This is a genomic window from Pseudomonas sp. BYT-1 (genome assembly GCF_023611805.1).
GTDB classification, from domain to species: Bacteria; Pseudomonadota; Gammaproteobacteria; order Pseudomonadales; family Pseudomonadaceae; genus Aquipseudomonas; species Aquipseudomonas guariconensis.
The window spans coordinates 53150-109039 of record NZ_CP072560.1 but is presented as its reverse complement, the minus strand read 5'-3'; the positions used below and the strand labels follow the sequence as shown (position 1 = coordinate 109039).

The following is a 55890-nucleotide window of genomic DNA, read 5'->3' as shown; positions in this document are numbered from 1 at the left end:
CCTGCTTGGGCAGCAACGAAGATGCCCGCGTGGAGACCGTTTCACTGTGAAAAGGTCCATCGAGCTTGCCCCTCGCCCAGGCCGACTCCTCGCCTCCAGCCACTGCGCGCCGACTGGGGGAATTTGTAGCTCTCATACACGCTTCCCAATGAGACTGGAGCCCCGTCCTGACTGCCGGCTACAGGCTGCGCTCCAGAACTGAGCTCTAAGATCAACGAGAGCGATATCACTGGCATCTCCCACAGGCTGATGTCGGTGTCGATCAGATCCGCTCACCCTTTCACAGTGAAAAGCACCTCAACATGGGCCGGTGAACGAACCAGCTGCTCAGACTGGTCTGGGCAGTCCTACACTCGGCCTGCCTGTCTTTTCACTGTGAATGACCACGCATCAACTGCAAGCACTCAACCCCATGGCGAGGGTTTTAATCACCACCCTTTCACAGTGAAATCATGAGCTTTCCTGGACGTCATCTGCGCCTCGAACGATCCACATATAGTGGCAAGCATTGGGGATGACGAGGATAGGCCCCCCACGCTCTCAAATAGGCTTAAGCCGCCCTTTCACAGTGAAAGGGAATACCCAAACGTCGACTCAATGGGACCTGATGCAGTCCAAAAGCTGCAGCCTTTCACTGGGTACAACCAGGTTCTTGGTCGTGAGGCGAGCCGGTTAACACGGGCAGGCTGATACGCATCCCGCTGGGCTTTTCACTGTGAAAAGATCTCTCCCTGATCTTGAGCAACTGGCCAAGGGCGCAAGCACGCGACCTGCCTGATTTTTTCACTGTGAAAATCGCGCCTCATTTTCCGATCCAGGCTGTGTGCCTCAAACCATCTACCGGCCATGGGATGCAGTTGCACCTTAAGAGCTGTCTTGCCGGAGGGGGCCTTGCATTTCACAGTGAAAAGGAACAGTCCCGAGCTGCTGGGCTGATGCTACCCAGCGCCTTAGCCCTTGTTTGGGTAACGCTTGTACGGTCGCTCCGCCTCTACCTGATGCACACCGGCAGGTCGACCCTCATCATGGATAGCTTTTCACAGTGAAAAGGCATCCCCGGCTTAGAGCCACTGGCCGAGAGCAGCTCGAACGAGATATGCCAGGTTTTCACTGTAGAAACCTGGTCACCAGATTCTAAGTTCCAAGCACCACGACTCTCAGCTTTTGCTGTTAACGCATGTACCTACTTTCCAGTAGATGACTCCACTTGAGTGGCTCCAACCATTTCACCGTGAAAAGGTAGACCTGCGCTGCCCCAAGGGGGAACAGCTTGATGCTTCCCAAGCGACTCAATCATTCGGAGCATCAACGAAGCGTCGCCTGACCAGACCTGATTTACACGAGCAGGCCGATCAACATCTCGCGGGCTTTTCACAGTGAAAAGGTTTCCCAGGTACAGAGCCACATGCCAAGGCTTGAAACACGAGAAGGTTGAGACTTTTCACTGTGAAAACTAGGGCACCTCGATCGCTGTTCCAGGACGTGTGTCTCTGCCTGGTTGGTCCCTGGCATTTCACAGTGAAAAGGGATGTCTCATGCCAGGCCATAGATCCTGGTTTGATGCTGCCCAAGCGACTCAACCTTTAGCGGCAAAACCCAACGGTCAGCTCTGGTTGTGGAAAGCCGACAGGCATCATCCGGGCTGACTAGGGAGCGAGCACGGCTGACTCGATTAGCGGATATAGGCCAGTACCCATTCCCACGGTTTGTGCTAGCAGGTCCTAGGTAGGTCCTGTACCACCACAATGGAGTACCGTCCTATCCTTCGCGTGCTTTAGGTTCACGGAGCCAAACCACAACCTGCTATCATTCGATTCATATAGCGTACGTTTACGTGTTACATAGCGGATACACAACCATGTGCTGCATATCAGCAGTACAACCTATGGCGTAAACGCCCCCAAATCAGATCTGGAGAAACGCATGTCTATTGCACTGGTATTGAGTGAAGGCTCTGGAACCATCTTTGAAAACAAGAACCGCACGTCTGACGCAGCACCTGTGATGGTCGGCTACATGGAGTTCCCGCTGAACAAGGAGCGCAACCAGAAGCTCAAGCTTGAGGTAGCCGTCTGGGTCAAGCAGAAGCAGGGTACGAACGATAAGTTCTATTCGCTGTCGGTGGGTGGCATCAACGCGAGCCTCTTCAAGGAGGCCGACAAGAAGGAAAAGGGTCCCGACTACGCGGGGAGCTTCGGCTTCAACCACGAAATGCGGATCGCGGGATGGCGTAAGGAAGGCGTTGACGGTGGAGCACCATTCATCAGCCTCTCGGTTTCACCCAAAGTAAAGCCAGCTAGCCAGCAAATGCCATCAGCTGATGCTGCAACGCCAAACAGCCAAACGCCGAATGGTGCAGTGGATACAGGTGATCCAAAGTTCGCATTCTGATAAACCCCACGACCCCGCCTTAGCGGGGTTTTTTTTTGCCTGTCGAATTGGCCAGGCACCACCCACGCTGGCGTAAGGGCTCTAACAACAGCATGGTAGGCAGCTACTGCAGTATGCGAAGTGACTGAGAGGCAGAGTGCTGTAGGAGGGCGGCTAACATGAGCGCCGGAGCGGTTGTCTAGCACCAGTCGGCCCCTTCGCAGCAAACTCGCTACACACATCAAGCCAGAGAGCCGCTGCAGAGCAGGTCACAGGCCATGACTGACCCGATTCCGTTGCCAGTTGATCTACCGCTGAACGCACCACAACCTCGTTACCACTAACCGCAGCGATTTCGCCGGCAGAGATGATGGGATCTACGGTTAACGAGCAACGTGACCACCCAAGCCTGCCCCCTTGTTCGGTTTGCTCTGGTCGACTCGATCGCCCATCGCGGGTTAAGCCCCTGCCACATCCATCCGGCACCAGGGCTCCAGCACGCCCGCTCAACGGCAGATTGTTGACCTGCCATCGCTGTGCTCATTGGTTTTCACGTGAAAACCTGGCGCCGTCAAATTGTGCCATTGCTAGATGAACGCCCCTCTCAACGGCCCGTCCCCCTGGATCCGCCGGCCGATATACCAGCTAAAGCAGCGAATTGTGCCATTGCTAGAGGATCGAGAGCGCCTAGATTGCCAAATGTGCCACGCCTAGAGCCTAAAGCAGGATCCGCCCACCAAATGTGCCATCGTTAGATGATGGTCCTGGAGATAGCGTCCACTCCAGATGTGCCACGCTTAGTGCAGTAGCTCATCTGGCTTATGCCACTTTTCACAGTGAAAACTATATCAACGATGCCGTTTACGAGCTCCGTTCAACTAGTACAAAGAGACGGAGGCAATGTGCGTCGAGTCTATCAGGTAAGAGAGGGGGTCCACGGGGGGGGCTTACTACCCTTGCCCCCTCAATTGTGCCATCGTCAGGGGCAGTGGAGGCTCTGTAGGTGTCTGATAAGGCTCAAGAATCGAAATGTGCCATCGTTAGAGCATTGCTAAAGCAATTGCTGAGGATTAGCGCGTTTGGGTGCCGCGAATCTTGGGGAAGAGTGCCATCGTTAGGGCTCGCACATATGCCCAGTTATGAGCCGCAGATAAGCTGGAGGCACCGTATTTATTGGGCTCCAGCAAATTGTGCCATGCCTAGGAAGCCCAATCCCTAGGGACGGCACATTTCAGGAGATCCTCTAGCAATGGCACAGGAAGGTACTAAACGTGGCACATAGCTCTAAGGATGGCACTGGCGACATCTAGCCCCGGCACATAAGCCTAGAAAGATGGCACTGTTGGCCCTGGAGATGGCACAGAAAAATGGCTGTAGCCCTTGTGGCGTAAGGGTTTGGGGGCTTCACTAACAAAGCTTTAAAAAAGCAGTGAAAACAGAAACAAGCTGTTGTAGGTTTTTTGCTTTCGCAATTTTGAGTCAAAAGCGAAGAGCAAAAAGCACTCTCTAGGCATGGCACAATTTACCACTGACGGTGGAACCGTAATTTCGTTGACCGGACGACAATTGATCGAGTAATGTGCCACCACAGTCACTGATGGCACAATTCACAATGGACTCAGAAACCCCCACACCGAGAGCTCCGCGAGCAAAGCGTACAACCGGAGCAACAACGGAAACTAGTCCAGCGAGACGCAAGAGAGCACCAAAGCTCCAGGTCGTTCGAGATGTCGAACCATCCAAAGCCGTTGAGCTGAGGAAGGCTACCGAAGCCCTGTCAATGCGAAACGTCTCCGCCACTAGTGACTTCACCTTCCTACAGCGAAAACTCTACAACACGCTCCTGCAGTTCGCCCAGCAACGGCCACGGGAGGAGATGGTTCACGAGATCCCGATTCGAGACGTCGAAGACAACATTGGACACACCACGTCCAATAGCCGCGACTACCTCAAAAAGGTGCTCGTGAGCATGTCGCAGACGCAGGTTGAGTTTGACTACAAAGGTGAGAGCCCTGGCCGAAAAAGCGAGTGGGGTATCGCAAACCTAATTGCTGAAGCCTACATCCTTGAGGATGGGCAAACCCTGCGCTTCTCGTTCCCACCAGATCTGAAACGCCGGCTGCTCGACCCAGCGATCTTCAATTTGATCGATCTGCGGATGCAGTACCACTTTTCAAGCTTTTCAGCGCTCACGCTCCACGAGATCACGTCACGCTATTTTGGTTCACCCATGGGTGAGACCTACCGTGCGCACTGGTCTGAGTGGAGCGTTGTGTTATCTGGATCAGCCACTCCGCACGCCGAGTTTCGCGATTTCAACAAGATGCTTGGTCGTGCTATCGACCAGGTCAACAGCATCGAGCGAAGATTCCGCATCACTCCGCACGTGACCAAGGCCAACCGGAAGATGGATAAACTCTGGTTCAAATTGGAGACCTTGGTTCAACCAGGCTTAGACTTGGGACCATCCCCGGAGCTGGTTAGCCAGGACGTATCCAAGCGCCTGAAAGCACTGTCCTTGAGCAAAAAGGATATCGATGAGCTCGGGATGACTCATGATGAAGAATACCTCCTAGCTCAAGCTGACTACACAGAAGCGCAAATGCGCAAGGAAGGGGCCAACGTTGCAAGTCCCGCGGCATATTTCAAGGCTGCGGTCGCCAACAACTACGCCAAGGCGCCAACCCAACAGAAGGGAGTGGAATCTGGCAAATCCCAGAAGCCATCGGCTAACGCTACTAAGCCAGCTGCGAAACCAAAGCCAGCGCCGAAAGCAGCACCAACGAATCAAATGGCAGACCTTTTGGAGCAGTGGGGAGCTGCTCAACGCGAGACTATCCGTGGCGAGTTCCAGGGGTTGTCGGATGAAGAAAAGAACGAGCTGGCAGAGAAGTATGACGCCGAGCTGAGGAAGGATGACTTCGCTTACGGGCAGTACCGAACCAAAGGATTGACCCCTATGGTGACCAATTGCTTGGTGGCAATCCTGTTCCAGGAACGCTTCCCTGAGACTCCGACCCCGGAAACGCTCCTTCAATTCTTGCTTAGTGCCGGCAAGATCTGACGCTTTGTTACGCGGGCTTAGCCATTTGCGCGGTCCGCTGCACCAGGTTCAATAGGGTATCGGCCGAAAGGTAAGGGGCATTCTTTAGCATTTGCTCAATGAGCAAGGTCACAACCCCGAAGCAGTCGCCTGGACCTATGGGTACCGATCTCGGCGGACGGCCTTTCGTGTTCACCGAGATGAACACTTTCCCTGGCTGATTCTCGATGGTGAACCATTTTTCGTTCTGCGCACCGTGGCCTTTACCATCGAATTTCGTCTGCATCTGCATGAAGGTGGCCAGCACACCAGGCAGCTCGCGGCCAGAAAGCTGAATACTGATTTTTTCGGCCCAGTTGAACGTCCGGGACGCGGTTGCTTCGGCAGCTTCGATCCGAATCGTATGCTCTCCGCTTCTGGTTGTATCAGATTGGAAGCACAAGGCCACCTTCGCCCCGTAAACATGCCGAGTGACGAAGGTCTTCTTGTCTGCAGACTCGCTCGATAGCTCAGAGGTAGCTGGTTCTTCACTACTCTGGATTTCGGCGGCCTCTATCAACACCTCTTGTTCCTCAGGGGAGGAGAACTGCTGATGTAAGCTTCTGTAGGTGTCACAGAGATACCTGCCAATATCTGAGTCAGCACACCCGCTATCCGACCACTGCTTGAGCTGCTGAGAAAATTTCGGCCCTTCGACCTTCCCGATGTTGATCAGCAAAGGCAAAGACGGTTGTGGCAGATTGGCTACGCGGATGCGCTCGACACACCCCGGGAGGATCGTGAAAAAAATCCCTTTGAGGTAGTGCAGGGCAGTGTGGTCGCCAGCTTGCGCCCTTTCGATCGCGTCACTAAGGGCATCGCCCTCTGATTGGTAAACCTCATCGAGCACATCGCTGGACGGTATTGGGATTCGCAAACTAGAGAGCTTGGCGGATGCAGACTGGGCATCAAAACGCATATAAGAAAACCCTTGGCTCAAGAAATACCGTTACTTGCCTAACGGATACTAGCAATACAGGAAATTCTTATCAATACGTGTTATATGCTCTATTGGTATGCTTGGATTGCCCTATAGTATTTCTATGTCTAAGGCTTTGTTCAGCTCATCTTCTATGTCGACTGAGCAGCCACCCAGCAAGAAATCAGATTTCTCCAGGACGCCAAGTGCCATCATGATCAGTGGGGTTCCGATATCAATATGCTTCGCCACGACCCTGATCGCTGAAAGATCACGCAGTGAGGGTTTTGGGCGCCCAGTGCGCCATGAGTTGAGCTTTTCAAAAGGGACATGAATTTTTTCGGCCGCCTCCTTTAGGTTCTCAGACCAGGTGGCTGCGATCAGTTCATCCAGGATGAAGGTTGGAGAAGAGGCGACGTCTGCCTTTGTGACGTCCTCGAAATAGGCTGCAGTCTCATGGCTCTCGCTGACTGCTTTCGTATTGAACATCGCGGACTGCTGGATAAGGCAGTAATCCGACCAGCGGAAAACGTCCGCCATCTGCAGCACTCGAAAACCAGAACAGTCAAGAAATGCAGCGATCAGGTCGATTCGTTTTCGATCCAGTTCGTCGTGGAGGGCACGCGGCTTGGCTTTTGACTCATCCCCAAAGCAACTCGCTAACGTGTCAGCGGTGAAACCACAAGCTTTGCTGGCTTCTTGGAAAGGGAGCGATAGCAGTTCAGATCTATCGATTATGGCCTGATAAAGGCGGAGCCCTGGGTTCACTACAAATCCTTCTCTCTTAACCGATCATCAGCACAGATTCAGACAAACGTTGTCGGCAGGTATCCAACAAATCATGAGTGAGACCTAAGGAATTTATGATCTCGGTGTCCATCTGATCTGCGAGTGACGATCTATCCAACCCCATAACCACGCCGTAAGCATAGGTCGAGGATACTGATAGCAATTGGCCAAGGATATCGGGTAGCGGTGATCTATTGGAATACGTTTGCAGCGCTTTTTGAATTGGGGCCGGGAATTTCCAGCGTTTCAGCAGCTCTGCACCAACCTCAGCATTGTCAAATCCTAGCTGAATCTGCTCTACGGGACGTCGGCCCGCGAAGTCGAATGGATCTACGGACTCTACTACGACACAAGCTTCTTCGGGGATTACGAGGTGAATGAGTAGTGCGCCAATGCCTTGCATCAAACCAGTCGTAAATGCGACATCTCGGTCAGCTCCGATGCTCTCGGCCAGAAAGGAAGCCATGAATGCGGTATGCAAACCCATCTTCCAGTAGGTCGGCATATCAATGCCTGGGGCGTCCGGCAGCGCCTTCAATAGGCCGGTGGTAATGATGGTGGTTCGGAAATTGTGAATGCCAATGGTCGATATGGCGTCTTCAAGACGGGAAATAGTACCGCTCCTGCCGAAATAAGCAGAGTTTGCAGTGCGTAGCACCTTCGCCGCGAGAGCCTGGTCAAGGCTCACGGCTTTCACAATGTTTGCCAGCGGTACTAAAGGGTCCCTCGACATCGCTAGCAGTTCCATTACCACCGTGGAGATCGTTGGTAAGGCTGCAGGATTCTGAAAAATTTTTGCCAGGGGTTTCATAAAAATCTCAATGAGAATATGAGTCAGCTATCCAGAGGTAGAATGTCAAATTGTAACGTCTTGATGGGGCATGGTCATTAATCATTCAAGGAGTGAGGCTCAACGCAGATGGGATCAAATGGCCACAGTGAAGTAATTACTCAACTTTTTATCTCGTACAAATACGCCTACAGTATCACTATCCCATGGTTTGGTATTTTGCGTTATGTGTTCGTGATTTCACTTTATAAACGCATGTGACACATCCCTTGAAGCAAGGCCGTTAGGCGAGAAGCCTTAACAGCACACTCTTTCAGGAGACCCCACATGATTTCGCACCCTCAACACACTCAAGCGCAAACTCGATCCCTGCTGATTTCCGGGCTGTTCCCCAACGGGGAGCTGTTCTCACATGAGGTCCATGCCGACTCATCCTACGAAGCCCAGATCAAGGTGCTTGCCCAGTGTCGCTACAGCGATTTTGGGGGAGACCTAGATGTCACCGGGCTCGCGGATGCTGCGACTGGTTCGTCTGTTCAGGACGCACTTCTGTCGGCTGGCCAGGACCTCCTCAGTGAAGTTGAAGCTGTCGAGTATGTGATCCACACCGTTCAAAATTCCCTCGACAAAGGCCGTATCTTCTCTGCTGGTTCTGCCAGCGAGTTGAGCGCCTTTGTTGAGTTCTTCGACCTCATCCTATCCGAAGCCCCTCATACGTTTGACGGTTTATGTTCAGGCGCTACGGTGGCAGATGATGAGGAAATTACCCTTGATTTCGAAGATTCCAGTTCCGCCGAGTTTGCGCTCGTACCGGCCGATGCACTGCTGGTGCTGGCGACTGCGGCACTGGAGGAAGGGAGGGCTGCTGCCGCATATCAAGTACTGACGATGGCGAGCATCACCCGTGTTGCACTGAGCAAGGCCTGCATTCGGGCCTTGGTTTAAAAAGGACCTTCTGGACACTCTCCAGAAGGTCCTTTTTTTTTACCACTGTATTTTCAGTTGGTGTAACTCGCTGATGCGCGCACACAGCTGATCCTCGATGAGAATCACCTGGCCTTTCAGTAGCACTCGAATACTCGCAAAGTGTTCACCCTGCACCCATCCCGCCCGCACAGGATCAACAAGACATTTGATACTGCCAGTCAGATCGGATGCGATGAAGATCAACCCCATTTCCCCATCAATGCATGTGGTTTCGGGTGGTTCTGCAATCAAGTAAACACCCTCAAAGCTCCGGCCAGCTAGAAGTGTTGCTATGTGGTGGTGATGGCCGCTTGCCGCATAGGTTTCAGCGTTGCAAATCATAGAAATTCCGTTGAGTCAGTAGAAAATTCGCTGTACCTAAGGTATAGTAATTTTTTATACAGATTAGTTATATTTACTTTTCTGAATCTTACATCATTGAGGGTTACAGATGAGCAAGCTGGCTGAGTTTCGCGCTGCTGAAAAAGCTCTGCAAGAGCAACTTTCTGCCTTGGAAGCGCTGAAGAATGATTCTGGTCTGCAGCGCGAAATTGAATTCGAAGAGAAGCTCAAGAGCTTGATGCAAGAGTACGATGCGAATTTGGGCAAGGTAATCGCTATTCTCGATCCGGCTTCGGTTCAGCGCAAATCGTTTACAAGCCCTGATAGCAATCGCCAGCAGCGCAAGCCACGTGAAGTCAAAGTCTACAAGAACCCACACACCGGTGAGACTATCGAGACCAAAGGTGGCAATCACCGGCAGCTGAAAGAGTGGAAAGCGCAGTGGGGCGGTGATGTCGTTGAAGGATGGAAGAACTAAGCAAGCCTAGCTCCTCAGCTGAAGACCGGCCGCAGAGGCCGGTTTTTTGGGCCATAAAAAAACCCGCATATGTGCGGGTTTATATTTAAGAGCGCTTACCTTGAAGCCGCTGCTCTACAGCTTTTCTCATACGAATTTCGTAGTCAATCCGCTGCTCATACCGAGCTAGAGCCGTTGCATCGGGCTTGGTCTCGTTGTTGCGCCACCGGTAAATCGTCATTTTGGTCACCCCAAGTGTGGTGCCCATGTCTTCGTCGTCATTGGTACCGAGGCGTTTCATCCAATCGGTCAGAATGACGCTCATGTCTCGGTCGAAACGCTTAAGGCGTTCCCTGCGGTGCGGTTCTTCTGCCAGAAGTCCCCGAGCCTTTTCCATTACTTCATCCGGCACCGACGCTGTACGACCATAAATGTAGGAGGATAGGCGAGGGAGACCGATACCCAGGGCAAAGGCATAATCTTGATTGCGCAAGCCCAGGTCAGAGCCAATCTTGACCAATTCTTGCTGATCTGCCGAAAGCTCGGCACGGCTGCCGCCGCGAGGACGCTTGGTGCTAGCGTCAGCTGGTTTGGTTTGTGACGTAGTGTCCGTCTCGTGCTCTTCGTCCGAAGGCTTAGGTTGTACAAGGCGCACCATTGGATCTTGATCCATGGCATAAATGCCGGAACTGGCCACTGTTTGTTCTCCGTTGATCACTCGTTTAAGTGCTGCGGCCATTTTGATGGTGGCAGCTTCTGTATCGATATCTCGATCGTGGTCTACTTCTACCTGGTCGGCAAGACCGACCTGCTCCAGCTCTTCACCCTTTTCCTGCATGTCCTCGATGGAGCGATGATTGATCAGTAGCTTCTGGCGGTCCCGGAGGACTTCTCGACTTACGTTATGCGCTACTGCGTAGACAACGGCATACACAGCGTCTTGATCTTCGATTTTTGCCAGCATCGAGCCAAAGAAGACCTCAAGCGTCCTTTGCATGACCTCATCAAAATCTGTGAGTTCGCACTTGTTCTGCCGAAGCTTCACCCTGCAGATTTTGCGGACGCGCTCATCGCGGTCCATCTCGTAGGCCAAGCGGTTTACAAAGGTGCGCGATCGGTCCGTGTTCGAGATGTAAGTCCCGCACAGCTTTTCGAAGGTCGAGGGAGGGCCGGAAGGCTCGGAGGAGGGGAGATGCTCGATGTCGGTGCCTAGTGCAAGCCCTGAAGCAGTTTCTTGCTCCAGGGCTTCAAACTTTTCTACTGCCATAAAGGGCTCGTTGATTTATCAATCCTACGCAGCCACGGTATCCACAGATCGATCCAGTTGAGGGAGAGCGACACTCCTGAATTGCGCCAGAGAACTGGAGACATCAAGGAGGACATTGATGCCGGCAGCCAAGATCTCAGTCTTGATCTCAGGGTAGGCACTCATCGCTTGCTCGATCCGCTCACCTACTATCCGCATCTGGTCCGCTCTGTTGAGGTCATCCACCCCAAACACTGTGCTGGGGTTCTGACCAGGCTCAACACCAAGGGCGTCCAGGCCGATCTCGATTGGGGAGTACTCGTGAATCATGAAGCATTACCTCTGGTAGCGGCCACATAGGGTCGCCTTTATTGATTATACGTACGTGACAGATAACGTCAATCAAATCCATAACGCGTATGTGGAAGATTGGCAGGTTTCAATCGTTGTACTGTGCATTACGCAGGCATGAGATTGGTGAGGCAGGAGGGGTCAGATACAGGTCAGCTGGATTGCCTGTTCGAAGCCGAACAGTGCCGCACGAACCTCTGTGACATCAGATGCAAAAGTTGACGCGATGACGACACCTGCAAGCAAAATTTCCGTCTTAGCTTCTGGGAAGTCTGTCATCGCTTTGCGCATGCACTTCGACGCGCACTTGTTGGAGCAGCTTTTATTGAATCTCGGGCAATTTGGCTTGCCATCTGTTGAAAGGCACCCGAGCGACGAAAGACCAATTTCCGTAGCTCCCTGGTATGTGTCAAAGCTGAAAGACATACAGTATCCCTATCTAGTCCGTTGATTGGCGCTGTTTGTCAAATTATAGGGACGTGATGTCGGAGGGGTCAACGAATCGGCGCCAGAAAAGTTCCGTAGTAAGCTAACTTTAATGCGTGCAAAATTTGGTATGCACGATTTTATGTCTGCAAAAATGCGGTTTAGGGATGGCGTATCGAAAGTGTAGTTTATTTTTGGAATAAAAAACCAGCACCTTAAATAAGGCGCTGGTTTATGTGGTGCAGTTAGAGAAAGACATCGCCATCAGGAACAATGAGAATGTCGTCTGAGGTGTCTACCATGCTGGTTTCACTCTCGAACAGGTCTCCGGTAGATCCAATTACAGGTATAGCCTTTACTTTGCTCGGTTGCGTGGTCCTTTTTGTCAGGATGGCACACTGAGCAACGTTAGGCTGCTTTACTGTCGGGCGCGGGCTTATGCCGTTGCTTTGGGGGAGGCACTTGAGGCTTGAGGCGTTGCTTCTTTTGGGGGGATATGGAATGTCGCTCAGGTCATAGGACTTAGGCGTATCCCGCTTGCGCTGAGGTTGCTCTGTATGTCTGTGTTCGTATGTTTTGCGAGATCTAAATTCCGAGGGGGGGGGCTGAGTCTGGAGTGCTGGCCAGTATGTAAAATCCCCTGTTTTCCACCAGGCAATTACTGGAAAACATATAAGGACTGTCAAAACAAACAGCGTTAGCTTGTTCGCCACATCTGTCATTGCCACTAAAACAATGTAAATAAAGATTGTGACAAACCAAGTGGATACATGCCTATTGATACGTTTCATTCGGTCTCCTGGGTTTACCTTATGAAAGGTGATGCTGCACATGGCTGTGCAAACAGAAGGCAAAAAAAACCCCCGTTTCCGGGGGCTGTGTGGCGTTAGAAGATGAAATCCCTCTTCAGGTCTTGAGTCGTTGGTTGAGATGCTGGCTGGCCAGAGTGTGCGGTTGGAGGAACAGTGTATGGGTTCTTCACCGCCGGTAGCGCAGGGATACTCAGGGGGGCACCCAACTGATCCCGAACAATCACACTCTCTACAGAGGGGTTCCTGTAGGCATCAATTTGGCTTTCAGTCAGCGTTACACCGTGTGCCCTTAGCAAGGCACGCCAGTCGACCTTCCCTTTACGTGCGGAAAGCAGAACAGAAACACCATCACTTTGATGTCGTTTGCGGCCTGGGGGCATCTGCGATAACAGAGCACTCCGGGCTGCCTCCTCGCGAGCAGTGGCTTCCTGAAGGACCCGGTTTGCTTGCTGCCAGGCGGCCGCTGCAGCCTCCCATTCATCAGTGCTCCATTTTCTGTTTGTAGCCGGTCCCAAAAGTCGAGCTCGGCCTTGAGGATTTGATCTATCCGCTTCTGATTTCTAGGGACCTTGAGCAGCACCCCGTTAGATCCGTCGAAGGAGTAGTAATGAGCGAAGCGGGCTTCAGCAACAAAGATCTGGTGCTGAACCTGGTCAATGTATTCCGGTGGGACGATTCCTTTGAGTGCAAGCCCATGAGCAGTCTCCCCGGGGCATTTGATCTCAACTGGGATCTGCTGGAAGGGGTCGAAGCCATCTAGCGATGCACGGATGATCGGTATTGAGTCACTTTCAGCGATGATGGGCGTTACGGTGCTGCCGGTGTGCCTTTCGTAGGCAGCCCTTGCTACGGGCTCCAACTGATGGCCCCTAGCGCGAATTCGATCGACAAAGGGGTTCGCTGGCGGGGGAGGTCCAATGCCTAGCCTGAGACGGAAGAGTTCGTATGAGCTTCGGAACTTCGACGTCCCCATAATTTGGGGCGCCTCACTAGCTCCGATCCCTCCACTTCGCCAGGCAAACCATGCAGCTGAGTTTTGCTGAGCCTCTGGGCCCGTGATGATGCGCATTGCCATGTTGCGATCTCCTGGAAACGTGACCTGCACCGGAACGGTGGGAGGCCTGATAACGGGAGATGCATAACGTACTAGCTGAATCTTGATGCCCTTGGTTAGCTCCATGAGCAAAGGGGGGAGAGGAGAAGTGAGGGGGGAGGGCGCAACCCCTGAAGACCGGCTGCCAAGCAGCCGGTCGCATACGGCACCAGCGTTATTCGCCGATCCTCATCGTGCGAGGAATACCCAGCTTAGCGTTTTGCATACGCAGATCATCCAGCGTCATCGAGGGATCTGACGACGCAGCAGCTGAACTGGCGCAGCCCCGGAAATTTTGGCAAACCGTGTGGATTACCAGGTTCGTTCCAGCGAGGTTGTCGACGTTCTGGCCGTTGGTGTTTTGTGCAGCGTCAGATGCTGCGGTTAGGCCTGAGGTGACGTTGTTCCCCAGTACTCCGGGGTCACTGCAACTGCTCAACAGTAAGCAGGTCGTGAGAGAGACAGCCACGGACGCGCCCGTAGCCACAGCATTGCCAACGGCAGTATGGGCTTCTTTGTACTCTGAGGCTGGACCCGCATAGACCTCACTGATTGTGTAGGTGACCTTGGCATCGCCCGCAGTCTGGTTGTAGCCAGCTTTCTTGAGAGCCTCATTCACATACGCAGTCATATCAGCCAGGGCGGCGTCTTCGGTTACAGCCTTTACTGTCAAGCCATCCACAAGCCGTGCGTTGATCTGAGCTGCTTGAACGCGTACCGAGCCTTCCTCAACGGTGATTGGTTTTGCGGCACAGCCTGGTAAGGCGATGATGACGCAGGTGGCAGCTAATGCGGCGATTGCTTTGTTGATCACGTGGAGGCCTCAGGAGTCTTGATAACATGTAACTATAATACTGGGGTGAGGTGCTCCAGGCTAGTGGCAAAATGATTGTGCCGAAAGTGGAGTGGCGCATCGATGCGGGATTGGGCAATTCCGTAAATCCCCATCAGAAGCTCGCGGTGTTGGTCTACGTACAAAAACACGGAGATGTGTAGCAGGACAAGAGGAGGGCAGAGGAGGTGTGGGTCAGTGGGCGGCCTAGCGTCACTGGGAATCGTGAGAGAGGCAGGGTAACTCACGACTTAGGGTAAGAAGCCGACAGCCCGGGCTGCCAACGACAGACAAAAAAACTGGGCCTTTGATATACAAAGAGCCCAGTCCTGGTAACCACAGCTGCCGCGGCGCTGTAGGTGGAGAATCCACCGTTACCAAGACTGAGCTCACCTCTTTATCGCCATTAGGATAGTCGACAGCAGTACGACGTCCTGCTTGGCTAGCTTGCGAATCCCCACCAGTTGCACCTGGCTGCTATGTAAGGACCTATGTCCGGGGAAGTCATTTGCGCTGCTCACGTAGTGGTGAGCGACCTGAGGGATAACCGCTTCGACCTAATCGTCCAGCTGTGTTGTCAGTTCCTGGGAGAAGCCCGGACTCGACTATTGTCTGATCTCAAAACTGGCGGTGCATCACCGAGTCGAGAACACAGAGGCAAACACAGGGGATGCATTAGGGAGCGGAGATATCAGGCGGTATGTGGGTAATGCGCTAACCCGTTACCGTGTTGCTGACTACAAAGGAGGCTTCGCGACCTCGGACCTGACTGGCTTCTCCAGTGGGAGTATCCGTTAACTTTGCCTCAGGTGATGTCGAACATGGACTGATAAACAGGTTTTCCTCTGGACAAAAAAACCGGCCCTTAGGCCGGTCATACAATCTGGGGAGCTCACGTTCCTCGTTTTGCTACGGTTGTGGATGCCAGGAGGTCGAAAATGAACTGGGTTTTCACAGTGAAAACTGGAACAGCGACGTAGACAGCCAGCACCCCGGCCAGTGCGAGCGGGTGACCGATGCTCAGCAAAAGCAAGACGGACATGATCTTCAAGGTGGTGCGCAGTATGCACTGCCAAGTGGACAGATCACCTGTGAGAGAGAGGGTCCTGACGCGGAACAACAGTTTGCCGGCCGTTGTGCCTTTGCAGGTCCTGGTCAGAGTTGCTTCATAGATCAACCACACGAAAGGCAACAGAACAAGGAAGTACGGGGCGAGGCTCAGCGCAGCCCCTTCAGTCCAGCTCAGGCCCGGAGTAGCAGCATCGAATGGGCCCGACATATCGACATGGGCGTTGTGCGCCATGATGGATGCCAGAAGCGCTAGTGATCCTCCTAGCACCAGCGACACCAGAGCAAAGTCAGTCGTGGTTGCCGCTATGCGCTGAGCCACGGTCAGCAGTTTGGAACCAATTTTCATCTTTCAACTGATATCCTGTGGGATTAGAACATATCGCCCATCGCGTCCAATGCTGCCAACTGCACGAGTGTTGGCTCAGTCGGCGTTGCGTCTTGGGCGGCAGGTAGTGAGTGGACCTCATCCGGGGTATCTGCGGTTGGGAGCTGCTGAGCCTGCAGTTCGATGTTCGCTTCCTGAACATCCGTACTATGGATGGGGTTGGATAGGGGAGTGATTGGCTGTGTCTGTACGCGTTCTGCCTGGACCTCATCCGCCCCACTGAGCAATGGATCACCAACCGGAGCGGCTACCGGCTCGGGTTGCCGGGGAGAGTGGACCTCCTCGGCAACGTGTGGCGGGATAGCCGGAGCCGCTGGAGCTTGAGGTTCTGGGTGACCCAAAATCTCAGAGGCCTTGACCGTTCCAGGTCTGGCTGTGACCTCCCGCTGCTTTGGTACCCGCTTTTTGCGAGCTGGCGGTTCTGCGCTTTCACGCCTGGATTGGCGGCCGGTCGGAATCATGCCCCCTGGCCCAGCAAGTGCGGCATTGAGAGCTTGGTCTAAGGTGCCGGCCGCATTGTTGCTCAGAAACCATTGGTAAAAGACACCCCTGATTAGAGGTGTGTCTTTTCCGTATGGCAGTTCGGACATGAACTCCAGCAAACCTGGGCAAACATCTTCTGGGATGTTCAGATTGATTTTTCGCTCAGTTTCATTAGGGTCATATACACGAATTAACTTAGCCATTTACAGCGGACATCCTTTTGGCATTCGCATTTACGATGCTACGGATGATTTGGCCAAGGGCATATCGAGCAAAGCCATCAGCAACAGCCCAGCGAGGGTTTTTCACCAGAATGCTGTGTTTCCATACCTCTTTAGCACGCCCATAGATCGCCTCGGCACTTCCACCAGCAACCAGAATGCCATTAAGCGAGCGAGCATCATCGGAGAACAACGAGTTACCCTTAGAGATAACCTCTTGAACCACATGCTGTTGAGCTTCGGCCACTTGGGCTTCAATGTTAATTTGCTCGCCGAACTGGAAAAGGAATTTAGTGCTGAACGACTCCTCGCACTCGACAAGGCTGGCTTGTATTTCGTGCTTACCGAGGATACGACGCAACTGCTCAGCAGCAGCACTCATTCCAGCACAAGAGTCAGCACCCCGCTCAATGTATTGACCTTCCCGCATCAGAAGGAAATCAGTCGAATAATGGCCGCCCTCAATGACGCCATAGGACTTTGGCCTTCCGTTCGCGCCATTGATCAATTCCTCTACTGGGATCCCTGACTGATCCAAAATGTAGTCGCAGTAAGCACCCATTGGCTGAGGGAGCGCTTTCAACTCGACAGTATCAGGTAGTGCTTTCTTGGTGCGCTCAACCAGACTGTCTTTGCGAGAGCCGAACAACTTGGACGGAGTACCGATGATGACAAATGCTTCATCAATCCCTTGAACGCCCTTGGCACGGAGCCGGGTAAAAGCAGACTGAATAAGAGCCAGATATTCCGGGGTGTCCGTCCAATTGTCGTTCAAGCCAATAGAGGAGGTGAGGTTGCCCTGGAGGCGAGCGGTATCGCCGGTGAAGTATGCCTTCCCGTCGACAATCTCGGTCTCGGCTTTGGCGCGAGCGGCAGTCGTTGGGTCGGTGAGTTCGACGGCAGGAACCGCCAGGGTGGGGTACATGACCTGAGTGCGCTTACCTTCGTGATACGCGACCACCTTAATGGCGCTACGACCCGCATCCAAACCGATTGCTACGCGACCTTTCATGGAATTAAACCTATATAAACCAGAGACTTAGAGGGGTTAATGATGCGCACTGCACAGTGTGCAGTACCTACAGATCAGTACGCAGTAGCTACTGCCCTGTATGCATTGAGTCGAGTCTAAGATACATAACACGTATTGACAATACTGGATAAGCACAAAGAAAATTCGCCAGAACGCGCCCCTCGGCGCGGCTATACACAACCCCCCGGCGAACGCTTAAACAATGGCTATACACAACCCCCCCTCCATCGACGATTTCGAAGAGCTGCGGCGCAAAGGCAAAGAGTCGGTCGACACCGCCGTCGACTACCTGATCCGCATCGATCAGCTCCTGGTGCGCATGGGCGAATTGCTCTACGTCATGCAGCCGTTTCAGACGGGGCGCATAGGGATCGATTTCAACCAGCACCGAGGTCAGTCCAGGCCATTCGTACGGGTGTACCGCAAGCTCAAGGCCGGCAAGGGAAAATGGATGTCCACGAACGTGAGTCATAAAGGGCTGACGAAGAGAGTGAAGCGTGCACGGGAGTTCGAGCCGAACCACAAGCTGGTACTGATCCTGTGCGAGAGGGTTTCCAAGCTCTTTGACCTTAGAGCGGAAATGCACGAACGAGTACGAAATATGAGTCATGGCGTAAAGCTAACGCTCAAAGCACGCGAGGATGATTTGTCTTCTCTTGAGACATTGGTGGGCAGCATGCTGGACCAGATCGAAACCAAGTTTGAAGGAGAGCTCGACGTGGACGAGTAAACCTTAATCTGATTCGCGAAGGCCTTGTCGATTAACGTCGGCAGGGCCTTTTTTGTGGCTGAGCGGAACCGGAAACATTGCGGTGTCAGGCCAAGTAGGAACCGGGCTATGGGCAAAGCGGACTAGAAGCAAACCGGTGTTATGCGCAGTGAGACCCGCGGCTATGGTTAAGCGGGCCAGAAGCCTACCGGTGGTTTGGCCAAGTAGAACCCGGGCTTGCTGGGCGCAGTGTGATCTGGTTGCGGAGAATTGCATTCGCATTCGGTGGTGGGCCGAGTTTTACCTGGGCCGGGCGGTGTTGGATCCGAGCCGCCTCGCGCCCATCCCCTTAATCTAATTTTATTTACTTCATTCATCTTCTCTTATTCTGGTCGCACCATAGATCTCGTTCTGGCGCCGGCACTTGTGTCAGAATCTCTTTTGCGGCTGCCCGTTGTGTCACGCCCCATTGTGCAAGTTTGGTTTGGGTGTCCGCCCGTGCTGCTGGCTGTTGTTTGCCTGCCAGTTCTGTCTGTGCCGCTTGTGACTCTGCGCCGACCGGCTCCTTCTCCCTGCGAGGCGTTGAGCTCATTCTGCCGCTGTAGATTCTCTTTTCTCTCTTCTCTTCTTCAGCTCCATTATTCCACTGCGACTTCTACATCTTCTCATGCGCGTGCGGATTTGCGTGGTACCGCCCAGTTGTTCTCGCACCAGTTCTATTTGGTGAATTGTGCCATCGCTAGTTTGGGTTCTTCTTGTTGCGCTGTCGCATTGGCATTTCATTATTCCGATGTCTGTGCTGCCGGTGCGCGCTTGACGCTTTTGCTTCCTCCGACAGCATAACCATTTGTGCCTCTCTGTCTCAGATGACCGGTCCCTGCCAGGAGACCTTTCGGTTGCGCCTAGCAATACAGCCCACCAGCTGCCGGTGGCGACCCCAAGAAGGATCTGACGGGGGAGGAGAGCGACGGGCTGAGAAGGATGCGACGGGGGCGGCGGCGGCGGCCGTGCAGAAGCTCGGTGCTGATCCTGCAGCTGGCCTCTGATGATCGCTAGCAGTCGGTGGTGGGTGCCGTGGGATCTGTGCGGCGGTTCGCGACCATTGGCTTGCCCGGTGCTGCTGTTTGACCAGGTTGGCAGAGTGCGATGGGTGGCGCCCGGTGGCGGGTGGTGTTGGATCTGAGCAGGCTGTGTGCGATCCGGCTCGCGGCGTGTGACGCTTGGCTGTCGGTGGTGGCGATGCAGGACCTGTCTGCTCATCTGGTGCGGTGTGTGACCCGGTCAGGTCCGTCTCAGCTCGGGTTGCTTGGAGCTGCTTTTCTCTGATCTGTGTCTCGCGGGGGAGGGTGCTTCATTGTCTTCATGTCTCTCTGCTCTCTACATGCAGTACTCTGCCTGCAGGCTTCCTTCCCATCCCTGGTCGGAGTGTGGGGGCCGCCGGGGCCGGCTTTTATGGGCTGGTATGGGTATAAATGGTTATGCACCTGCGCCACGCTTTTCCTACCCCCTGGTCATAAATGGTTGTGCTCGCACCCGGAGCTTTGCCTTGCCAGTATCCATAAATGCTTATGCCAGCATTCGTAACACGTAACTATAATTTGTCTTGCATCCATGCAAATCTATAGGTATCGTTGAGTCATAAATGGTTGTGCTTAGGAGCCGCCGCAATGAGCAAGTACGGTGTGATGAAACAGGTTGGAAAGGGCGTTGGAGCGATTGCTCTGGCTGTAGCGGCTTGTCTGTTTGCTGCATACGCCCGCCACGCTTTTGGTGGCTGGGTGTTCGCGGGCTCATTGCTCCTGGTGGTCGCAGCCAGCATCCCAATGGTCGTGTTCTTCAACCTGTTTGCTGATCCAAACGCGAAGCGCAGCAAGAAGGTCCCGCTCATGGATCAGGAGGAGGGGCATAACCCCTTCAACGACTGCTTCAACAATTTCAACCGAGACGACTGATCTACCACTCGCACCTCAAGGAGGCCGGCAATGGCCGCGAAAGCTTTCACCCCAAACACAGACCAGGCTGTTGCTCTGGGCAGCACCGCCAAGCGATTGCTGATCCGCGCCAAGGCGGGGGCCGGCAAGACCTCGCTGCTCATCGCGCACGCCCTGCGTTTCCCTGACCAGCGCCTGCTGTATGTCACCTTTGGCAAGGCCAACAAGGAGGACGCAGCTGCTCGCTTCCCTTCCAACGTCACCACCAGGACCAGCCATGGGCTTGCTTGGGAGGTCGGTGGCCAGTTCAAGAAGACTGGCAAGCAGGATGATCTCCATCCGTCCCAACTGGCCAAGCAGTACAAGATTCCCATGGCCTTTGCTCGCCACCTGTACGTCACTCTGCACAACTTCATGGTCTCGGCAGATCGGGAGATCCTGGCTGCGCACGTGCCCACAAAGATCGTTGGCGATGACCGTCAGAAGGCTGCGGAATGGGCGAAGCATGTGTGGGCGGATCTGCAGCGCTTGCGTCAGTGGTCTCGTGGGTGCGGCGAAAGCCAAGCCGAGCGAGCAGAGTTTCTGGAATCCACCCCCCTGCGTATGCCGCACGACGGCTACCTGAAACTGTGGAGCTTGGGTGACCCGGACCTGAGCCACCGCTACGACCAGATCCTGCTGGACGAGTACCAGGACACCAATCCGGTCTTTGCAGCGGTGATCCTGCGCCAGAGCTGCCCACTGCGCTTGGCCGGTGATGACTTCCAAGCCATCTTCGGCTTCCGAGGTGCTTACAACACCTTCGAGCCGTCGCAGTTCGATCAAGTCGTAACGCTGAGCGAGAGCCACCGTTATGGCGCCGGCATTGCCGAGCTCGCCACCATGCTGTTGCGTCAGTTCGCCGGCGAGCAGGACCCAGTGCGCAGTTCGCGCCATGAGCTGACTACCCGATTCGCCGTCGACCGCACCAAGCCTTACGCGATCATCGGGCGCACCAATGCGAAGCTGTTCGCCAGTGCGGTCCAGTTGCTGGAAGGCCAGCGTCTTCACTTCGTGGGTGGCGTCAACGAGTACCCGTTCGACAAGCTGGTTGAAGTGCACCACCTGCGCGCCAACACGGGTGTCCGTCTACGCGATCCTTTGCTCAGTGCGTTCCGCTCGCTCCAGGATCTGGAGGCTTATGCCAACGACACCGATGACAAAGAGATCCACGCCCTCATCAGTGTTGCCAAGCAGTACGGCGATCAAATCCCGAGCCTGGTACAGCGCATCAAGGATGCCTGCGTCAGCGACATCACGGATGCGACCGTCACTCTGTGCACTGCCCACCGTTCGAAAGGGTTGGAGTTCCCGCAGGTCGTACTGCTGAGCGACTTCCTCAACCTGATCACCGATGCCGGCCTGCCGCTGGTGCTGGATACCCCGGAGTTACGCCAAGAACTCCACCTGCTGTACGTGGCACTGACCCGTGCGATGGAATCCATTGAGGTGAATGAGCAGATCCAGGCAGTGCTGCGTTACTGCGAGGCCGCTGGGGTTGTGGGTGAAGCGGTACGACCTGTGGCGAAGCACACCGAACAAGCAGGGGGGCTCGTGCTGGTTGTGAGCCCTGAACAAGAGGCCGATTCCTTCGCTGCTACCACCGGCGCGGGGGCGCACTCCAAAGTGGTCGAGCTTGTCGGCGCCGATGCCGCTCTGTTGTTCGAAGGCGATGTGGTTGAGTCGCGCATCGAGCTGGCCATCCTGCGCCATGCCGCACTGACCGCGGTGGCGATCGCTGGCGTTGTCGGTGTCTCCGTATCCGAGGCGGCCGACACCGTGGCTTCAATGGTTCGCCAGGGCCGCCTGCATGGTGGCTTGTTCATCGGTTGCCCAGATATCACCTGGCGCCTGGTCAGTGACCTTCACCTGGATGTGGCCTGATGGACTACCTACTGATAGGTGCTGGGGGCTGGCATGGCTGACGATTTCATCCGGATCTTCTACCGCCGTGAAGCGGGAGGCGTGTCCAGGAAGTCATCCGTATCCATTGACCCGCTGATGTTCGAGATCTTCGTCAAGATCAAGGGGAGCATCGGCGAGGCCCGGGACGTCCTGAGGGAATGGGCAAAGGCTGCGGATGCCGAGCGTACCGATGCGAACAACCGCATGGGGAACTCTCGCATTGTGCAGCAGCGGATGTCTCAGGAAATTCTGGACATGGTCAATGAGGGCATGGCAGCCCGGGCGGTGAAAGAGGCGGCGGCCGCGGGCGAGGTGAAAGGCCGGGGTTCTCGACGGGGCAAGCGGGCCGTAGGTATTGAACCCTCGCATCAGCTGCCGGCGGTCACCGGGCACCTCTCGGAGGATCACATCTAGCGGCGTTGCTGGCGCTCATTATCGCGCCAGGCGGTCAGGCTTCGAATAGTTCGTTTGTGGGATTGGTCAAGTCGGCGCGCATGATTGCAGGACGGTGACTTGCTTTGGCTACGAGAGGTTTGGAGTGAGGTGTTGCACGACACGAGCGTGTCGGTAAGAGCGGATAACTACGCTAACGGTTCCACGCCCATTGAGCAATAGCCAGGGCAGGTTTGTTGATCGGCGGAGGCGGCGGTGCCCCTCCCGAGATGGAAGCGTAATCACATTTACTTGACCAACATCACAGGCGGATTACTCGCCATTTTTTAACCATATAGCGTATTGGTACGCGTATAGAATTAAATCAGGAGTAAGGATGTCAATTTTCAATGGCTTGGACGGGTTAGGTGTCCCGCTCTTGGTGGTCTGCGCCATCGGGTACGTCGCCCTCAAGATGCTGAAGGGTCGCAAAGGCTACTCAACCAAGCACTACCAGTGCATCCCCCTGCTCACCGAGCGCGAGCAGGACTTCTTCTGGCGACTCAGGGAGGCAGTTGGCAACGACCTGGTCATCGCTCCCCAGGTGGTGTTCGGTGCCTTCATCAAGGTGAAGGCCACCGCCATGACCGACAAGAACCACGCACGGCATGTGGTGGCCCACAACCGCTGCGACTTCCTGCTCTGCGACAAGAAGCTCAAGCCGGTGGCGCTGGTCGAGGTCGACGACTCCACGCACAACAGCTCGAAGGCCAAGGCAAAGGACCGTCGTCGTGACGAGCTGATGAAGGCAGTAGGGGTTTCCGTGCACCGGTACCGCGGAATGCCGTCGGCCCGAGAGATCCGCAGGGACCTGAAGCTGTAGAGCTCAGGACCTTTCCAACCCGGAATTCGAACACAGTAGGTGAGCAATATGAGTGACTTCGATTCATCCAGCGAATACTTCGCTCGCGCAGCAGATATGGCCGGCGAGGGGAAGCTCACATTCAGGGGGCTATTCCTTGCTTTGCTTGGGCTGTACGTCGTTGTTGCGGCAATCAGCATCTTCGTCCTGGCATTTAAGGTGCCGGTCAGCGCTGAGGATCTACAGCATGCATCCTGGTTGGTGAACGCCCCCTACTTCATGCCCTTTCTCTACGGCGCAATGTTGGTCATGGGCTTCGCACTCGCTCTGCAATTGATCAGCCCGATGACTCTGAGCCTCGGTGTACTCATGACCAGCTTTGTTGGTGGCGTTTCCACTGCTCCAGAGGTCTCACTGCGCAGCGCTGTTCTTGCAGGGGAGGCCAAAATCGGCTGTTACGAGTACACCTTTCGCGCATGTACCGAGATGCTGGGGCTGCCCAGTCGAGCAGCCAACCCAGATCAGTCGGCCCAGCTTGGTGGCCACCAAGCCACCCCTGTCCAGGTGATGGCCTTCCTTCGGGCGCCATTCGATGTTTTCAAAGCGGATCAACTCAACCAAATGCTCGATACGCAGCGCCTGGAACTGAAAGAAGAGCTCCGCAAGGGTTTGGTAGTCCAGACCGACACCCTCCCCACACCCCCAACTAAGAACCAAGCAGGTGAGCACCATGAGTGACCACGATTCTTCCAATGACTACTTCGATCTCACGCCGGGTAAGGCAGGCGAGGGATCACTGATCTTCGCGAGCGTCTTCCTGGCCGCGTTGGTGGTGTACGTCGTGTTTGCTGCCATCAGCACCGCCGTCCTGAACTTCAAGGTTCCTGTGAGCCCCGATGATCTGAAACATGCCTCTTGGTTAGTAAATCCCCCAGCCATCTCGTTCATTGCGTCCGGGGTCAGCTTGTTCGCATTCCTGGTGGGGGCATTTCGCGCATTTGCGGGTAGTGCCTTCGGCCTGGTGCTGATCATGGCTGGGGTTGTGAGTGGTACCACCATCTTCCCGAGCGTCTCTTTCCGGAGCGCTGTTCTGGCAGGTGAGGCGAAGGTGGGGTGTTACGACTACACCATCCGGGCCTGTACCGAGATGCTGGGGCTGCCAGACAGCGCGAGCTCCGGTCAGTCGAGCAAGGTCGAGCGCCAGTCCTCGGCGCCGATCGAGGTGCTGGCCTTCGTACGAGCTCCCTTCGATGTGTTCAAAGCGGATCAGCTCAATCAGATGCTCGATGCGCAACGTCTTGAGATGAAGAAGCAACTAGACGCCTACGACGGCCGAGTAAGCACTGAACAAGGGATTACCGGCAATGCAAAAACCTGAGTTGAAAGCAGTGACTGGCGTAAACCGCAACGCGGTGTATCGGGCCCTTGGCCTCCTCTCCCTCGCGATGGGCGTCTTCCTCTCCGGTCCAGTGCTTGTGGGTCAGGAGATGGTGAGTTGGGTGCTCCACATAACGCCAGAGCGCTTCTCACTGCTGATACTGGCTTGCGTGGCGGTGATCTTAATCAGAGGAATCGCAGCCTTGCTGGTGACCTTGCTGGGGCTCTTGGTATCAGGCGCTGCATGTGAGCAGTACTTCGCGCTGGATGCTGCAGCAACGATGGGAGGAATAGGTATTCTCCTCCTCATGGTCGGTATCGGTGAGCTCATCTTCAACCCTGCTCACTGAGCCTCACATGGCTCGCAAAGCCCGCCTTGGCGGGCTTTGTTATTGGAAGCCGGCTGTGAAGCAGGAGGCTACGGGTTTCTACGGGAAGCGGACCGCTGGACTTGCCGTTCGCACCTACCAATGCGGTCCAGGAGATCTCTCTTGGGTTTGCAGTCTTGGTACCCTTCTACAACGATCTGTTTGACCACCGCGAGCTCTGCCAGGGCATCTGCAGCTCCTTTGATGGCGGTAGGGGCAGGTGAGTAGTAGTCCTGTCGCATCTTGCTTATCTAGGTCTATGCGACGAGCAGGTCGCCAACGTGAGCGATAACCTGGCTCACCTGCGGATTCCACGGTCATCTGGCCACCCATTCCATGAGCATCTGACCACCGATTCCATGGTGATCCGGCCACCCATTCCACGCGTATCCGACCACTGATTCCACGGCCATCCGGCCACTCAACCGGGCAGGCAGTAACGCAGGATTTCTTCACTACCATCGACCTCTTTTTCGAAGCAGAGAGGTCGTCGTGGAGCGTTTATCCATGCGTAAGATTCGCGAAGTACTTCGTCTCAAGTTCGAGGTCGGGCTATCGGCTCGCCAGATTGCAGTCAGTGTGCAGGTCGGTCGTGTCACCGTCGGCGATTACCTCTGTCGCTTTGCCGCCAGCGGCCTCAGTTGGCCCTGTTCGTTGTCCGATGCGGAGTTGGAGCAGCAGCTGTTCCCGCCATCGCCGGCGGTGCCCAGTGAGCAGCGGCCACTGCCTGATTGGTCTTGGGTGCACGCCGAGCTGCGTCGCCCCGGCGTGACCTTGGCGCTGCTCTGGCAGGAGTATCGCCTCAGCCAGCCGAAAGGCTTTCAGTACAGCTGGTTCTGCGAGCACTACCGGGCCTGGCAGGGCAGGCTGGACGTGGTGATGCGTCAGGAGCATCGCGTCGGCGAGAAGTTGTTCGTCGACTACGCCGGGCAGACGGTGCCGGTGATCGACCGCCACAGCGGCGAGATCCGCCAGGCGCAGGTGTTCGTCGCGGTGCTCGGCGCATCCAGCTACACCTTCGCCGAAGCCACCTGGTCGCAGCAGTTACCTGACTGGCTGGGCTCCCATGCCCGCTGCTTCGCCTTCCTCGGCGGCGTGCCGGAGATCGTGGTGCCGGACAACCTGCGAAGCGCGGTGAGTAAGAGCCATCGCTACGAGCCGGACATCAACCCCAGCTACCGCGATCTGGCCGAGCACTATGGCGTGGCGGTGGTGCCGGCGCGGGCACGCAAACCGCGCGACAAGGCCAAGGCCGAAGTCGGCGTGCAGGTGGTCGAGCGCTGGATCCTCGCCGCGCTGAGGAACCGCCAGTTCTTCTCCCTGGATGAACTCAACAGCGCTATCGCCGGGTTGCTGGAGCGGCTCAACCGACGACCGTTTCGCAAGCTGCCGGGCTCCCGGCACTCGGCCTTCGAAGCCCTGGATCGTCCAGCGCTGCGCCCACTGCCGGAGCAGCCCTACGTCCATGCCGAGTGGAAGAAGGCGCGGGTGCACATCGACTACCACGTCGAGGTCGATGGGCACTACTACTCGGTGCCGTACCAACTGGTGAAGAAACAACTGGAAGTACGCCTGACAGCGCGCACGGTGGAGTGCTTCCACGCCAATCAGCGGGTGGCCAGCCACCTGCGCTCAGCGCACAAGGGCCGGCACAGCACACAGGCCGAGCACATGCCCAAGAGCCATCGCGAGCACGCCGAGTGGACGCCGCAACGGCTGATCCGCTGGGCCGAGCAGACCGGACCGAACACCGCCGGCGTGATCGGCCACATCCTCGAACGGCGCATCCACCCGACTCACGGCTACCGGGCCTGCCTGGGCATCCTGCGCCTGGGCAAGACCCATGGCGAAGTGCGTCTGGAGCTGGCCTGCCGTCGCGCCCTCAGCCTCGGTGCGTGCAGCTACAAGAGCCTCGAATCGATCCTGCGCCAGGGTTTGGAAAGCCTGCCGTTGGCTCAAGCCAACCTGCCCCTGCTGCCGGACGACCACGCCAACCTGCGCGGCCCCGGCTACTACCACTGAACCCAAGGAAACTCACCATGCTGCCCCATCCGACCCTGGACAAGCTGCAAACCCTGCGCCTGCACGGCATGCTCAAGGCGCTGAACGAACAACTGAAAACCCCGGACATCGACAGCCTGAGCTTCGAGGAACGCCTCGGCCTGCTGGTCGACCGCGAGCTGACTGAACGCGACGACAAGCGCCTGAGCAGCCGCCTGCGCCAGGCCCGGCTCAAGCACAACGCCTGCCTCGAAGACATCGACTACCGCAGCCCGCGCGGGCTGGATAAGGCGCTGATCCTGCAACTGAGCGGCGGCCAGTGGCTACGCGACGGCCTCAACCTGATTATCGGCGGCCCCACCGGCGTGGGCAAAACCTGGCTGGCCTGCGCCCTGGCCCACCAGGCCTGCCGAGAGGGCTACAGCGTGCGTTACCTGCGCTTGCCGCGCCTACTGGAGGAGTTGGGCCTGGCTCACGGCGACGGGCGCTTCGCCAAGCTGATGAGCAGCTACGCCAAGACCGACCTGCTGATCCTCGATGACTGGGGTCTGGCCCCGTTCACCGCCGAACAGCGTCGCGACATGCTGGAGCTACTGGATGATCGCTACGGCCAGCGCTCGACCCTGGTCACCAGCCAGATGCCGGTGGACAACTGGCACGAACTGATCGGCGATCCGACCCTGGCCGATGCCATCCTCGACCGCCTGGTGCACAACGCTTATCGGATCAATCTGAAGGGGGAATCGATGCGCAAACAGACGAAGAAATTGACGACACCGAGCGCCTCAGACTAACAATGCAACCCCTGCGTCGCTGCGCTCCGACTGCCCGGCCGGATGGCCGTGGAACAGGTGGCCAGATGGCCGTGGAATGCCTGGCCAGATGAGAGTGGACTGGGTGGCCGGATGGCGTGGAATCCGCAGCTCACCGGGGCCACATGGCACAGCTCCGGCCCGCTCTACACCTTCAGGGGCTGGCATCATCCTTGGTAGCTTCCGCTTTCCGCTGAGAGTTCTAGCCGGGCTGATGAATGAGCTTTCGTATGGCTGGGTCTCGTGTGTCCATTCCTCAACCTTTAGCGGGCGTCTGCTGGGCGCCACAGCAGAATCTAAGCTGCGTTTTGAGACTTTGACTAGACCAAACACATGAACGGATCAGATGGGCTAGTGAGTCACTTGCTGTAGGTTCACAAAATAGGTGATAGGCCAGACCCCGTGAAATTGGAATCTTCGCCATTTTTTTTGTGAAATGAAGGGGTGCTTTTCACAGAAAAGCCGAGAAATCCCTACTCACCAATCACAAAAGTTGATTGGCCTGGAAAGGGCCGTTTACGACCGACGCGTGACTTTTCGGTAAGGGATGAGGAGTAGTCGCAGCGATCCTTTAGCTCCTAGTCTGGCGACCTTGGGTTCAGAATCCGACTGGCAATGCCCGCCGTCACTACTTCAGAGGAACCAGCTTCCTCTGCTGCCAAAATTGCGGGGGGCTCATGCTGGTACCCAGGCCCGACAAATGCGCAGTTGCAGCCCTCAATTGCAAGGCTATCCAAAGCGGCACGCGTGTCAATCAAGATCTGATGCATGACGATGGCCGGCCTCACGGAGGTGAAACCGGAGATTCAGATTGACTAAACCGACCCCGTAGACACCAACCTCCACGAAGGCCGCTATCGACCCAAAGCTGTCCTTCAAGAAAGGCAGCTAACGGCGAGAAGCGGTCATTTTGTATCTACAGGTTTCGGGGCGATTCACTCGTCTGATGCTCAGGAGCACCAGGATGTAGCTTGTATTTACCGCGCTTAGTTAGGTCGTCCAGATACTTGCGTCGACGCAATGCCTCATCTCCATGTTTTTTGGGGAAGCATGAAATATCTGGAGGGACGTTCCGCACATACGGAACCCTCCCAAGGTATGGCTGATCAGCGGAGATCTCGATCTCGCGCTTCTCGTAGGCCTCATAGAACTCCTTCTCGGATAGCTTCGTGGGCTCACCAAGCTCATCGAAAAAGAGCAGCTTCCGGTCAATAAGCCTCTTCTCAAGCACCATCAGTACGCCACGAACGATGACGACCAATTTCACCCTAAGGGAAAAGGTTTGCATGACGGTGCCCCCCTTGCAGGAAGACCGGGGAGTCAGTGTCAATTGACCTATCAAGGTCAATGCCCACCACCCCAAGGCCTAACAAGCGCCAGGCTTTCCCCTCACCAACCACGTAGAGCAGATCTGCAACGGTCATAGGCGGCCATTCGTTGAAGGTCGCCATTACCTCCTCCAACGCCTGATGCGAAAGCTCTGGACCGCGCCGGTGATACATCAGCCTTCTAAGATTGGTAGCCAGGGGTTCAGCTTCAATTAACTTTTCAGTGATCACCGAAAAGTTACGGGCAGTGGCGTTGAAGTAGCGCTCAGCGGCATCCAGTCGCTGCCTGACGCTGGCAATCTTCAGTCGGTCGTGAGGCTTCACTTCAAACCACCACTCGCGCCCATCCGCGAGGAAAACCTGTACGTCTGGGTAATATTTGAAGTAGCCCTGGAGCGATGGAACACGTTCCTCACTGGGCTGCGGGACGTAGCCGATGACCGCAGGAGACAGCTCAAGAAGCCGAAAAAGAGCGCCTTCGAGCTGGGACTCCCAGGGCACAGGCTTTTTATTTTTGAGCGATGGGAAGTAGCCGCGGTAATGGTTGGACCGCCGCGTGACCACCTTTCGTACTGTCATGAAACACCTCCGAAAATCTCGAAACGAGCGCCGACGCTGCGCCAAAAAATCAAGGCGCAGGGCGGGCGAAGTGAGGCCTTTCGACAGGCAACACTGTGCCGTCGAGTAACCTCGCTAAGGTCGAAAAAATGGGAGAGGATTGACAGTCGCTTCGAAAAAGCAGACATTGCGGGTTCTGAGGACGCAAGTCTGCTTCGCTAAGCGCGGTCAGTCCTCTCGGGATTGATCGCGTTTTTCTACATTTTCAGGTCTCCTTTTCTCTCATTGGTCATGACTCTCATGACTGATCAGAATCTAAAGCAATCGGCTTGCTCTCTTTATTTCTAAACGGCCACTTCGTGATCGCTGGAGCAATTTGGATCAGGTCTGAAGCTCTCGCTTCAAACAGCTGATTTGGCTGAAAATCTTCAGTGCAAAGCGGAAAAGTTGGTCATAGATCTTATTCCAACATCCCTTCGAAATCTACAAAAAATCCAAAATGGCAACTTCCACCAAATTCCATTTCCATACTAAATTGTTCAAATTAATACTTAACACGTACGCTTAATTAACTATTAAGGTGTTCAAATATTAGTTTTAAAGTCCTCTCAATCTCTCTGCTGCTCAGATCCGCCCGCCGACCCTCTCAGCACTTCCAGCGCCCCATCAAATCACTTCCTCAAATCCCCCCATCTGCATCATTTTCCAATGAGCGGAGTAGGGCGCCCCGGCAGGAATTCCAGGCAAAAAAAAGCCCGCGAAGGCGGGCTTGATGGTGACCGACAGGGGCCATGGTTGAAGCCCGGCCGGTCATCTATTTGTGAAAGCGTGCAGCTTTTCTGTGAACCTACACTTGCAGATCGTCACCGCGATCCGCCCCTCCACACACGGATCTGGCAATCTCTGATGAGTTTTACTTGAATCTGTTAGCATATAGGTACGTGTAAAGAATCAGTTATGCCGTTATGATTCATTTTCAGGCGGCGGCCCTCGGTATCCCGGGGCAGCATGTAGCGATCCTCAGCGGATCCAGGGGAGGGGGCATGGCCAAACAAGATGAGATGACGAATCGATCCATCGCGATCCTGATCAACCTGTCGGCCGGCTTGGACGAAGCCGGGATTGAGTGCGGTGATGAGCGTGTACCGATCACAGCAAACTTGCGCCTGGCCGCAGCTGCGGGAGCCGCAGCGTTGTCGCAGCGTGCCAAGCGGTCGACGCCATTCTCGAACCAGACGAATAGTCCACATGTGAAGTTGGTCAAGACCGCTGCTAACTGGCTCGACCAGCTGAAGGTGGTCAAAGGGTTTCATGGCGATGTCTCGGCTGCAGAGTTTCTCGGTGTCAGCCAGACCCAGTTCTCCCGATGGCGCACCGGCAAGGATCTCTTGGACAACTATCACGCCTGGCAGATCGCTGCAGCGCTGAACGTGAACCCCATGGTGGTGATAGGCAGCGTTGGCTTCCACCACTCACGTGACACTGATCGCACCAGGTGGTTGGCCATGCTGTCGACGGTACTTGATTCAGAGCTTCCTGCTGCTCCAGTGCAGATGGCACAGGCGCCAGCACGGGAAGTCGAGCCTGTGCAGCAGCCGGCAAAAGCAAGCCGCACTGTCAGCGGGAGCACCGAGTCGACGGCCCAGGGCAGCAAGTGGACCGATGACGAAGACCAGCGGCTCGTTGCGGGATACCGGAATGGCGAAGCGATCGACGCGCTTGCCACCGCACACAAGCGCACCCCGAAGGCCATCTTGCTGCGGCTCAGCAAGATGCACCGGTTGATACCGGCCGAGCAGCTCGCGAGCTTGTGTGAGCTCTACGACGTGAACTTGAGCAACTCTGGGAACGGGCGTAAGACCGAACAGAATAAGAGCTCCCCGCGGCCAAGAAGGGGGAAGGCCAAGGCGCATGCTCCCACTGTCTTCCTTTGAACGATCGGGCGGCTGAAGGATAAGCTGCTGGTGCTAGGAGTACAAATGTACTCTAGTCGTGCACGTGGCAGTTTAGCGGGCCCTTCTGCTACTGACTTGACCAAATGTGCCATACAAACCACCAGAAACTAACGATGGCACATTTCGAAAGGCGCCAGCCCAGCGTTTCCGTGGGAGGGATACGGGGCTGGCAACTGACACTAGCGATGGCACATTTCGGCGTCATCGGGACAACGGCTTACAGAGGTGGACTATGAGCATGACCCCACTCGCAGAAGCGCCTACCCGGCGAACACTGCTGCAGCGGCTATTCGGGGCCGGCCTGGGGCAGAACTTGATCTCGGTCTGGGTGACCGAGGTCGGTAACTACGCCTTTGGCCAGGTGGTAACCGAGACGAAGGTGAAGCTCGGGCGGTACACGCTGCTGCAGTGGAAAACGTACAGAACGCCTGAGCTCGATCGGGAGGAATAGGGAACTGCAGAGGCCCAACGGGCAAGGATCGGAGCTCGCGATAGGTGCCGACCCCCTTCTTGTTCTGTGTGCACTGTGGCGCCAGGTTTCGTTATCGGCTGGTGTTGCCCATTTCGAGTTGACCAGTGAATGCGATGGGGCTGTCGACATCGCACCGATAGAAGGCTGTTTTTGGCAGATATTTGCCAATGGAGATTATGGCATGCGGACACCCAACGAACAGGCTGCACCCAAACTGATGGCCAGCTCAATAGAGCTGATCAGCGATCGAGATGAGAAGTTCTCTGCTGTCGTAACCATCATGGGCAGTTACGGCAACGAGTCTTTCCGGAAGGTCTTCAAGGCACAGTATCCAGAGGACTGGGCAACGATCGAGCGAAGCTACGACTTGCCCGGTCTCAATTATGGGAAGGTAGGCCGGTGTGTCGATGGTAAATGGACCTTGATTGCGATCGAGCCTTCACCAGCGGCTCTGCTGGACGCGCAATATTACGACTATCTTCGGAACCCGCCCTTTTAGCCAGCGTTTCCTTGCACCGCGCAAAGCTCACGAACGCTACACCCAATCCGGCCATTCTTGGCCGGATTTTTTTGGCCTCCAGGGTAGAGCGTAACCCACGGAAGTCGTTTTGGACAAAGATAAAAATTGCCATATAGTTTAATAAATATTGATAAAGGTTGACCTATAGTTTAATTTTTAGTCCGGTCCGTAGGTAAACCAGGGGAGCCAGTCCACCTGGCGGGCGCCACTCAACTCTCGTAGGACACTGCATGCTGATAAAAAAAATCCTCACCCATTTCCACTTCTGCTGCGGCTTGGGGGGGGGCGCCAAGGGCTTCAACCGGGCAAAGCCCATCGTCGGTAACGTGCAAGCTGAATGGGAGTGCTTGGGAGGCGTTGACGTTGACCCGGCCGGCCTCGCCGATTTCAAGCGATTGTCCGGTGTTGAAGGCACGCTGTTGGATCTCTTCACACGTGATCAGTACATCCGCTTCCACGGAAAGGAGCCGCCAGCCGGATGGCGGGAGGCACTCCCAGAGGACATCCGCCGTGCGGCCCAGAACCGCCGGCCCGACACCGTTTTCATCAGCTCCCCATGCAAGGGCGCCAGCGGGTTGTTGTCGGAGAAGATGAGCCTGACCCCGAAGTACCAGGCCTTGAACGAGCTGACTCTGCGCTGTATCTGGCTGATGGCGGAGGCGTGGCGGGATGACCCTGTACCAATGCTGGTATTCGAGAATGTCCCACGCCTGGCCAATCGTGGCCGCCATCTGCTGGACCAGATCGGCGCTCTGCTAAGCCACTATGGATATGCCGTCGCCGAAACCACCCATGACTGTGGGGTCATCGGCGGATTGGCTCAAAGCCGCAAGCGATTCCTGCTGGTGGCTCGCCACGTCGAGAAGGTGCCGTCGTTCCTGTATGAGCCAGAGAAGAAGAGCCTTCGTGCTGTAGGTGACATCCTCGGTCGCATGCCTCTGGCCGGCGATATCGAGCAGGCTGGCCCTATGCACCGGGTGCCGGCTCTGCAATGGAAAACATGGGTCCGCCTGGCCTTGGTCGAAGCCGGAAAAGACTGGCGCAGCCTGAATGATCTCGCGATCCAGGATGGTTACCTGCGCGACTTGATCATTGTTCCAGGGTACCGATCGGGATACATGGGGGTGCATGGATGGAATGACAGCATGGGCACGGTGGCTGGCCGATCGAACCCAACAAACGGAGCGTTCTCGGTTGCAGATCCGCGAGCCAAAGCTGGCGCCCTGCAGTACCAGCAGTATGGTGTTCGCCGATGGCAGGACACCAGCGGTGCCGTCATTGGAGTTAAAAGCCCAGGACAAGGCACATTCAGCGTCGCCGATCCCCGACCGGCCATGAAACGCACAAAGGGCGACGCTTACCTGACTGGCGGGCATTACGGCGTGGTGCCGTGGCAGGGCTCAGCGGGAGCCGTCTCTGCAAGCGCCAAGCATGACAACGGCCGTTGGAGCGTAGCCGATCCCCGGCTCCCAGAGGCCAACGACAGGCTCACTTGCATTATCGAGTCGCTCGACGGGACCTGGCACCGCCCCTTCACGACTCTGGAACTGGCAGCGCTGCAAAGCCTTGTCGAGCCCGAGGAGCAGTTGGAGTTGGACGGTTTGAGCGATCAGGCCTGGCGCGAGCGGATTGGCAACGCCGTTCCGCCGGCGGCGGCGGAGGCGATCGGGCATGTCATGGGCACGACATTGCTGCTGGCAGCCCAAGGGGAAACCTTCATGCTCAGCAGCATGCCCATCTGGGTACGGCCCGTCGCGGTAGGCCTGAGCGTGTCGCAGCTGGCGACAGAATGAGGCTGATCGACCTAGGCCTACGGCTTGGGCGCCAGATCAGCCGGTGCCCCATGCTGAAGACCCTTTAGAGACCGCCGATACAGAGCTGCCGCTGATCGGCGAAACCGATGCCGGGTGCGCCTGGCATCATCACCACGACGTGACGATCACGTCATCACGATGAGAAGCATACGAATGGATGACAGAAACAACGGCCTCTTGATTGAAAGCCTGGTGCAGCGCTCCTACGACCGCATGTTCGGCCCCGGTAAGGTGGAGGCTCGCCACCACCCGCTCACCAGCTGGGCCCAGGCAACCGTCTCTGGCAGTGAAAGCAACTTCCAGGACACCCACCGCGATCTGCTGCGGACCTTCGAAGCTGTGCAGAGCACGCTCTACAAGGAGGGTGGCAACGACGAGCTGCTTACCGACCTGTCCGCAGTCGAGGACCGCCTGACGGGCGCTACGACCGTCGATGAGCTGGGTACCGCGATCATCGAGTCAAGGCCTGTGCTTGACCGTGTGTTTGGCCGGTAAGGCAGCCGTTTGAGGCCCTGGACTGCGTTCAGGGCTTTTCACTGTGAAATATTGAGCTTTTCTCACGGACTGATGTGAAACCGGCGATTTGAGCAAGGCTTCGCATGGAAGAGAAAAGGTTGCCATATAGTTTAATCTGTATTGCTATTTGTTGCCCTATAGTTTAACTTTTTGGCTCAGTCACTCATCAGGGCACGCCATGAGCCGCTTCAAATTTCTCGGGATCAACGACGACAAATCGCACTGCGAATGTTGCGGCAAGCAAGGCCTCAAGCGTGTGGTTTGGATCGAGGACTGCGAAACCAACGAGATACGTCACTTCGGCACAACCTGCGCCATGGCGCCAGCGAAGGGCTTCACGCTCGACCTGGAGATTAAGGCGGAGATACGCCGGCTAGATCAGGTGCAGAAGTCTCGCGTTGCCCGGGCTTACCAAACGTACCGGCAGAAGGGTGGGCGTTGCGTGGCCAATCCGGACAAGCCCGGTTACTTCATGTACGCGGACCCACAACTTTGGAACGACTGCCTGGCGGCGGCGTAGGAGGACGAATCATGACCAACACTGAGCGCCTGATTGAAGAGTTCAAGCACTGCAAGGCACATGGGGTCACTCTGCGCTTTGCAACTGGCCGCTACACCGGCAACGGCCCTTCGGTTGTCGAGGCGCTGCGCCGCCGCGGTTATACCGTGAACCGGCTACGCAGCTCGTACTACGAAGTGCCACGCGGCCCAGCCTAATCACATCGGCCCGGTTCGCCGGTCCGGTACCCGCGATAAGACAGCTTCACCACTGACCCGCTGGCGCAGTTGCTGCCAGATGTCGAACGCCTGCAGGAGGCACAGCATGAGCATCACTAAGATTACCGAATGCCGCGAGTGCGGAAGCAAGGCCCTGAGCTGGCAGACACACAACCAGAACATCAGTGATGCGCAGCACGGGCGACTGCGCACCAGCGACATTCGCTGCCAGCTGGTTCTGGGCTGTGATAATTGCTCGGAAACCTTGGCTGTTATGAGCGCCGACCACGTAGCGGCATGGCTCACCGAGCAAGGGGCGTCGCAGTCCGCTCAGAGCCAGCCTGGTGATGACACTCAAACGGCGGCCTGTGCTGGCGATGTTGAAGAGGCGCTGCTGTGGCTTGACGACTTTGTGGCGCGGTGCAATGGCGATGACCGCGGGTCCTGCTCCGCCGTCGAGACTCTGCGTACTGCCCTGTCTGGCAACTCTCAGGCCCAGAAGGTCAGTGCCGTCGCCCTGCGTGAGGCGATGGAAAACCTCGCTGTGAAGGCCTCTGTTGCTGACATTCCCCCGGTAATCCTGCCAGCGTCTGTACGCCAGGTGCCATTGGTAATACTGGGCGGCGTTTGTGTGCGGGTGTCCTACGCGGGTCTCAAGTGGTACCACGACCAGCTGATCGATGATCGCTGGGTGCCGCTGGCGGTGGACGAGTTCGATGCGCTTCTGGTCGAGGCGCTCGCGAAGGCATGAGCTGCACTTGCCCGCCTCAGTACGGCCCGCGCCGGCCTTGTCCGGTACATCCACCCAGGGCCTGACCGGCTCACACCACGATCGAGGACATCCTCATGGCTGTCGCCAAGCGCAAGCCTCGCAACAAACCGACTCAGCTGCAGGTCGGTATTCTCCTCGCCGCCGCGGACCTGTCGCGCTACATCTATGACAGAGGTGATGCAGCTGATCTGCTGCGCCGGCAGGGCCTAGCCGACGCAAACTGCTCGGCCCTAGACGAAATGGACAAGGAGCAGCTGCGAATCTTGCGCGATGACTATGGACTTAGCAGCCTACGGGGGCTGGATTGATCATCCACCTTGTTCTGTAGCAGGCCAGGTCCGCATCACGAACGATCAAACTGCGGTGCACATCTAGATCTCCCTGAACCACGCATCCCCAGCCAGCGAGCTGGGTCGATGCCGTGTAAGCGCCGCGGGGTTCGTGTGCGCAGCAGGGGGAATCAAGATCATGCCATTGACCTGGAGCGTTGCCTTTCATTCTGGAATGTCCAGTTCTCAGGACCTGCGAGCTGCGGTTGATGAGGGCGTCCCCGTAGGGGTAGTTGCAACGTTGCTGGATAGCCTGAAAATCTTTGGCACGCTTCCCCGGCACCTGAATGCAGGAGGTTCCGTGTTCATCGACTCCGGAGCCTTTTCAGCCTTCCAGAAGGGCGAGCTCGTGGGCTGGGAGAAAGTGTTTTTCACGTACGAATGCGTGCTGGCGCGGACAGACTTCCCAGGGGCTCTTAGCATCGTGGCGCCGGACATCATCGGTGACCAATCGGCAACCCTCGACTTGTGGGCTGTGCATGCAGAGCGAGTGCGCACGTGGATCATGGCCGGCGCTCGTGTGATTATTCCATTGCAGTGTGGGGAGCTCTCAGCGGGTGTGATGCTGGCGCATGCCAAGCGTATCTTTCAAACAGATCAGTTCTGCGCGGGGATCCCATCCAATCTAGCGGCCATGAGTGCTGAGGATTGTGCAACGCTGCACCATCACGACTTTCACCTGCTGGGGCGAGTGGTGATCAACGCCGAATTAGGCGATAAACTGCGCGCCCTGTTGGCCAACAATCCCGATGCCATTTACACGGCAGATGCCAACTGGCTGCGATCCCGCATCAGGCAAATCAGCCTGGCTGCAAAGGACTTGCGGCAAGCGCCACCGGACAACCCGTTTGAGTCCTCGCGAACACGTGCAGTACGGGCGGTCCTGCGCCAAGATGCATATCACCAGAAGCAGGGCGGGCCTTCGGGCGCCCGTCACTCGGAAATGATTTATGGCACATAACACTGGAACTGCTCAGTGCTCGTACTGTGGGGCTGAGTATCGACTGGTCTCCGATTTCAAGCGCGACATGCAGAGGCTCTGCAAGGCCTGGCTCAGCCGCCACGAGCGTGCGTGTGCATGCAGAACGCCGGATCAGCGCCGGTCCTGGGCACAGAAGTATGTGGGAAAGGATTTCGCTGAGAGCAGCTTGACGGTCGACCTGGAGCATCCCGGGTTCAAAGACATCCAGCCCAGCCATGCAGGTAATGGGGCGCTCCAGCTGCCCTGAGGCCATCCGCCGGCCTGCACCGACAGGTACTCGGCTAGCGCAGGCCGGGCAAATTCGTTCTCCCTTCCATTGAAGGTGCGAGTTGGCAACCGGTCTGGCACAGTGCTGATGGGCGAAAGCTCATTCTGCCACTGGTGAAAGCAGCGCTCGAATCAGTTATCACCGCCATTGTTCCAGTGAATCCATGAGCCATCTCCAAAGGAGCTGTGAAGTGAAGCCCGTCGATCTTATGAGCAAGGCTTGGGTAGACACCTACGAAGAGATTGCTGCTAAAGCCCAGCAAGTCAGGGCCGTGCTGGTGCAGCGCAACATCAGGCTTCGGTCCGGGAGCGCGCTTTGTCAGTTGCTCAGTCAGGCCGACAAGCTGAGCCGGGCATGGGCTGACCAGGTGAAGCCGGATGACCGGGTGGTGTGGGAAGCGGCGTACGTGAATCGTCTCGCTGATGCAGTCACCAATTTGCCAGATGAACCAGGGATTCAAGAGGCGCTCAAGCGCATGGCCGGCGGAGTAATGCAGCCTCACGATCGGAGCAACTCTCACCAAGGGAAAGACGCTCTGTGGGAGCTGGTGCTGCTTTCCGACTTGAAGAACCGTGGGCTTACGGCCAAAGCTGCAGAGCCAGATATCCTGGTTGACTTCGGCATGGGCGATTACCCGATCGCATGCAAGAAGATCTGGTCAACGCTCGGGGTTGAGAAGCGTGTCAGCCATGCTGCTAGGCAGCTGGCACCGTTCAACAATGGCGGAATCATTGCCCTCAATTTGGACGATTTGGTCCCTGTCGGGAAAGTCGTGAGTGGTCCTAACAAAGCTGATGCGAGAGGCGTACTGAGCGCGTTCAATTCAGAGTTTATTGAGAGTCACAGAAACGTGCTGCAGAACGCTGTCATGGACGGCAAATGCGATGGATTTCTCATCTCGACGACTGCCTTTGCCGTGCTATGGGAAGAGGAGACTTCGGCCTATCTAGCGTCAGAAGGCACGCTGTGGCACCTGGGTGATTCGTCGCAGGAAGCCTGCGAGCGATTCCGTGCTTTTCGTAACTCGCAAGGCATTTAACCAGGGGCTTGAAGCAAAGGGCAGGGGAGGCACGCCTGTAGAGCCACGAAAATGGTGACTCTGCAGGCTCAGCAAAAGCTGCCTCAAGGTCATTCTTTGGCGATAGCCCCCATCAGTTTTCAAAGATCAGATGAGAAAGGCCTATCTGATCCACCCAATAGTTGGCTCGGCAGGACTCACATTCTCACGTCAATCCAAGTGACATCATCACTCACGACAGCAATGTCCCCAGCTGGCTCATTGATCGCAGCAGCTTGCTGCGATTCAGTGAGCTCGGCCCAGAACCCATCTGTGGCGAAGACAAAACGAGTTCCCGCCGGTGCCGGCTGGCGTAAAAAATCAGGACTCGGAGCGCGTGTTGCTCTGAGGCTGCGGGTAACCAGATTGCGTGCAGGATCCAACGCCAATTCGCGGTGCGATCTGTCGCGCTTCCAGTTTGCTTGGCAGTGTGGAGGAGTAAACCATTCGATATTGCCGTCGTTTCCAGCCATCCCACAGGCGCAATCACCCTCATAAGCAACGGTGAGTAGGCCCTGGGATGCGACACCGATCAGATAGCTGGTGGTGCCAGTCTGGTTTGTGAATAGCTGACGGTGCATATCCACCAAGATACCGTTGAGCAATTGTTGAACTTGTTCTGGGCTGGAGTCATCTGCGCCCTGAGCTACATTGCTCAGATAGGCTCTAATCACGCCTTGTGCCAAGCCTTGCGCAAGCTGACCGCTGCCTGGTTTCGAGGTGCCATCCATAATGACAAAAAGGCCTCGTGCCCCATGGATCTCGGCGGCTGCAAAGTCGTGGTTCGCTGCTCGGTCATGCCCTTTTACGGACCTAGTTTGATATCTCATGCGAGCGCGCTCAGGTCTTTCATGCGTTGATGAATGAGCTTGGCACGCCCAGGGTTGGCTCGAACAGAGCCTGAGCTCTCAACTGCATAATCGATGCCGTTAAGTTTTGCCAGAGCGCCAATACACTCGGCAACGTATTGCCTGAGCTCTTCGCCGGCTTCACGGACCTCTGCCAATAGCTCTGGGCGTCCGTCTAGGAGGATGATGATATCCTCGACGTCCTTATGGTACGGATCGCCGTTACCCCGACCACTGAAGGCTTCGAGCTTAGTTGCCAAGAAGAATGCTGGCTTGAAGATTCGAATTGCCCGACCGCTAGGTAGCTCAAATGGTACCGCTTGAGCCAGTCCCTCTACATACCAGCGGTTAGCGTAGCCGAGAATAGACGCGTCGCTTGGCATCACATCGACGATGACATCATTGAACCTGAACCGGCAGTTCACATCATCTTCCCCAGTGATCTTGAAGCCTTTCGCTGCAAGACGCACTGTAAGCTTTTCCCAGGCAGAAATGCCTGCTAGCTCGATCACCAGGTCGACATCGTCGGTGAATCGGATGTCGTCCAGCACTGCGCTATCGGTGACCAACATAGCGGTTGTGCATCCACCGACAAAGGCACACTCAGCCAAAAACTCGTCGCCCAAACCATCAGCCACAAACGAGATAAGCTCGTAGTTGTGGTCCGCATTCGATGCCATATTACTTCACCCCCATCCCTGCTTTCAGTATGTTGACAGCCACGCCACACTCCCTTGGGCCGCCAACGCGGATCGCGTCTACAAGCGCGAGGTAATGATAAAGGGTCCTATCTATTTTTACCGCTTCGGGCACCGTCTTGTAGAGGGGCTCGATTGACTGGCCTCGCTCGCTGCCCAGTGGGTCGGGCCAGACAGGTATCAGTCCGCCAGCACTTTTTAGGCTTTTCGAAAGGGCTGGCGCAGCAAAGCCGGTAGGGATGCCACGGACGATTGCACCTGGCTTTACTGGAAAAAAGTACTTCAGAGCGTGCTCGGCAACCTTCAGCAGCTCACGTCGATTCACCTTTGGAAGACCGGTGTCGAAATCGCTGGTAAGAAGGCCGGCATTGCGACAACGCGCCATGGCGTTGGAGACTTCACTTTTACTGAGGCCAAGCGACGCAGAGAGCGCCCGCAAGGAATAGTTTTCGCTCCAGCTCGTTACTGGGGTCGACGGCACCACATCCGACCAGCCCTCCCATCGGTCAGAATCGCCCATCGGTGAATCGAGTTCTTGTGGCCGAAATACCGTGTCTTCGTCATTCGGCAGCAACTGAGACAGCACCTCACCTACCTGGCCGCTAACTGACGCCAACCAACGGGGCTCTGGGTTGAGAATGTTTCTCACATGCTCAGAGGTAGATTCCAATTCCATGCGGCCAAACAGGTTTTCCTCTTGAGCGTGCAGGCTAGTCATTTTGAAAAGCAACAAAATGTCTTGACTCTTCATAACTGGCTTTTCTCCGCGTGTCCACATTCCATGAATCGTGGACAACATTCTCTTGGTACTAATTAAATAGTCAAGAAAATTCTTCGTTGCCAGGCTAGAGGCCGGCATCCGCGGAAGGGTTCAATGCATTCTGGTTGAGAAATTTCCTCCGTCGATCAGAAATGGTCAAAAAATATTGACGTTCCGGAATAAAAGAAATGTCATTCGTCCACATTCCATGAATCGTGGACGTTTGTTTTTTATAAGATTTCGTCTTGTCAACTATACCCTGTCGCTTGGTGCTGCTGTTGGGGTCAGCGACAAAGGGGCCTGGGGCCCATGCGTGAGCCCTGCAGAGGCCGCCTATCGGTGGCGCTAGGTTGAGTGCATGAGCGAAGAATGAGGTGCGCAGGAGCGCATCACCGCCCCCATCCTCCACGCCTCTCCATTGGCGGCCCTTTCCTACTTAGCGGAGGAGGGCGCTTCTGCAGGAGTTCCAGTCAAAAAAGCCCGCGGAAGCGGGCTTGATGGTGACCGCTGGGACCTAGTTTGGAGCCCGGCCGGTCAACTATTTGTGAAGCCAGCTTTTCTGTGAAGCTACAACGCCTGCACTGCCGGCCTGAAATGATCTGTCCCCTCTTTCCTGGTCTGCCCCAGCACTCGACCTGTGGTACCATCTTATTACGCATACGTGTTATGTATCAGTTTGCTTTATGTTGCTAAGGAGGGTGTGTGATCTCTGGTATAGCTCTGGGTTGCGATTACCAAGGTCGGCATTTCGGTGCGTCCTATCCCGACGCGCAGTGTGTTGATGGGTTTCTTTGGGATGAGGACAGTTGCGACGAACCAGGTGGCGCCTTGCGCCATGGCGGTGACATCCCCTGCCCAAAATGTAATTGGGCTGCGCATGCTTCGTACTTCGCCACTGACGAAGCAGGGCTCGCGCCGGCCCTAGGTCAAAACGATCGGCAGGGGGGCACTGCGTCTGATCAGTAGTCACGTTTGTCGCTGGACTGTGAACCACTCCATTCCCTCTGATCCGATGAAGGAAATGACGCTGTGACACTACATCTTGTGTCCTCTTCAGCTGCTTTCAACACAATATCTAGTGGTACTAAGGAAATGAGCGACCATGCCATCTGAGTCCGATATGCTCGAAGTGCACCAGCCAATCAACCCCGACGCGACAAGCGTTGATGTGACCTGTCCGCACTGCCATACCACCGAAGAGTTCCATGCCTCGACCTGGCGACAGCAAGACCCACAGGGGCATTTTTCGTTGGCGCCGATTCGCGCCTACGGCGTGACCTGTGCAGGCTGCCGCACTGATTTCCGTTTCAAGCTGACTGCGGCGGTAAACCCTTGGCCAGCAGGCCGCACGCTCGACGTTGCGTGTCCGGCCTGCCAGCACACGGTCACGACCCAGATTGCTGTGGTCCGGCAGATGGATGGGCCTAGCAGGCCAGACACCTGCGACGCATGCGGTAATGATTTTGAGGTGTACGCCGATGGTCGCGTGATTGTGATCGAATACGAGCGATCCAAAGGCCGGCGCAATTTGCTGCTTGAAGCTATGAAGGCCGGGGGGCAGGTGATTTTTGATCCCCGTGGCGCCGAGACTGCGCCCTTCATCACCGATGTGGAAGTGCTGCTGGGGGCGTACCCGTAGTGATCCATGCGGATGGCACAGAGCAGTTTTTGGATGATTCGGCGGAACCTGTCTATGCCTATTCGCCACGCCTAGCAGCCGATGAGCTGGAAGCGTTCTGCAAGGCAAATATCGCCAAGTACGAGGCATTCAGTGCTGAGCATGGCAATGACAAGCTCATGACCGAGCGCGTTCCTATGACCCCATTCTGGTAGGGATATCGACCGTGACCACCAAGCTCAGTGAGCCGATGAAAACCGTACTGATGAAGCTGGGGACCGGCTGGGGCTGGGATGACTTCGGCGTGCATGGCCCATTGTCCTACGCTGCGCGGGTGCGTACCTGCGAAGCGCTGCGAAAGCGAGGGCTGGTGTCATTCGCGCACGGTGACTACGACCTGACGGCAGCCGGCGAGGCGCTGGCCAAGCAACTTAATGACCGGGCCAAAGCCGCCCAGGTCGCGCACTAGGGAAAATGAGCCATGAACTATTTGGATCGAGCGACCGACGAAGCGGGGTATCCGGTAATGGGGTTTGAGGCCTTCTACCAGCAAGGCATTTCCTGCTTTGTATGGGGCCTGCCAAAGCCATTGGTGCGTAAGGCTTTCCAGCGCGTCTGTGCCGATCAGAAAGCACAAGGCCGCGTGGTGGCGATGTGGCAGGTGCGTGCGTTCGTATACGGCCTTTCAGGGCGCTTTGAAGGCGGGCAACGTGAACGCAAAGCGCCAGCAGGGTATCAGTGGCCAACGCCGCCTGATGCGTCTTGGGAGCTGATCGTGTGCATCTATCCAGGCGGCTCATTCGACCTCGATCTGTTGCACCCGGTCAGTTGCCGCTTCTGGTCAGAGGACAACGGATTCTTCGACGTACCAACCGAAGCCCGTTCGCTGATGAATCGCGAGTGGTTTGAGTCGATGGGCTTCGATGTGATGACCATGCAACCAGCGATGCTAGTGCAGATTGCCGACTCAAAAACGCCTCACCTGAAACCGGTGTGAGATTCAAGGAAGGTCACGATGAGAACCGTTGAGAAGATGGTACGCATGCCGGTCTGCATCGGCCAGGAACCACTGGTGGGAAACTACTACACCGTCGAGTGCAAGCTTTGCGGTTGGGTCGGTAGTTCGGAAGTGCTGACCGACGACTGCCAATGCACCCAGGATGAGGGCGACCGGCTCTGCTTGGGTGATACCGACGAAATCGGCACAGACCGCTTGCTCGAAATCGTCCAGGCCATGGACCGGCGCCATGGTGAGTCGCAAAAGGCTTACCAACAGCTTATCGAGCACACCAACGAAACCGAGCAGCACCTGGACAAGGCCGCCGAGCTGCTTAAGGAAATAGTCCAGAGTGGCCAAGCCTACCGCGAGTGCACCGACAAGGGGAGCGCGACCGGCCGGCGGGTCGCGGCCGTGCTTGGCTACGTCGCCCAGTTCCAACCAGATCCGCACCCGGTCGAGCCGGATTAAATGCCCGTGACCGAGCCCCAATGGCGCGAGTTTCGCCCCAGTAGTTGGACTCGCAGTGACTTGGCCGGTGTCGCGCAACCGCACGGCGCAGACGACCAGCCCGAGGCGGCTTATTGGCTGGCTTGGGCGCCGTACATAACAGGTGATCGAAGTGACCCAGGCCATCCCGATCAGGTGATGCGCCGGCGCTTCAAAACCAAGGAAGCGGCCATGGCTCACGTCGACAAGACCTGGCCCAAGGGCCGCTGGCAACTGAACTGTTAGCGGAATCGCATGGCCGCTGGCTTAGCACTGCTGACTTTTGACACCCATTCTCAAACTGGAAAAAGTATGTCACCACTTCGAAATCTTGCCGTGTACGGTTGTATCGCTCTGTCGCTGGCAGGGTGCAATGACAAAAAGATCAACGTGACCATCCCAATGGGCGCTGTCATCTACGCAAAACTCTATCACCTCGGTGATCCTGCGCTTGGCACTGTTCTGCCGACCGAGTACCGCGCAGGTGGGGCTGGCAAGGTGGATTATGATTTTTCTCAGGTCCTGGCCGGCGGCGACTGCGCTCTGGGCATCCCCCTCGAATGGAACAACAGCATGAAGAAGCATGTGGCTGCGACCGCCACACTGTCGTGCGACGGAGTTGAGCAGCGAGAGCTGAAAGGCTATGTGGTCGACAAAGATGGGAAGCAAGGCCTGGACGGCGTTGCGTTGGGCGGTGTGGTCTCGTTCGTGGTGACCGAATCCGTTTCCGTGAAGTAATGAGGATCACGGATTGATCGAACTAGGGGAGGGCAATGGCGCCCGACTTGAACGTCGAGCGCGAATTGTGCGGGGCGATTCGCTTTAAGCGGTCACCTGAAGGCCGAAGGACTCTGCAATACGGCCGACAATGGTCGGGAGGTCACCCTGGATCTTGAGTGCTTTGAAGTCGAGATCCTCGGTAGCCAGGCGGTCTAGGAACAGCTGCATGTCCGCGGTGATGCTTTCGGGCAGCTCGATCACTTCGCCGGTCAGCAGACTGGTCAGGGCCAGGACATCGTTCCGGTGCTTTCTGATGTCCTTACTGTCTGCCCCGCCTTCACCGTTTTCTTTGCGCTGAGACAAGTCGAGCCAGGCTTTAGCCTTGAAGGGGATAAGGCGATCGGCGCCGATATAGGTCAGCTCCTCACCCTGCTGGCGGCCGGACAGTAGGAACTGGTAATAGTCCTCGTTCAGCAAAATGGCGCTTAAGCTCGAAACCGATTCGTCTGTTGGGATGGGGGTCAGCGTCGCGTTCTCTTCGTGCTCCAGGCCTTCCGGCGCCCGCGAGAATAGTTCGATCATGACGGGGTAGGAGGGATCTGTAGGTTTTTGGAACCGATAGAAAATGGGTTCTGGACGCTCGCCGCCTCTCTGCTTGATCTCGTAACCGCCACTTTTTATGAACGCCCAGAACCTTGCAACAAAGTCGGCATTCAGTGCTTCGATTACCAAGACAACGTCCAGGTCCTTAGTGACCCTGAAATCCTCGCCCGCGTCCTCCATTGCGAGAGCTGAGGCAACGCCTCCGATCAGGACGTAGCTATCACGAAAATCATGGAAGTGTTTGCCGAAGACATCCAGGCCTATTACGCTAACCAATTGACTTGCTCCTTGAGTTCATCCAACGCAATCTGAATGCGTTCGTCAGGGTTTTCATCCAAGCTCAGATACAGCGATGCCGCATCTGCTATGTTGTGTCTTTCGGTGAGCGACGGATACGTCCAGATCTCCACCCACTCCTCGATCCCGTCCAACGAATCTATGACTTTGAACGCATCAAGCGCCAGCATGTCGTTGAACACTTTCTTGGTCATTCCCCACACGGCCTGTTTAGGCTCCGCCAGCATCGTGTATTTGGCCAGGGCAGTTTCCCCGGCGAGACACACACCGGGCGCCATGGGGAGAGTGTTGCGGGTTATGCCAACTCTCTTTCTGACGGGGGACCGTAGGTATTGCTTGGCCTTTCGGAACACCTCAGCTGGTGTCCCGTTGAAGGCGTAGGTCTTCCAGTGAAGGTCGCTCTTTGCAGGGGTGATCACCTCAAGGGAGGTCAGCTGTTCCACCGCCTTCGAGAGTGTTACCCGGCTGTAATTGAGACCGCCCAGGAGGGCGTTCGTCGTAAAATAGGCTTCGTCGGTTTTGCCGGCATACAGGCATGAGAGCAGCATGGCTTGGGCTGCCGGGAGGAGGGCGGCCACCTCGCTTTGCTCTCGACGCAGGCGGAAGCTTTCGCGCAGGTCCAGCGCCATTTCTGGTATGAACATCTGAAAGCTGGGCTGGATGAAGTTGACCTGATGCGTGATCAGGCTGCGGCGGTCTTGAACCGACAATGATCTGCAGACGTAGACGACCACCTGTTTGGTGGCCTTGTGCACGAGCTCGATGTGCTTCTGCAGCTTCACGATGCCCGGATAAGCAACCTCATCACGCGAGACCAGCAGCATCATATTGAGCGCCGAGCTTTTCCCCATCGGCATGCTCAATTCGTAGGTCTTGTAGCTATCCCGGATGGTGTAGGGGACCCGGAGTGGCACCGGCGTCAGGTGCGCTGTCACACCTAGAACGGACTCGATGTAGGCCTTAGCTTCGTCTTGTAAATTCGGCATATCCTGGCTCCGTGTTAACCACTTTTTTTCACTGTAAACCACAGAGGTTTACAAGTCAAAAAAGTGGTTTACAAGCCAGTGTTTATGGGGGTTAAAAGGATTCCATTCTGCCTATGCTGCAACTGATGCAGCGCGCATCTCAGTATGCGCTGCGCACTGCACAGTGTGAAGCGCATACTGGGCGTTTCAGCCGCCATGGCTTGGCCTGCTGACTTTTCCTACAGCCGTGACGGAGCCGTCTGATCGACACCAATGACTCAGCAGGGGAAGGTCTGGTTTTTACCGAGCAATGGACAGGAAAATGGCTATACCAACCACCAGCGATCTGAAGCTGCCTCTCAGCTTGCACCTGGATCAGAACACCCTTGACGCGATCGAGCGCTTCAGGGACGCACGTGCGGAACACTTGAAGTATGCGCACGATGAGACGGCTACCAGCGCAGAATTGTTTCTGGCGCTACAGCGAGCTGAGTTCGACCTGGCCACGGCGGTTGACAGGCTTTTGGTCGAACACTCCAGCATGTCGAACTGTCGGGGCTTCTAGGGCTTCGTTCTGACCGGCTCGTAGGGTGGCATGGAGGGCGGGGAGGCCTACCCGCCTCAGCCTGGAGAGCAATATTCCACCGAGATCCACAGCTCATTCACCAAGATGTTTGCCTTGGTAATGTCATGGCCAAAGACTCTGTTTTCCTTGATGGCAGGTCGATTGCTGAACTCCCCGAAACGATCGTTGCTGATGATGTAAGCGTTCGGGGAATATGCCAATTCGATGATCATTTCATCGGCGCTGCGGCCTCTGCCGACGCGGTACGTCTCTACTGACGCTGGGAAGGTGCGTTGAATGTCCTCCCACGAAACCTGAAGCTTTCTCGTGATGCCTGGGTCAAAGACCAGAATGATCTCACTGCCAGGCCAGTTTGAAAGCAGTGCCGGAACGAGTGCACTCAAAGCGTTCAGTCCGATGAACTGTTGATTCTTGCCCCGGCCACGATTGCATAGGTTGCTCCCGTCAATGATCAGCCGCTCGATGACCCGACTATCGCGCTGCCGGAGCGACGCCATTCGCTGCTCCCATTTTGCGAGCTCACGCTCAAGGTCCTCAACATCGCTGGTTTTGTGCCTGACGACCTGGGCAATGTCATCTGTTCCGAAATAGTTACTACAAGCCCCCTTAACTTTCGCGGCCTCCTCTGACCGTGGTGGTGCGTTTCGGTGGTCATCTCGGAAAATGATCGCTTGGGCCAGCTTCTCCTTGGCCACAATCAGACGCTCGCGATATTTGAGGCACTGTGCCTGCGGCACACGAATATGCTCTTCAAACCTGGCAATTTTGGCTGCAAGACTTTCAACGGCTGGCTGCAGTCTTGCGATCTGCGAACTGTAGGTGGCGTAGTCGGAATCGGTTTCGAGCCAGTCCAGGGTAGAGTGGAACTGAACATCGTATCGAAGCCTCTGTACCAGATGCTGCTGGGTGGCTATCTCTCCATTTTCGCAAATCAATGCATCCAACCGTGCAGCTTTCTCGGCTAGCTTGGCTTCCTCTGCCTCGGACATTTTTTGGGGGGGAGGAACCCGCCCCGTTACAGCGTCGAATGCTTGCCCGAGCAACGAGCGGTGCGCACGATAGACTGCCTCGTGGACTGTGGCACGATCGATCAGGGTTAATCCACCCAATTCGGAACTCTCCCGTTCGAGCTCCTCTAGTTTCACCTCGGCATTTTTGAGCGCCAACTTGGCCTGAGCTTCATCAAAGCGAGACAAGTGGCCGTAGAGTTCGTACTGCTCCCGCAAGCCCACTTCAGCCGCGGCAAGGGCGGCGACAGCAGCTTCGTACTGCGCACTGTAGGGGTTGTGATCCATTGCGTTTCCAAATGATGGAGTTCTGCGTACAACCGATGCGCACCGTGGCACCTGCCTCTTAACGCAGTTGAGCGGCCACTTTAAGGGGAAGCGGTTGGAGAGTGAAGAGCAATGGGCCGCGACGGTGGGCCTTCGGCGATCTGAGAGACGCAACCGGGGACGCCACGCATAGGCACACCCCGGCATTCCACTGGCGCATTTTCTGCTGGGGCACGTACGCGAGGCGGGTCATTGGGGTGTCGCTTCCACGCCGAGATCCGTGCCCGCCACTCACATGCTAGTTTATGTAGCTATTAGAGTCAGTTCTTAAGGCCATCCATCGAGGCGTGCAGCATTTTTTCAACCATATCTAAAATTAGGGTGCAGATACCTTTTATGTTGAACTCAGGCAGTCTCTCAACCCAATAAGACAGCGCTGCGAATCCCGCGTGACCAATGTCAAGGTCATCCTCTTTACAGAAAAGCGCGCTCTTCAGCATTGGCCCATCAGCCATGCTGCCAACCTGGATTACTATCAAAAAAATTCCTGTAGTAGGTGCATTGCCGGCAAAAAACCGGAATTTATGGCTTGAGTGTTCACCTCCTGTTAGCTCGAAAATATACTTGCAGTGCCCATGGCGAGTTATACATCCGAAGGCGGCTGTGCACTCCTCAACTGTCTTTGGATAAATGACAATTGGTAGTGATTTAACTAAGTGCAGGAGGTCTTTGGTCATGATTTTCGATAGGGGTACCCGCCCCTTCATGAATGACCTAAGTGCCCGACTTGAAATGTGCTCAGGCAAATACTCTACGATGGGGTACGCCAAAGCGTTTAGCGTGGCAATTAAGCCCTCAGTTTCGGGAGACCAATAATGTCTGGTTTCGTCAATAAGTTTATATTGGTCAACGTCATTTGGCTCCTCATCTTCGTCCTGGAGGAACAGCCAATGTATCCAGCGATGATCGTCATTTTCCTCGCTATAGCAGTACGCTTTGCCTATGGCCGGCATGGGTACCTGCCAGCTTTCTTTGGTTACCCAGTCGGTATCAAGACGAAAATATTCGTCTGGGCTTAAAGAGATTGATGGTAATGAGGGTGATATCGCCAAGTGTTTTTCAAGTAGATGATCTCTGCTTTTGTCATGAGGGGAGGATTCTACAAGGATGCCTTGGCGCTCAGAAACCATCTTGCCAATAATGTTCAGTAGGGACTCTACTGACGCTGGCTTTCTCAATAGTTCGAAATCCTCCCAGTAAATTATTGATTGCTCGTGCGCCTGAACCTTGCTAGCGCCGAAAGTGGCGTCAGTATCGGTCACAATTTCCTTGAGTTGGCCATCAGGATCAATTAGCTGAAGGATGCCCTTCAGGGGAACGACACTCAGTAGCTCTTCGTCAATGCATAATTGGTCTGGAATGCCTTTGAGGAAAGGGTTTGATGCCCAAGCTTCGTATAGAAAATTAGCTATCGAGATTTTATCATTGTGTTTGAAGAACCTCTGGTGATAGAGGTCAAGGCCCGGAACATTCAGCGTCAGCGCAATTACTGGAATCAATGCAAGGCCTTCTGCTTCTGAAGGGTTTAGGCCTTCACTTACCCAGAACGCTTCACGCTCTTCGCTCACAAAAAGATATTTATGCTGAACTATGGTGAAATGATGAGTGAGCATGTCAGCCTCTGGATGGCACTGAAATATTTTCGGCTTGAGCAGTAAAGTTTCAGCTCATGAATTTCGGTTTATGTTACACCAATAATTGGATTCTGCAACTTCTCTAAGATCCGGTCACTTAGCTATGCCTATCCACTCACGGGCGCGATTTAATAGGCTCTTCGCATTTAAGGGTGTAGCTGATTTCTAAACCCTCCTGACTTCAGCAAGCACCTGGCTATGTAATTGGTTAAATTTCTAAAGCCCAAGGCGGTACCTCGTAAGTGCTCAAGTCGCCCGTTGATAGCTTCTGTTGGACCGTTGCTGGTTCCTGGCCGGTCGAAGTAGGCAAGGATGCTCTCAGCGTATTTTTTCAGCGTTTCCCCCAAGCCTTTCACCTCGATGAGCGCTTTGGGCAAGTCGCTGGCTGTAATGATATTTATGACCTCTTCCATGAGTTTTTTACCACGTTTTCGATCCGGCTCGTTGTAGGCGCTGACCACCCGTTGGTACATGCTCCAGGTGCAATCCACTTCGAGGTGGTGCTCATCTGCAAACAGCTGGAACAGTTGCTTTTTGTTGGCGTCAGACAGGTAGCTGATCCGAGTCAGTAGCGTTCGACGGCTTTTGTAGAGCGGGTCATTTTTACGCCCTCTGCGGCCCAGGATGTCGTGTTGCACACGCCGGCGGCATTCATCCAGCATGTTGCTTGCCCAGCGCACGACATGGAAAGGATCCAGCACGGTTTGGGCTTGAGGCAGGGCTTCTTGCGCTGCAGATTTAAACCCCGTAAAACCGTCCATGGCAATGCTTTCGATCTGGTCACGCCACGATTTGGGGCGACTCTGTAGCCATTGCTTAAAGGCTTGTTTGGAGCGGCCTTCCAGCACATCGAGCAAGCGGGCCGGCCCGTTTTTGTTACGCACGGGCGTAAGGTCAACCACGATGGTGACGTACTTGTCACCACAGCGTGTATGTCGCCAAACATGCTCATCCACGCCCAGCACGGTCACACCGTCAAAACGTGTCGAGTCATTAAAAAGCAGGCGCCGTCCTTCGTTGATAATGGCATTATTAGCGGTGTGCCATGCAACATCAAGCTGGCTCGCAACACGAGATACCGACAGATGATCCAGCACGATGGCAGCTAATGCCCAGCGTATCGCCCCATATGAAAGCTTTGAACGTGGAGGTGCTGCACTGTTTGTATCTTCATGCCAGAAACAGCCGCAAGCACAACGCCAGCGACGGATACGCAGCAGCAATCTGGTTGGTCGTTGTCCGTAAGGTGTGTGAGCAAGATGCCTATCGACAGTACCGCGTGAAACACCAGCAGCCCCGCACTTGGGGCATGGCTCGGGTGCTTTGGTTAAACGACATTCGATGACGGCGCGCTCTGCACAAAGATGTTGTCCAGTGGCAGTCAGGCCGAGGTTATTCAGTTGGCAAAAGCTGGAAAGATCAGGGCTAGAAAAGGTAAGATTGTTCACGTCGGGGGCTTAGTTTTTGTTGGTGTGAGAGCTTACATTTTCTAAGATCCTCGACTCCTTTTCCAGCCGGTCAGATTTTTTCTACACCCTTAAATGCGAAGAGCCATTTAATATTTTAAATTTATAGATTCTACTGGCGTATCTATACTTGATGGGTAGAAGTGTTCCCCTGCGGTGGCGCCTCGCACTTCTCCGAGAGGGGTATGTGAGCCGTTTTGGGCTTGATTGCTGGATGGCGGTGGCTCCCCCAGAGCACAAAGCGGCGTAGGAATCCCCTGAATGGTTGTAATACTAGGAAGTGACGGCACTCGAAAGGATGAGCGATGAATCAGTATAAAATTGTTGAGCGAGAAGTAGCGCGAGCCGAGGCTCTGATTGCTGGTTACCTTGGTTTTTACGCAGGCAGCATTGACCTGGCCTACTTCAACGCAGCCTCACTCAAGCGGGTAACCCCAGAGTTCAAGCGTTGTGTGCAGGTCATCCAGGATCTCGCTGCCATGCCGGTGGTGAGTCAATCTGCGAGACGCAACATGGTGACCGCAGTGGACCGATTGGCCGACCTGGTTCGGGCACCTCAAATGAAGCCTTCAACTCGTACCCGCTGGGCTATTGAGGATTGGATTCGTCGCACCCCGCTGGCCGTGGTGCGCCATCTGGCCGCGATTGTAGGGCCTGTGGCAGCGGGTATCTGGGGAACCATCGATAGTAGTGCAGAAGCGGATGTAGGCGTGGCGATTGCTGCGGCCCTGGTGATGCTGTCTTTCGGCTGCAGCCTGAGCCATCTCCGCGACCCAGATCACTCTATTCAGAAGGGGGTGCTGGCGTTCCTTGGAGCCGGTGCCTTGATCCTCGTGACGAAGGGCGTCCTGCTCACATTCTTTGCTTTCGCAGTCATCTCCGCGGGCTTCTTCATTCGAGATGTCGCAGTGTGGTGCCGCAGATCGAAGTCGGGCGCTGGAGCTGGAAATCGTGGTGGTGATGAGCTGTTTGAGGGCAATGACAGCCTCTATACGCCGGAGGAGCTCTACGACATTGGTGGTGGGCCTGGGCCTGCACTTAGTGAGTACGGCCTTGCCAAGGACGATGATTGAGCCCGTCACCTTCGACACAGGGCGGTTGCGCCGTGAAGTTGAGGTCTAGGGCCTAGGCTAGGCCTGGCAGCTACTTGAGGGGCAATGGCTTCAATGACGCTCGGCCTCGACTTACAGGCTGGGACTAGGCCGAGCAGATGATACGGTTTTACTTACCTTCGCCGTTTGCCCGGGCGAACTGCGCAATGTCCAGTGCCGACCCATCGTAGAGGTCGATCGGCGTGTAACACCACTCGACGAACCATTCCTGGACCTGCCGGCGGGTGAGGGGGCCATACGATCGCTGGATTTTGTTGAGGCTGACGAGCCCGCAGATAGGATTGATGATCCAAAAGCCAATGTGCTTGGCGCTGAGGAAATAGGTTGCGGCGTAGAAAATGGCTGACGCGGTGTTCCCGTACAGCTCACGGATCTGAAGCATCGGGTAAAAGAACACAGCTGACGTGACCAGTGCGCAGATAGCCACAAGGAGCCACTGATTCCACAGCTTTAAGGCCATAAAGCCTGTAACCTACCATTGCTGTCGCTTGTCCAAATCGTCCCATTTCATTCTGTTTGGTGTCCTTATGCAGGGGCCTGAGGGCTGTAGAAATGTAAGGCAATGGGCCTTGATGTTCGTTTTCGATACTAAATGACTTATCTGTACGCGTTATATGTTATTTTCTCGCCATGCAAACCATGTCGGGAGATCAATGGTGACTTCAGCAAAACACACCCGCAGACGTGCGGTTTTTTGGGGGGTAGCTTTGCTGGCCCTGGTCGGCGGGCCGTTGGCTTATAAGGGCCTTGGGTTGAACAATCTGAGGACCAGTTTTTCCTCGGCGACGAGCGAGGAAATTCAGGCGGCGGCCCGTGATTCCAAATGCGCGACTCGGCTCCTGGTGGATGCCAATCGGAGTGCGCAAGACATCCGGGTCAGGGATCTGGATTGGGTCAAGGAGCGCTGTGCATTAGTTGAGCGCCAGGCAGCGGCGTTCGAGGGAACGGCACAATGAGTAGCTCCAAAACCGCGGCCTGCCGGCGGACCTCCAAAATTCAGATTCGGCGCAACTATGTGGTGGGCGCCGTCTGCCTTCTCGCGTTTCTCGCTTCGTCGTTCGCATATCAATTGCCAGGCCTTACCGCTAAGGCCGCTTCCTTTGTGGTTGGGTACTGGGCGGCACTGCCGTTTGTACACCTGGCTACAGGGCATGGGTTCGGCTTCAAGAAGAAACGGGCAGCACCTTGCGGCGGCGCTTGCGTAGATGTCCACGAGCGCTGTGATGCTCAACGCGAGGATGAGGAGGCTTCCCAGGAGCAAGCTGACGGTGCTCCGCATACCGGTCCGGCAATCTCGCGTTCACCGTCCGTCCAGTCCCAGTAATCAGTACAGGTCGAATCGAGATGAAACGAAAATTCAAGAATGGTGATTCTGGCTGGAAGACAAACTGGCTCGGAGTTTGTGAGCGACCTCGGTTTTTCACAATCCACACACTCAAAGCGCTCGCAATGATAGTTGTATTCACGATTCTCAGCTTATTGCGCTCAGCAGCGGTTTTAGTGCTGGTTGCCCTGCTAGTCTCCTTGGTTGGCAAATTATTCACTCCTCTTGAGCTATTGGACGCTCAAAGTCGTGCGGTCCTGGGTGGGCCGCGAGACTATTTTGTACTGACAATTATGGGCCTGATTTGGCATGGACTGGTGTGTGATTCATTCGCTGCATTTCGGAAGTGGCGGCAGCAGCGGAGTCGAAATGAAATTAAAATGAGCTGATTTCTGGGGCTGCTCATAAACCGAAATCATATTTAGGAATATGGTAAATTTCCTATGCTTGTCGAAAAATGGAAAGCTCTTGATCCGACAGTTAGGGATCATCTTATCACCGTACCTATAGTGCTACTGTTGTTGGCCTTGGTTATATGGGCTGTCTACCATTACGCTCCGGAGAAAGTTACGCGGCCTGCTGGAGAGGTGAAGTCTCTTGTGCTGCATGACTCTGCTTTCTCGACCATTACGACCCTGGAAACAACTGATGGCTGGTATCAGCTTGAAGGGGTAGTCTCGGGGGGCTAAGGGCGATAACGTGAGTATTCAAGCTCAGGGCGCATACAGGAAAGCGTGCATTGCATCCCAGGATAGCAAGGCGTGTTACGATATTCGCTGAGTAAAATTTAAATAGTAATGCCCAATCAGTGAAATCAAGAGACCGATAGCTCCATTAAGCAAGACCGAGGAATTTAGGTTACATGAACGTCCAGGAGAAATTGCGCCACTACGAAGCCACGCTCATCGCTGCCCCGCGGCGAATTTTGGCCGGTAAACATGACTGGAAAAATGACATCACAAGTGACGCTGGGGTTTACGTGATCTGGGAGGCCGGTATTGCACGATACGTCGGTGAGACATCGGCACTACGCGCCCGAATGGGCGACCTTACCTCGTTTAAAAACCACTCATTTGCGAAGGGCACTTGTGTGCGCTTCAATATTGA

The 55890-nt window shown here is 55.6% G+C and carries 60 protein-coding genes (1 of these 60 running past the window's edge); 36 read left to right on the top strand and 24 right to left on the bottom strand.

Annotated elements, in window-relative coordinates:
- The first annotated feature begins 1923 nt into the window (after positions 1-1923).
- Together J5X93_RS26780 and J5X93_RS26775 are read left to right on the top strand one after the other, a co-directional pair.
- Complete coding sequence (locus J5X93_RS26780; RefSeq protein WP_250035006.1) at positions 1924-2391, top strand: hypothetical protein; 468 nt, start codon at positions 1924-1926, stop codon at positions 2389-2391.
- Between the two features lie 1759 nt (positions 2392-4150).
- The gene (locus tag J5X93_RS26775; RefSeq protein ID WP_039614024.1) at positions 4151-5434 is read left to right on the top strand and encodes a RepB family plasmid replication initiator protein; all 1284 of its coding nucleotides are present in this window, start codon (positions 4151-4153) and stop codon (positions 5432-5434) included.
- Positions 5435-5441: 7 nt separating this feature from the next.
- Here the strand turns inward: J5X93_RS26775 and J5X93_RS26770 are convergent, their stop codons facing one another.
- From J5X93_RS26770 to J5X93_RS26760, 3 genes are all read right to left on the bottom strand, one after another.
- Complete coding sequence (locus J5X93_RS26770) at positions 5442-6371, bottom strand: hypothetical protein (RefSeq protein ID WP_250035008.1); 930 nt, start codon at positions 6369-6371, stop codon at positions 5442-5444.
- 111 nt (positions 6372-6482) lie between these two features.
- Entirely contained in the window at positions 6483-7139 is a 657-nt protein-coding gene (locus tag J5X93_RS26765) for a helix-turn-helix domain-containing protein (protein ID WP_250035010.1), read from the bottom strand.
- A gap of 16 nt (positions 7140-7155) precedes the next feature.
- Positions 7156-7971: an HDOD domain-containing protein gene (locus tag J5X93_RS26760; RefSeq protein ID WP_250035015.1), complete on the bottom strand. Its 816-nt coding sequence runs from the start codon at positions 7969-7971 to the stop codon at positions 7156-7158.
- 306 nt (positions 7972-8277) lie between these two features.
- Here J5X93_RS26760 and J5X93_RS26755 point away from each other — a divergent pair, with 306 nt between their 5' ends.
- Complete coding sequence (locus J5X93_RS26755; RefSeq protein ID WP_023662212.1) at positions 8278-8895, top strand: hypothetical protein; 618 nt, start codon at positions 8278-8280, stop codon at positions 8893-8895.
- 39 nt (positions 8896-8934) lie between these two features.
- Here J5X93_RS26755 and J5X93_RS26750 read toward each other — a convergent pair whose 3' ends face one another.
- Positions 8935-9258: a hypothetical protein gene (locus J5X93_RS26750; RefSeq protein ID WP_023662211.1), complete on the bottom strand. Its 324-nt coding sequence runs from the start codon at positions 9256-9258 to the stop codon at positions 8935-8937.
- Positions 9259-9367: 109 nt separating this feature from the next.
- On the opposite strand from J5X93_RS26750, the gene J5X93_RS26745 reads away from it, so the two are divergent.
- Entirely contained in the window at positions 9368-9736 is a 369-nt protein-coding gene (locus J5X93_RS26745) for a histone-like nucleoid-structuring protein, MvaT/MvaU family (protein WP_004577632.1), read from the top strand.
- Between the two features lie 85 nt (positions 9737-9821).
- On the opposite strand, the gene J5X93_RS26740 is transcribed toward J5X93_RS26745, so the two are convergent.
- The 9 genes from J5X93_RS26740 to J5X93_RS26700 all read right to left on the bottom strand — a co-directional run bounded on the left by J5X93_RS26740 (position 9822) and on the right by J5X93_RS26700 (position 17647).
- Positions 9822-10982, bottom strand: a complete 1161-nt coding sequence (locus tag J5X93_RS26740) for a hypothetical protein (protein ID WP_039614029.1) — start codon at positions 10980-10982, stop codon at positions 9822-9824.
- A 24-nt stretch (positions 10983-11006) separates the two neighbouring features.
- Positions 11007-11291: a hypothetical protein gene (locus J5X93_RS26735; RefSeq protein ID WP_004577630.1), complete on the bottom strand. Its 285-nt coding sequence runs from the start codon at positions 11289-11291 to the stop codon at positions 11007-11009.
- A 162-nt stretch (positions 11292-11453) separates the two neighbouring features.
- On the bottom strand, positions 11454-11603 hold the full coding sequence (locus J5X93_RS26730) for a hypothetical protein (RefSeq protein ID WP_154670349.1): 150 nt from the start codon (positions 11601-11603) through the stop codon (positions 11454-11456).
- A 380-nt stretch (positions 11604-11983) separates the two neighbouring features.
- Complete coding sequence (locus J5X93_RS26725) at positions 11984-12529, bottom strand: hypothetical protein (RefSeq protein ID WP_063977446.1); 546 nt, start codon at positions 12527-12529, stop codon at positions 11984-11986.
- A 310-nt stretch (positions 12530-12839) separates the two neighbouring features.
- The gene (locus J5X93_RS26720; RefSeq protein WP_250035689.1) at positions 12840-13619 is read right to left on the bottom strand and encodes a lambda-exonuclease family protein; all 780 of its coding nucleotides are present in this window, start codon (positions 13617-13619) and stop codon (positions 12840-12842) included.
- 199 nt (positions 13620-13818) lie between these two features.
- Positions 13819-14457 (bottom strand): hypothetical protein, encoded by a 639-nt coding sequence (locus tag J5X93_RS26715; protein ID WP_023662208.1) that lies wholly within the window; start codon positions 14455-14457, stop codon positions 13819-13821.
- Positions 14458-15367: 910 nt separating this feature from the next.
- Positions 15368-15892, bottom strand: coding sequence for an RDD family protein (locus J5X93_RS26710; RefSeq protein ID WP_023662207.1), 525 nt, complete (start codon positions 15890-15892; stop codon positions 15368-15370).
- A 23-nt stretch (positions 15893-15915) separates the two neighbouring features.
- Complete coding sequence (locus tag J5X93_RS26705) at positions 15916-16617, bottom strand: hypothetical protein (protein ID WP_023662206.1); 702 nt, start codon at positions 16615-16617, stop codon at positions 15916-15918.
- The gene (locus tag J5X93_RS26700) at positions 16610-17647 is read right to left on the bottom strand and encodes a ParM/StbA family protein (protein ID WP_039614031.1); all 1038 of its coding nucleotides are present in this window, start codon (positions 17645-17647) and stop codon (positions 16610-16612) included. The genes J5X93_RS26705 and J5X93_RS26700 overlap by 8 nt, the downstream gene beginning before the upstream one ends.
- A 223-nt stretch (positions 17648-17870) precedes the next feature.
- Between J5X93_RS26700 and J5X93_RS26695 the strand changes: the two genes are divergently transcribed.
- From J5X93_RS26695 to istB, 10 genes are all read left to right on the top strand, one after another.
- Positions 17871-18398, top strand: a complete 528-nt coding sequence (locus J5X93_RS26695; RefSeq protein ID WP_004577623.1) for a hypothetical protein — start codon at positions 17871-17873, stop codon at positions 18396-18398.
- 1646 nt (positions 18399-20044) lie between these two features.
- Positions 20045-20329: a hypothetical protein gene (locus tag J5X93_RS26690; protein WP_023662205.1), complete on the top strand. Its 285-nt coding sequence runs from the start codon at positions 20045-20047 to the stop codon at positions 20327-20329.
- 30 nt (positions 20330-20359) lie between these two features.
- On the top strand, positions 20360-22231 hold the full coding sequence (locus tag J5X93_RS26685; protein ID WP_250035021.1) for a UvrD-helicase domain-containing protein: 1872 nt from the start codon (positions 20360-20362) through the stop codon (positions 22229-22231).
- A gap of 33 nt (positions 22232-22264) precedes the next feature.
- A complete protein-coding gene (locus tag J5X93_RS26680) occupies positions 22265-22666 on the top strand; it encodes a hypothetical protein (protein ID WP_039614033.1) in 402 nt (133 codons plus the stop codon).
- Positions 22667-23021: 355 nt separating this feature from the next.
- A complete protein-coding gene (locus J5X93_RS26675) occupies positions 23022-23507 on the top strand; it encodes a DUF2726 domain-containing protein (RefSeq protein ID WP_052261072.1) in 486 nt (161 codons plus the stop codon).
- A 48-nt stretch (positions 23508-23555) separates the two neighbouring features.
- Positions 23556-24224, top strand: coding sequence for a hypothetical protein (locus J5X93_RS26670; protein ID WP_232881705.1), 669 nt, complete (start codon positions 23556-23558; stop codon positions 24222-24224).
- Positions 24217-24864 (top strand): hypothetical protein, encoded by a 648-nt coding sequence (locus J5X93_RS26665; RefSeq protein ID WP_052261073.1) that lies wholly within the window; start codon positions 24217-24219, stop codon positions 24862-24864. Before J5X93_RS26670 ends, J5X93_RS26665 begins: the two co-directional genes overlap by 8 nt.
- Positions 24851-25213, top strand: a complete 363-nt coding sequence (locus J5X93_RS26660; protein ID WP_039614035.1) for a hypothetical protein — start codon at positions 24851-24853, stop codon at positions 25211-25213. The genes J5X93_RS26665 and J5X93_RS26660 overlap by 14 nt, the downstream gene beginning before the upstream one ends.
- A 525-nt stretch (positions 25214-25738) precedes the next feature.
- On the top strand, positions 25739-27253 hold the full coding sequence (istA, locus tag J5X93_RS26655; RefSeq protein ID WP_218816148.1) for an IS21 family transposase: 1515 nt from the start codon (positions 25739-25741) through the stop codon (positions 27251-27253).
- 17 nt (positions 27254-27270) lie between these two features.
- Complete coding sequence (gene istB, locus J5X93_RS26650; RefSeq protein ID WP_250034212.1) at positions 27271-28026, top strand: IS21-like element helper ATPase IstB; 756 nt, start codon at positions 27271-27273, stop codon at positions 28024-28026.
- Between the two features lie 934 nt (positions 28027-28960).
- On the opposite strand, the gene J5X93_RS26645 is transcribed toward istB, so the two are convergent.
- Positions 28961-29332 (bottom strand): hypothetical protein, encoded by a 372-nt coding sequence (locus tag J5X93_RS26645; protein ID WP_250035025.1) that lies wholly within the window; start codon positions 29330-29332, stop codon positions 28961-28963.
- Positions 29313-29951: a TnsA endonuclease N-terminal domain-containing protein gene (locus J5X93_RS26640; protein ID WP_011953077.1), complete on the bottom strand. Its 639-nt coding sequence runs from the start codon at positions 29949-29951 to the stop codon at positions 29313-29315. The genes J5X93_RS26645 and J5X93_RS26640 overlap by 20 nt, the downstream gene beginning before the upstream one ends.
- A 1022-nt stretch (positions 29952-30973) precedes the next feature.
- On the opposite strand from J5X93_RS26640, the gene J5X93_RS26635 reads away from it, so the two are divergent.
- From J5X93_RS26635 to J5X93_RS26585, 11 genes are all read left to right on the top strand, one after another.
- On the top strand, positions 30974-31864 hold the full coding sequence (locus J5X93_RS26635; protein ID WP_177328665.1) for a hypothetical protein: 891 nt from the start codon (positions 30974-30976) through the stop codon (positions 31862-31864).
- Positions 31865-32123: 259 nt separating this feature from the next.
- Positions 32124-32336, top strand: coding sequence for a hypothetical protein (locus J5X93_RS26630; protein WP_177328666.1), 213 nt, complete (start codon positions 32124-32126; stop codon positions 32334-32336).
- A gap of 202 nt (positions 32337-32538) precedes the next feature.
- Positions 32539-32856 carry a hypothetical protein gene (locus J5X93_RS26625; RefSeq protein ID WP_039614038.1) on the top strand — a complete coding sequence of 106 codons (318 nt, stop codon included), beginning with the start codon at positions 32539-32541 and terminating at the stop codon, positions 32854-32856.
- Positions 32857-33107: 251 nt separating this feature from the next.
- A complete protein-coding gene (locus J5X93_RS26620) occupies positions 33108-34670 on the top strand; it encodes a DNA cytosine methyltransferase (RefSeq protein ID WP_023662195.1) in 1563 nt (520 codons plus the stop codon).
- Between the two features lie 174 nt (positions 34671-34844).
- Positions 34845-35186, top strand: coding sequence for a hypothetical protein (locus J5X93_RS26615; RefSeq protein ID WP_039614039.1), 342 nt, complete (start codon positions 34845-34847; stop codon positions 35184-35186).
- 199 nt (positions 35187-35385) lie between these two features.
- Entirely contained in the window at positions 35386-35727 is a 342-nt protein-coding gene (locus J5X93_RS26610; RefSeq protein ID WP_004577609.1) for a hypothetical protein, read from the top strand.
- Positions 35728-35738: 11 nt separating this feature from the next.
- Positions 35739-35924, top strand: a complete 186-nt coding sequence (locus J5X93_RS26605) for a hypothetical protein (RefSeq protein ID WP_039614040.1) — start codon at positions 35739-35741, stop codon at positions 35922-35924.
- 106 nt (positions 35925-36030) lie between these two features.
- Entirely contained in the window at positions 36031-36675 is a 645-nt protein-coding gene (locus J5X93_RS26600; RefSeq protein WP_039614041.1) for a hypothetical protein, read from the top strand.
- Positions 36676-36770: 95 nt separating this feature from the next.
- Entirely contained in the window at positions 36771-37004 is a 234-nt protein-coding gene (locus tag J5X93_RS26595; RefSeq protein ID WP_004577606.1) for a hypothetical protein, read from the top strand.
- Positions 37005-37164: 160 nt separating this feature from the next.
- Positions 37165-37986, top strand: coding sequence for a hypothetical protein (locus J5X93_RS26590; RefSeq protein WP_250035029.1), 822 nt, complete (start codon positions 37165-37167; stop codon positions 37984-37986).
- A 479-nt stretch (positions 37987-38465) separates the two neighbouring features.
- Complete coding sequence (locus J5X93_RS26585; RefSeq protein WP_054902301.1) at positions 38466-39314, top strand: hypothetical protein; 849 nt, start codon at positions 38466-38468, stop codon at positions 39312-39314.
- Between the two features lie 176 nt (positions 39315-39490).
- Here the strand turns inward: J5X93_RS26585 and J5X93_RS26580 are convergent, their stop codons facing one another.
- Genes J5X93_RS26580 through J5X93_RS26570 form a run of 3 tightly spaced genes read right to left on the bottom strand, consistent with a single transcriptional unit; the run spans position 39491 to position 41656 of the window.
- Positions 39491-40162 (bottom strand): PP2C family protein-serine/threonine phosphatase, encoded by a 672-nt coding sequence (locus J5X93_RS26580; RefSeq protein ID WP_039614045.1) that lies wholly within the window; start codon positions 40160-40162, stop codon positions 39491-39493.
- A complete protein-coding gene (locus J5X93_RS26575) occupies positions 40159-40860 on the bottom strand; it encodes a nucleotidyl transferase AbiEii/AbiGii toxin family protein (RefSeq protein WP_004577602.1) in 702 nt (233 codons plus the stop codon). The genes J5X93_RS26580 and J5X93_RS26575 overlap by 4 nt, the downstream gene beginning before the upstream one ends.
- A 1-nt stretch (position 40861) precedes the next feature.
- The gene (locus J5X93_RS26570; protein ID WP_172688323.1) at positions 40862-41656 is read right to left on the bottom strand and encodes a MarR family transcriptional regulator; all 795 of its coding nucleotides are present in this window, start codon (positions 41654-41656) and stop codon (positions 40862-40864) included.
- Positions 41657-42758: 1102 nt separating this feature from the next.
- Between J5X93_RS26570 and J5X93_RS26565 the strand changes: the two genes are divergently transcribed.
- The 7 genes from J5X93_RS26565 to J5X93_RS26535 are packed head-to-tail and all read left to right on the top strand — an operon-like array spanning position 42759 to position 45480.
- The gene (locus J5X93_RS26565) at positions 42759-43277 is read left to right on the top strand and encodes a hypothetical protein (RefSeq protein ID WP_250035031.1); all 519 of its coding nucleotides are present in this window, start codon (positions 42759-42761) and stop codon (positions 43275-43277) included.
- Positions 43277-43471, top strand: a complete 195-nt coding sequence (locus J5X93_RS26560; RefSeq protein WP_250035033.1) for a hypothetical protein — start codon at positions 43277-43279, stop codon at positions 43469-43471. Before J5X93_RS26565 ends, J5X93_RS26560 begins: the two co-directional genes overlap by 1 nt.
- A gap of 11 nt (positions 43472-43482) precedes the next feature.
- On the top strand, positions 43483-43725 hold the full coding sequence (locus J5X93_RS26555) for a hypothetical protein (protein ID WP_023662185.1): 243 nt from the start codon (positions 43483-43485) through the stop codon (positions 43723-43725).
- Positions 43726-43737: 12 nt separating this feature from the next.
- Positions 43738-44253 carry a hypothetical protein gene (locus J5X93_RS26550; protein ID WP_039614374.1) on the top strand — a complete coding sequence of 172 codons (516 nt, stop codon included), beginning with the start codon at positions 43738-43740 and terminating at the stop codon, positions 44251-44253.
- An 18-nt stretch (positions 44254-44271) separates the two neighbouring features.
- On the top strand, positions 44272-44724 hold the full coding sequence (locus J5X93_RS26545; protein WP_023662183.1) for a hypothetical protein: 453 nt from the start codon (positions 44272-44274) through the stop codon (positions 44722-44724).
- Between the two features lie 6 nt (positions 44725-44730).
- A complete protein-coding gene (locus J5X93_RS26540; RefSeq protein ID WP_128637241.1) occupies positions 44731-44988 on the top strand; it encodes a hypothetical protein in 258 nt (85 codons plus the stop codon).
- Positions 44989-44997: 9 nt separating this feature from the next.
- Positions 44998-45480 (top strand): hypothetical protein, encoded by a 483-nt coding sequence (locus J5X93_RS26535; protein WP_223817442.1) that lies wholly within the window; start codon positions 44998-45000, stop codon positions 45478-45480.
- An 84-nt stretch (positions 45481-45564) separates the two neighbouring features.
- Here the strand turns inward: J5X93_RS26535 and J5X93_RS26530 are convergent, their stop codons facing one another.
- Together J5X93_RS26530 and J5X93_RS26525 are read right to left on the bottom strand one after the other, a co-directional pair.
- Positions 45565-46341, bottom strand: a complete 777-nt coding sequence (locus tag J5X93_RS26530) for a hypothetical protein (protein WP_039614372.1) — start codon at positions 46339-46341, stop codon at positions 45565-45567.
- Entirely contained in the window at positions 46329-47348 is a 1020-nt protein-coding gene (locus J5X93_RS26525; RefSeq protein WP_054902298.1) for a hypothetical protein, read from the bottom strand. Before J5X93_RS26525 ends, J5X93_RS26530 begins: the two co-directional genes overlap by 13 nt.
- A 301-nt stretch (positions 47349-47649) precedes the next feature.
- Here J5X93_RS26525 and J5X93_RS26520 point away from each other — a divergent pair, with 301 nt between their 5' ends.
- Positions 47650-47892, top strand: a complete 243-nt coding sequence (locus J5X93_RS26520; RefSeq protein ID WP_039614371.1) for a hypothetical protein — start codon at positions 47650-47652, stop codon at positions 47890-47892.
- A 56-nt stretch (positions 47893-47948) separates the two neighbouring features.
- Here J5X93_RS26520 and J5X93_RS26515 read toward each other — a convergent pair whose 3' ends face one another.
- From J5X93_RS26515 to J5X93_RS26505, 3 genes are all read right to left on the bottom strand, one after another.
- Positions 47949-49208, bottom strand: coding sequence for a hypothetical protein (locus J5X93_RS26515; RefSeq protein WP_039614370.1), 1260 nt, complete (start codon positions 49206-49208; stop codon positions 47949-47951).
- Positions 49209-49507: 299 nt separating this feature from the next.
- On the bottom strand, positions 49508-50860 hold the full coding sequence (locus tag J5X93_RS26510) for a hypothetical protein (RefSeq protein ID WP_039614369.1): 1353 nt from the start codon (positions 50858-50860) through the stop codon (positions 49508-49510).
- A gap of 167 nt (positions 50861-51027) precedes the next feature.
- Positions 51028-52329: an ISL3-like element IS1411 family transposase gene (locus J5X93_RS26505; protein ID WP_011920678.1), complete on the bottom strand. Its 1302-nt coding sequence runs from the start codon at positions 52327-52329 to the stop codon at positions 51028-51030.
- 323 nt (positions 52330-52652) lie between these two features.
- On the opposite strand from J5X93_RS26505, the gene J5X93_RS26500 reads away from it, so the two are divergent.
- Positions 52653-53420: a hypothetical protein gene (locus tag J5X93_RS26500; RefSeq protein WP_250035035.1), complete on the top strand. Its 768-nt coding sequence runs from the start codon at positions 52653-52655 to the stop codon at positions 53418-53420.
- A gap of 148 nt (positions 53421-53568) precedes the next feature.
- Here the strand turns inward: J5X93_RS26500 and J5X93_RS26495 are convergent, their stop codons facing one another.
- Positions 53569-53919, bottom strand: a complete 351-nt coding sequence (locus J5X93_RS26495) for a hypothetical protein (RefSeq protein WP_177337035.1) — start codon at positions 53917-53919, stop codon at positions 53569-53571.
- Positions 53920-54112: 193 nt separating this feature from the next.
- Between J5X93_RS26495 and J5X93_RS26490 the strand changes: the two genes are divergently transcribed.
- On the top strand, positions 54113-54415 hold the full coding sequence (locus J5X93_RS26490; RefSeq protein WP_023662172.1) for a hypothetical protein: 303 nt from the start codon (positions 54113-54115) through the stop codon (positions 54413-54415).
- Between the two features lie 1230 nt (positions 54416-55645).
- A protein-coding gene (locus tag J5X93_RS26485; protein ID WP_039614366.1) for a hypothetical protein crosses the window boundary here: on the top strand, positions 55646-55890 show its 5' portion. 286 nt of this gene lie beyond the right edge of the window; the window shows 245 of its 531 coding nt (coding positions 1-245); the start codon lies at positions 55646-55648; the stop codon falls past the right edge of the window.

What these genes read in the sequence shown, in the direction of transcription:
- istA (WP_218816148.1), top strand. Translation starts at nt 25,739, where the DNA reads ATGCGTAAGATTCGCGAAGTACTTCGTCTCAAGTTCGAGGTCGGGCTA.
- J5X93_RS26565 (WP_250035031.1), top strand. Translation starts at nt 42,759, where the DNA reads ATGCTCGAAGTGCACCAGCCAATCAACCCCGACGCGACAAGCGTTGAT.
- J5X93_RS26635 (WP_177328665.1), top strand. Translation starts at nt 30,974, where the DNA reads ATGGCCAAACAAGATGAGATGACGAATCGATCCATCGCGATCCTGATC.
- J5X93_RS26595 (WP_004577606.1), top strand. Translation starts at nt 36,771, where the DNA reads ATGGCTGTCGCCAAGCGCAAGCCTCGCAACAAACCGACTCAGCTGCAG.
- J5X93_RS26665 (WP_052261073.1), top strand. Translation starts at nt 24,217, where the DNA reads ATGAGTGACCACGATTCTTCCAATGACTACTTCGATCTCACGCCGGGT.
- J5X93_RS26695 (WP_004577623.1), top strand. Translation starts at nt 17,871, where the DNA reads ATGGCTATACACAACCCCCCCTCCATCGACGATTTCGAAGAGCTGCGG.
- J5X93_RS26520 (WP_039614371.1), top strand. Translation starts at nt 47,650, where the DNA reads ATGGCTATACCAACCACCAGCGATCTGAAGCTGCCTCTCAGCTTGCAC.
- J5X93_RS26705 (WP_023662206.1), bottom strand. Translation starts at nt 16,617, where the DNA reads ATGGCTAAGTTAATTCGTGTATATGACCCTAATGAAACTGAGCGAAAA.
- J5X93_RS26660 (WP_039614035.1), top strand. Translation starts at nt 24,851, where the DNA reads ATGCAAAAACCTGAGTTGAAAGCAGTGACTGGCGTAAACCGCAACGCG.
- J5X93_RS26490 (WP_023662172.1), top strand. Translation starts at nt 54,113, where the DNA reads ATGGTGACTTCAGCAAAACACACCCGCAGACGTGCGGTTTTTTGGGGG.
- J5X93_RS26535 (WP_223817442.1), top strand. Translation starts at nt 44,998, where the DNA reads ATGGCCGCTGGCTTAGCACTGCTGACTTTTGACACCCATTCTCAAACT.
- J5X93_RS26605 (WP_039614040.1), top strand. Translation starts at nt 35,739, where the DNA reads ATGACCAACACTGAGCGCCTGATTGAAGAGTTCAAGCACTGCAAGGCA.
- J5X93_RS26700 (WP_039614031.1), bottom strand. Translation starts at nt 17,647, where the DNA reads ATGAAAGGTCGCGTAGCAATCGGTTTGGATGCGGGTCGTAGCGCCATT.
- J5X93_RS26730 (WP_154670349.1), bottom strand. Translation starts at nt 11,603, where the DNA reads ATGCGCAAAGCGATGACAGACTTCCCAGAAGCTAAGACGGAAATTTTG.
- J5X93_RS26630 (WP_177328666.1), top strand. Translation starts at nt 32,124, where the DNA reads ATGACCCCACTCGCAGAAGCGCCTACCCGGCGAACACTGCTGCAGCGG.
- J5X93_RS26510 (WP_039614369.1), bottom strand. Translation starts at nt 50,860, where the DNA reads ATGCTCACTCATCATTTCACCATAGTTCAGCATAAATATCTTTTTGTG.
- J5X93_RS26570 (WP_172688323.1), bottom strand. Translation starts at nt 41,656, where the DNA reads ATGTGGACACGCGGAGAAAAGCCAGTTATGAAGAGTCAAGACATTTTG.
- J5X93_RS26640 (WP_011953077.1), bottom strand. Translation starts at nt 29,951, where the DNA reads ATGACAGTACGAAAGGTGGTCACGCGGCGGTCCAACCATTACCGCGGC.
- J5X93_RS26625 (WP_039614038.1), top strand. Translation starts at nt 32,539, where the DNA reads ATGCGGACACCCAACGAACAGGCTGCACCCAAACTGATGGCCAGCTCA.
- J5X93_RS26675 (WP_052261072.1), top strand. Translation starts at nt 23,022, where the DNA reads ATGTCAATTTTCAATGGCTTGGACGGGTTAGGTGTCCCGCTCTTGGTG.
- J5X93_RS26610 (WP_004577609.1), top strand. Translation starts at nt 35,386, where the DNA reads ATGAGCCGCTTCAAATTTCTCGGGATCAACGACGACAAATCGCACTGC.
- J5X93_RS26550 (WP_039614374.1), top strand. Translation starts at nt 43,738, where the DNA reads ATGAACTATTTGGATCGAGCGACCGACGAAGCGGGGTATCCGGTAATG.
- J5X93_RS26735 (WP_004577630.1), bottom strand. Translation starts at nt 11,291, where the DNA reads ATGATTCACGAGTACTCCCCAATCGAGATCGGCCTGGACGCCCTTGGT.
- J5X93_RS26780 (WP_250035006.1), top strand. Translation starts at nt 1,924, where the DNA reads ATGTCTATTGCACTGGTATTGAGTGAAGGCTCTGGAACCATCTTTGAA.
- J5X93_RS26720 (WP_250035689.1), bottom strand. Translation starts at nt 13,619, where the DNA reads ATGCGCATCATCACGGGCCCAGAGGCTCAGCAAAACTCAGCTGCATGG.
- J5X93_RS26575 (WP_004577602.1), bottom strand. Translation starts at nt 40,860, where the DNA reads ATGGCATCGAATGCGGACCACAACTACGAGCTTATCTCGTTTGTGGCT.
- J5X93_RS26590 (WP_250035029.1), top strand. Translation starts at nt 37,165, where the DNA reads ATGCCATTGACCTGGAGCGTTGCCTTTCATTCTGGAATGTCCAGTTCT.
- J5X93_RS26515 (WP_039614370.1), bottom strand. Translation starts at nt 49,208, where the DNA reads ATGGATCACAACCCCTACAGTGCGCAGTACGAAGCTGCTGTCGCCGCC.
- J5X93_RS26495 (WP_177337035.1), bottom strand. Translation starts at nt 53,919, where the DNA reads ATGGCCTTAAAGCTGTGGAATCAGTGGCTCCTTGTGGCTATCTGCGCA.
- J5X93_RS26745 (WP_004577632.1), top strand. Translation starts at nt 9,368, where the DNA reads ATGAGCAAGCTGGCTGAGTTTCGCGCTGCTGAAAAAGCTCTGCAAGAG.
- J5X93_RS26750 (WP_023662211.1), bottom strand. Translation starts at nt 9,258, where the DNA reads ATGATTTGCAACGCTGAAACCTATGCGGCAAGCGGCCATCACCACCAC.
- J5X93_RS26615 (WP_039614039.1), top strand. Translation starts at nt 34,845, where the DNA reads ATGGATGACAGAAACAACGGCCTCTTGATTGAAAGCCTGGTGCAGCGC.
- J5X93_RS26770 (WP_250035008.1), bottom strand. Translation starts at nt 6,371, where the DNA reads ATGCGTTTTGATGCCCAGTCTGCATCCGCCAAGCTCTCTAGTTTGCGA.
- J5X93_RS26500 (WP_250035035.1), top strand. Translation starts at nt 52,653, where the DNA reads ATGAATCAGTATAAAATTGTTGAGCGAGAAGTAGCGCGAGCCGAGGCT.
- J5X93_RS26725 (WP_063977446.1), bottom strand. Translation starts at nt 12,529, where the DNA reads ATGAAACGTATCAATAGGCATGTATCCACTTGGTTTGTCACAATCTTT.
- istB (WP_250034212.1), top strand. Translation starts at nt 27,271, where the DNA reads ATGCTGCCCCATCCGACCCTGGACAAGCTGCAAACCCTGCGCCTGCAC.
- J5X93_RS26740 (WP_039614029.1), bottom strand. Translation starts at nt 10,982, where the DNA reads ATGGCAGTAGAAAAGTTTGAAGCCCTGGAGCAAGAAACTGCTTCAGGG.
- J5X93_RS26600 (WP_039614041.1), top strand. Translation starts at nt 36,031, where the DNA reads ATGAGCATCACTAAGATTACCGAATGCCGCGAGTGCGGAAGCAAGGCC.
- J5X93_RS26755 (WP_023662212.1), top strand. Translation starts at nt 8,278, where the DNA reads ATGATTTCGCACCCTCAACACACTCAAGCGCAAACTCGATCCCTGCTG.
- J5X93_RS26645 (WP_250035025.1), bottom strand. Translation starts at nt 29,332, where the DNA reads ATGCAAACCTTTTCCCTTAGGGTGAAATTGGTCGTCATCGTTCGTGGC.
- J5X93_RS26710 (WP_023662207.1), bottom strand. Translation starts at nt 15,892, where the DNA reads ATGAAAATTGGTTCCAAACTGCTGACCGTGGCTCAGCGCATAGCGGCA.
- J5X93_RS26620 (WP_023662195.1), top strand. Translation starts at nt 33,108, where the DNA reads ATGCTGATAAAAAAAATCCTCACCCATTTCCACTTCTGCTGCGGCTTG.
- J5X93_RS26685 (WP_250035021.1), top strand. Translation starts at nt 20,360, where the DNA reads ATGGCCGCGAAAGCTTTCACCCCAAACACAGACCAGGCTGTTGCTCTG.
- J5X93_RS26680 (WP_039614033.1), top strand. Translation starts at nt 22,265, where the DNA reads ATGGCTGACGATTTCATCCGGATCTTCTACCGCCGTGAAGCGGGAGGC.
- J5X93_RS26775 (WP_039614024.1), top strand. Translation starts at nt 4,151, where the DNA reads ATGCGAAACGTCTCCGCCACTAGTGACTTCACCTTCCTACAGCGAAAA.
- J5X93_RS26670 (WP_232881705.1), top strand. Translation starts at nt 23,556, where the DNA reads ATGAGTGACTTCGATTCATCCAGCGAATACTTCGCTCGCGCAGCAGAT.
- J5X93_RS26760 (WP_250035015.1), bottom strand. Translation starts at nt 7,971, where the DNA reads ATGAAACCCCTGGCAAAAATTTTTCAGAATCCTGCAGCCTTACCAACG.
- J5X93_RS26545 (WP_023662183.1), top strand. Translation starts at nt 44,272, where the DNA reads ATGAGAACCGTTGAGAAGATGGTACGCATGCCGGTCTGCATCGGCCAG.
- J5X93_RS26580 (WP_039614045.1), bottom strand. Translation starts at nt 40,162, where the DNA reads ATGAGATATCAAACTAGGTCCGTAAAAGGGCATGACCGAGCAGCGAAC.
- J5X93_RS26690 (WP_023662205.1), top strand. Translation starts at nt 20,045, where the DNA reads ATGAGCAAGTACGGTGTGATGAAACAGGTTGGAAAGGGCGTTGGAGCG.
- J5X93_RS26525 (WP_054902298.1), bottom strand. Translation starts at nt 47,348, where the DNA reads ATGCCGAATTTACAAGACGAAGCTAAGGCCTACATCGAGTCCGTTCTA.